General features: G+C 66.8%; 49 protein-coding genes and 1 pseudogene (1 of these 50 running past the window's edge). 30 read left to right on the plus strand and 20 right to left on the minus strand.

All coding sequences use genetic code 11. From position 1 onward, the window contains the following. The 4 genes and pseudogenes from A5782_RS12025 to A5782_RS12040 all read right to left on the minus strand — a co-directional run. A pseudogene (locus A5782_RS12025) lies at positions 1-436 on the minus strand (hypothetical protein); the annotation flags it as partial. A 1-nt stretch (position 437) separates the two neighbouring features. Beyond that, entirely contained in the window at positions 438-1910 is a 1473-nt protein-coding gene (locus A5782_RS12030) for a condensation domain-containing protein (protein ID WP_067099759.1), read from the minus strand. Between the two features lie 465 nt (positions 1911-2375). Then, positions 2376-2924, minus strand: a complete 549-nt coding sequence (locus A5782_RS12035) for a hypothetical protein (protein WP_067099761.1) — start codon at positions 2922-2924, stop codon at positions 2376-2378. Between the two features lie 30 nt (positions 2925-2954). Next, positions 2955-3536: a VOC family protein gene (locus tag A5782_RS12040; RefSeq protein ID WP_067099763.1), complete on the minus strand. Its 582-nt coding sequence runs from the start codon at positions 3534-3536 to the stop codon at positions 2955-2957. A 95-nt stretch (positions 3537-3631) separates the two neighbouring features. On the opposite strand from A5782_RS12040, the gene A5782_RS12045 reads away from it, so the two are divergent. From A5782_RS12045 to A5782_RS12060, 4 genes are all read left to right on the plus strand, one after another. Continuing rightward, positions 3632-4285 carry a TetR/AcrR family transcriptional regulator gene (locus A5782_RS12045; protein WP_067099765.1) on the plus strand — a complete coding sequence of 218 codons (654 nt, stop codon included), beginning with the start codon at positions 3632-3634 and terminating at the stop codon, positions 4283-4285. Then, the gene (locus A5782_RS12050) at positions 4282-5412 is read left to right on the plus strand and encodes an alpha/beta hydrolase (protein WP_067099767.1); all 1131 of its coding nucleotides are present in this window, start codon (positions 4282-4284) and stop codon (positions 5410-5412) included. The genes A5782_RS12045 and A5782_RS12050 overlap by 4 nt, the downstream gene beginning before the upstream one ends. Before the next feature lie 130 nt (positions 5413-5542). After that, the gene (locus A5782_RS12055; RefSeq protein WP_067099769.1) at positions 5543-7744 is read left to right on the plus strand and encodes an acyl-CoA dehydrogenase; all 2202 of its coding nucleotides are present in this window, start codon (positions 5543-5545) and stop codon (positions 7742-7744) included. Positions 7745-8743: 999 nt separating this feature from the next. After that, on the plus strand, positions 8744-9109 hold the full coding sequence (locus A5782_RS12060) for an ATPase (protein WP_067099955.1): 366 nt from the start codon (positions 8744-8746) through the stop codon (positions 9107-9109). A gap of 26 nt (positions 9110-9135) precedes the next feature. Here A5782_RS12060 and fadD2 read toward each other — a convergent pair whose 3' ends face one another. After that, positions 9136-10815, minus strand: a complete 1680-nt coding sequence (gene fadD2 / locus A5782_RS12065) for a long-chain-fatty-acid--CoA ligase FadD2 (RefSeq protein WP_067099957.1) — start codon at positions 10813-10815, stop codon at positions 9136-9138. 57 nt (positions 10816-10872) lie between these two features. Between fadD2 and A5782_RS12070 the strand changes: the two genes are divergently transcribed. Continuing rightward, positions 10873-12126, plus strand: a complete 1254-nt coding sequence (locus A5782_RS12070; protein ID WP_067099771.1) for a DNA polymerase domain-containing protein — start codon at positions 10873-10875, stop codon at positions 12124-12126. A 71-nt stretch (positions 12127-12197) separates the two neighbouring features. Here A5782_RS12070 and A5782_RS12075 read toward each other — a convergent pair whose 3' ends face one another. Continuing rightward, the gene (locus A5782_RS12075; RefSeq protein ID WP_067099773.1) at positions 12198-13589 is read right to left on the minus strand and encodes a NarK family nitrate/nitrite MFS transporter; all 1392 of its coding nucleotides are present in this window, start codon (positions 13587-13589) and stop codon (positions 12198-12200) included. A 195-nt stretch (positions 13590-13784) separates the two neighbouring features. Between A5782_RS12075 and A5782_RS12080 the strand changes: the two genes are divergently transcribed. The 8 genes from A5782_RS12080 (at position 13785) to A5782_RS12115 (ending at position 21641) form a co-directional block, all read left to right on the plus strand. Next, on the plus strand, positions 13785-14369 hold the full coding sequence (locus tag A5782_RS12080) for a TetR family transcriptional regulator (protein ID WP_067099775.1): 585 nt from the start codon (positions 13785-13787) through the stop codon (positions 14367-14369). 57 nt (positions 14370-14426) lie between these two features. After that, positions 14427-15440 carry an ABC transporter substrate-binding protein gene (locus A5782_RS12085; protein ID WP_067099777.1) on the plus strand — a complete coding sequence of 338 codons (1014 nt, stop codon included), beginning with the start codon at positions 14427-14429 and terminating at the stop codon, positions 15438-15440. Between the two features lie 112 nt (positions 15441-15552). Next, entirely contained in the window at positions 15553-16227 is a 675-nt protein-coding gene (locus A5782_RS12090) for an allophanate hydrolase subunit 1 (protein ID WP_067099779.1), read from the plus strand. Positions 16228-16294: 67 nt separating this feature from the next. Then, positions 16295-17206: a 5-oxoprolinase/urea amidolyase family protein gene (locus A5782_RS12095; RefSeq protein ID WP_067099781.1), complete on the plus strand. Its 912-nt coding sequence runs from the start codon at positions 16295-16297 to the stop codon at positions 17204-17206. A gap of 501 nt (positions 17207-17707) precedes the next feature. Beyond that, the gene (locus tag A5782_RS12100; RefSeq protein WP_067099959.1) at positions 17708-19105 is read left to right on the plus strand and encodes an MFS transporter; all 1398 of its coding nucleotides are present in this window, start codon (positions 17708-17710) and stop codon (positions 19103-19105) included. Between the two features lie 89 nt (positions 19106-19194). Beyond that, on the plus strand, positions 19195-20346 hold the full coding sequence (locus tag A5782_RS12105; protein ID WP_156623902.1) for a uroporphyrinogen-III synthase: 1152 nt from the start codon (positions 19195-19197) through the stop codon (positions 20344-20346). Next, complete coding sequence (locus A5782_RS12110; RefSeq protein WP_067099785.1) at positions 20337-21110, plus strand: sirohydrochlorin chelatase; 774 nt, start codon at positions 20337-20339, stop codon at positions 21108-21110. Before A5782_RS12105 ends, A5782_RS12110 begins: the two co-directional genes overlap by 10 nt. 78 nt (positions 21111-21188) lie before the next feature. After that, positions 21189-21641 carry a hypothetical protein gene (locus A5782_RS12115; RefSeq protein WP_067099787.1) on the plus strand — a complete coding sequence of 151 codons (453 nt, stop codon included), beginning with the start codon at positions 21189-21191 and terminating at the stop codon, positions 21639-21641. Positions 21642-21656: 15 nt separating this feature from the next. Here A5782_RS12115 and nirD read toward each other — a convergent pair whose 3' ends face one another. Beyond that, complete coding sequence (gene nirD / locus A5782_RS12120) at positions 21657-22025, minus strand: nitrite reductase small subunit NirD (protein ID WP_067099789.1); 369 nt, start codon at positions 22023-22025, stop codon at positions 21657-21659. A gap of 10 nt (positions 22026-22035) precedes the next feature. Beyond that, the gene (gene nirB, locus A5782_RS12125; RefSeq protein WP_082942899.1) at positions 22036-24618 is read right to left on the minus strand and encodes a nitrite reductase large subunit NirB; all 2583 of its coding nucleotides are present in this window, start codon (positions 24616-24618) and stop codon (positions 22036-22038) included. A gap of 227 nt (positions 24619-24845) precedes the next feature. Between nirB and A5782_RS12130 the strand changes: the two genes are divergently transcribed. Further along, the gene (locus tag A5782_RS12130) at positions 24846-25286 is read left to right on the plus strand and encodes an Hsp20/alpha crystallin family protein (RefSeq protein ID WP_067099793.1); all 441 of its coding nucleotides are present in this window, start codon (positions 24846-24848) and stop codon (positions 25284-25286) included. Positions 25287-25357: 71 nt separating this feature from the next. Here A5782_RS12130 and A5782_RS12135 read toward each other — a convergent pair whose 3' ends face one another. Further along, positions 25358-26119 carry an isocitrate lyase/phosphoenolpyruvate mutase family protein gene (locus A5782_RS12135; RefSeq protein ID WP_067099795.1) on the minus strand — a complete coding sequence of 254 codons (762 nt, stop codon included), beginning with the start codon at positions 26117-26119 and terminating at the stop codon, positions 25358-25360. A gap of 106 nt (positions 26120-26225) precedes the next feature. Here A5782_RS12135 and A5782_RS12140 point away from each other — a divergent pair, with 106 nt between their 5' ends. From A5782_RS12140 to A5782_RS26485, 5 genes are all read left to right on the plus strand, one after another. Further along, positions 26226-26540 (plus strand): hypothetical protein, encoded by a 315-nt coding sequence (locus tag A5782_RS12140; RefSeq protein WP_066866199.1) that lies wholly within the window; start codon positions 26226-26228, stop codon positions 26538-26540. An 80-nt stretch (positions 26541-26620) separates the two neighbouring features. Next, positions 26621-27448, plus strand: a complete 828-nt coding sequence (locus A5782_RS12145) for a hypothetical protein (RefSeq protein WP_067099797.1) — start codon at positions 26621-26623, stop codon at positions 27446-27448. A gap of 44 nt (positions 27449-27492) precedes the next feature. Beyond that, positions 27493-29412: a fumarate reductase/succinate dehydrogenase flavoprotein subunit gene (locus A5782_RS12150; RefSeq protein ID WP_067099800.1), complete on the plus strand. Its 1920-nt coding sequence runs from the start codon at positions 27493-27495 to the stop codon at positions 29410-29412. Continuing rightward, positions 29409-30155, plus strand: a complete 747-nt coding sequence (locus tag A5782_RS12155) for a succinate dehydrogenase/fumarate reductase iron-sulfur subunit (RefSeq protein WP_067099802.1) — start codon at positions 29409-29411, stop codon at positions 30153-30155. The genes A5782_RS12150 and A5782_RS12155 overlap by 4 nt, the downstream gene beginning before the upstream one ends. A 128-nt stretch (positions 30156-30283) precedes the next feature. Next, complete coding sequence (locus A5782_RS26485) at positions 30284-30448, plus strand: hypothetical protein (protein WP_197694202.1); 165 nt, start codon at positions 30284-30286, stop codon at positions 30446-30448. A gap of 22 nt (positions 30449-30470) precedes the next feature. On the opposite strand, the gene A5782_RS12160 is transcribed toward A5782_RS26485, so the two are convergent. Together A5782_RS12160 and A5782_RS12165 are read right to left on the minus strand one after the other, a co-directional pair. Then, positions 30471-30959 (minus strand): flavin reductase family protein, encoded by a 489-nt coding sequence (locus tag A5782_RS12160; protein WP_067099804.1) that lies wholly within the window; start codon positions 30957-30959, stop codon positions 30471-30473. An 82-nt stretch (positions 30960-31041) separates the two neighbouring features. After that, the gene (locus A5782_RS12165; protein WP_067099806.1) at positions 31042-32076 is read right to left on the minus strand and encodes an isopenicillin N synthase family oxygenase; all 1035 of its coding nucleotides are present in this window, start codon (positions 32074-32076) and stop codon (positions 31042-31044) included. Between the two features lie 200 nt (positions 32077-32276). Here A5782_RS12165 and A5782_RS12170 point away from each other — a divergent pair, with 200 nt between their 5' ends. Then, positions 32277-34112, plus strand: a complete 1836-nt coding sequence (locus A5782_RS12170; RefSeq protein WP_067099808.1) for an acyl-CoA dehydrogenase — start codon at positions 32277-32279, stop codon at positions 34110-34112. Positions 34113-34434: 322 nt separating this feature from the next. Here the strand turns inward: A5782_RS12170 and A5782_RS12175 are convergent, their stop codons facing one another. Continuing rightward, the gene (locus tag A5782_RS12175; protein WP_067099810.1) at positions 34435-35778 is read right to left on the minus strand and encodes an acetyl-CoA C-acetyltransferase; all 1344 of its coding nucleotides are present in this window, start codon (positions 35776-35778) and stop codon (positions 34435-34437) included. Between the two features lie 152 nt (positions 35779-35930). On the opposite strand from A5782_RS12175, the gene A5782_RS12180 reads away from it, so the two are divergent. Further along, positions 35931-37295 carry a 3-oxoacyl-ACP reductase gene (locus A5782_RS12180; protein ID WP_067099813.1) on the plus strand — a complete coding sequence of 455 codons (1365 nt, stop codon included), beginning with the start codon at positions 35931-35933 and terminating at the stop codon, positions 37293-37295. Between the two features lie 24 nt (positions 37296-37319). Next, positions 37320-38162 (plus strand): MaoC/PaaZ C-terminal domain-containing protein, encoded by an 843-nt coding sequence (locus A5782_RS12185; protein WP_067099816.1) that lies wholly within the window; start codon positions 37320-37322, stop codon positions 38160-38162. 107 nt (positions 38163-38269) lie between these two features. On the opposite strand, the gene A5782_RS12190 is transcribed toward A5782_RS12185, so the two are convergent. From A5782_RS12190 to A5782_RS12200, 3 genes are all read right to left on the minus strand, one after another. Then, positions 38270-39523 carry a chloride channel protein gene (locus A5782_RS12190; protein WP_067099818.1) on the minus strand — a complete coding sequence of 418 codons (1254 nt, stop codon included), beginning with the start codon at positions 39521-39523 and terminating at the stop codon, positions 38270-38272. A gap of 25 nt (positions 39524-39548) precedes the next feature. Continuing rightward, entirely contained in the window at positions 39549-40208 is a 660-nt protein-coding gene (locus A5782_RS12195; protein WP_067099820.1) for a TetR/AcrR family transcriptional regulator, read from the minus strand. A 65-nt stretch (positions 40209-40273) separates the two neighbouring features. Beyond that, positions 40274-41425 carry a glycoside hydrolase family 3 N-terminal domain-containing protein gene (locus tag A5782_RS12200; RefSeq protein ID WP_067099823.1) on the minus strand — a complete coding sequence of 384 codons (1152 nt, stop codon included), beginning with the start codon at positions 41423-41425 and terminating at the stop codon, positions 40274-40276. A gap of 110 nt (positions 41426-41535) precedes the next feature. On the opposite strand from A5782_RS12200, the gene A5782_RS12205 reads away from it, so the two are divergent. From A5782_RS12205 to A5782_RS12220, 4 genes are all read left to right on the plus strand, one after another. Then, complete coding sequence (locus A5782_RS12205; RefSeq protein ID WP_067099825.1) at positions 41536-41739, plus strand: DUF2613 domain-containing protein; 204 nt, start codon at positions 41536-41538, stop codon at positions 41737-41739. A 90-nt stretch (positions 41740-41829) separates the two neighbouring features. After that, positions 41830-42003 (plus strand): DUF2613 domain-containing protein, encoded by a 174-nt coding sequence (locus A5782_RS12210; protein ID WP_007769006.1) that lies wholly within the window; start codon positions 41830-41832, stop codon positions 42001-42003. Between the two features lie 172 nt (positions 42004-42175). Next, complete coding sequence (locus tag A5782_RS12215) at positions 42176-46408, plus strand: alpha-(1->3)-arabinofuranosyltransferase (RefSeq protein WP_067099827.1); 4233 nt, start codon at positions 42176-42178, stop codon at positions 46406-46408. 87 nt (positions 46409-46495) lie between these two features. Beyond that, positions 46496-47968, plus strand: coding sequence for a lipase maturation factor family protein (locus A5782_RS12220; RefSeq protein ID WP_067099829.1), 1473 nt, complete (start codon positions 46496-46498; stop codon positions 47966-47968). Here the strand turns inward: A5782_RS12220 and A5782_RS12225 are convergent. Both A5782_RS12225 and A5782_RS12230 read right to left on the minus strand, forming a co-directional pair. Then, positions 47959-49113: an NAD-dependent formate dehydrogenase gene (locus A5782_RS12225; RefSeq protein WP_067099831.1), complete on the minus strand. Its 1155-nt coding sequence runs from the start codon at positions 49111-49113 to the stop codon at positions 47959-47961. The two genes, A5782_RS12220 and A5782_RS12225, sit on opposite strands and share 10 nt — an antisense overlap. Positions 49114-49212: 99 nt before the next feature. Further along, positions 49213-50136 carry a LysR family transcriptional regulator gene (locus A5782_RS12230; RefSeq protein WP_067099833.1) on the minus strand — a complete coding sequence of 308 codons (924 nt, stop codon included), beginning with the start codon at positions 50134-50136 and terminating at the stop codon, positions 49213-49215. Between the two features lie 271 nt (positions 50137-50407). Here A5782_RS12230 and A5782_RS12235 point away from each other — a divergent pair, with 271 nt between their 5' ends. Further along, positions 50408-50833: a hypothetical protein gene (locus A5782_RS12235; protein ID WP_156623896.1), complete on the plus strand. Its 426-nt coding sequence runs from the start codon at positions 50408-50410 to the stop codon at positions 50831-50833. A gap of 30 nt (positions 50834-50863) precedes the next feature. On the opposite strand, the gene A5782_RS12240 is transcribed toward A5782_RS12235, so the two are convergent. Next, positions 50864-52510 (minus strand): acetolactate synthase large subunit, encoded by a 1647-nt coding sequence (locus A5782_RS12240; RefSeq protein WP_067099838.1) that lies wholly within the window; start codon positions 52508-52510, stop codon positions 50864-50866. Between the two features lie 91 nt (positions 52511-52601). Here A5782_RS12240 and A5782_RS12245 point away from each other — a divergent pair, with 91 nt between their 5' ends. After that, positions 52602-54020: an NADP-dependent succinic semialdehyde dehydrogenase gene (locus A5782_RS12245; RefSeq protein ID WP_067099840.1), complete on the plus strand. Its 1419-nt coding sequence runs from the start codon at positions 52602-52604 to the stop codon at positions 54018-54020. A gap of 21 nt (positions 54021-54041) precedes the next feature. Here A5782_RS12245 and A5782_RS12250 read toward each other — a convergent pair whose 3' ends face one another. Both A5782_RS12250 and A5782_RS12255 read right to left on the minus strand, forming a co-directional pair. Beyond that, the gene (locus A5782_RS12250; protein ID WP_067099843.1) at positions 54042-54983 is read right to left on the minus strand and encodes a R2-like ligand-binding oxidase; all 942 of its coding nucleotides are present in this window, start codon (positions 54981-54983) and stop codon (positions 54042-54044) included. Then, entirely contained in the window at positions 54980-55675 is a 696-nt protein-coding gene (locus A5782_RS12255) for a TetR/AcrR family transcriptional regulator (RefSeq protein ID WP_067099961.1), read from the minus strand. Before A5782_RS12255 ends, A5782_RS12250 begins: the two co-directional genes overlap by 4 nt. Positions 55676-55891: 216 nt before the next feature. Here A5782_RS12255 and A5782_RS12260 point away from each other — a divergent pair, with 216 nt between their 5' ends. Beyond that, the gene (locus A5782_RS12260; protein ID WP_197694205.1) at positions 55892-56803 is read left to right on the plus strand and encodes a DUF5996 family protein; all 912 of its coding nucleotides are present in this window, start codon (positions 55892-55894) and stop codon (positions 56801-56803) included. Between the two features lie 61 nt (positions 56804-56864). Next, positions 56865-57671, plus strand: the 5' end (the start) of a protein-coding gene (locus A5782_RS12265) for a helix-turn-helix transcriptional regulator (RefSeq protein ID WP_067099845.1). 1794 nt of this gene lie beyond the right edge of the window; only the first 807 of its 2601 coding nucleotides appear in the window; it begins with the start codon at positions 56865-56867; the stop codon falls past the right edge of the window.

Here is a 57671-nt window from a genome sequence, read left to right on the forward strand (position 1 = left end):
AAGCCGCGTCCGCCAATGCCTCGCAGAGTCCGACGCCGTCGGTGAGGCAATGCGTGGCGATCAGGCTCACCACCGCGCCCCCGTCGGTGAACGGGAGCACCGCGAGGTGCCAGCCGGGTCCGTGCTCGGCATCCGGGCGTTTGGTGGATTGTTCATCCAGCCAGGCGTCGATCTCGTCGCGCGGCCGCGGTGTGGCGACGATCTCAAGGGTGCACCGGTCGTTCGGCGATACCCAGCGATGGCGGCCGAACGGCAAGGGAGAGCGTTCGATCCGGCGCGACAACCGTCCCTTCCCCAGCCGGTGATGGAACTTGCGCAGCCCGCCGATGTCGATGGCGTGGTCGTACACCCAAACACATTGCAGCAGGCTGGTGGCTCCGGTCGCCCGCTCACCGAGAAAGAGGGTCTGGTCGGCCAGGTCCAGCACGTTGCTCATCTTATGCCGCTTCGTTGTCGTCAGCGTGCGGCGCGAGAGGGTGTGGATCGGTCGAGTTCGCCTGGGGTGCAGCCACAACCGGCTCATCGGCGGTGGGCTTGGCGACGCGCACAAAGGCCTGGGTCAGTGTCGCGATGTAGCGGAGCACCGACTCGCGCGCGATTGCGTTGTCCGGGAAGGACATCGTCACGGTGGTGTTCTCGGCCTGGCGGTTGATCCACAGGTTGATCCCGCCATGGGACAGGCTGTCGCCGTAGGTGCCGAACTTCGTCTCCGCCCACAACCCGTTCAGGGGGATCTTGCGGAAGTCCAGGAAGGACAGCATCATCGGCAGCTGCGTGGGCAGCTTGATCCCCAGTTCATCAGGTGTCGCCAACTCCAAGACCCGCTCCACCGGCACGTCGGCAAGGCGCTGGGCGTCGTCAAACGACTTCTGCGCCGCCCTGGCCGCCTGGGCGAACGTCTCGCCGGCGGTCGGCACGGTAATGGGAATCAAGCTGGCGAACCAGCCCACGGTCATCGTGTCGATACCCGCGGCCCGGGTGTCCTTGGCGGTGAAGCCGTGATAGGTGTCCTTGCCGGTCAATTCGTGCTCGGCGAAGCCGGCGCACGCCAGAACTCCCCCGATGAACCGGGCGCCGGCCGCGACGCAGGCGGCGTCGAATGCCTCGGTCTCGGCGGCATCCATCAATTCGACGGTCAGCAGATCGCCCTTGGTGCTGGCCCAAATGTTACCGAGCGGCAGGGGAAAGCTCGGCCAGTCACCATCGGTGTCACGCGCGAACGCGATCCAGTCTTTGATCTCAGGCGACGACAGGTCCAGCGTCGCGGCCCTCTCGCGCTGCCGCGCAACGTAGTCGCGATAGCTGCGTACCTCGGGCAGTGCGGCGCGGTGCCCGCGCTGCGCGGATTCCTGATACATCAGGTGGATGTCGAGGAAGATGAGGGCGGCGGACAGGCCGTCGATGTGCAGGTGGTCGACGCTGGCGTAGAACGTGAAATAGTCGGCATGCTGGACGATTCCGTAAGTGAAGCAGCCCCATTCCAGGGTCTGCGGAGTCGTCGTCAAGACGTGGGTGCGCACCTGATCCGGGGTCATCTCCCCGAGCGGCACCGGGACGAAATCGATGGCTGCGGGATCTTCGATTTCGCGGCGCACGAAGATTCCGTTGTCGAATTCGAACCAAGAGTGGTACGTGTCCTGGCCGCGCACATGCGCGTTGATCGTCGCGGTCATTGCCTCAATGTCGCAGGCACCGGGAATGTTCCACGCCACGATCATCAGGCGGGGCAGCTGCCGGTTCAGGTTCTTGCCGTAGTACGAGCCCCAGAGGTGTTGGTTCTGTTGATAACTCGGAGCCAGATCGCTTCGTCGCGCAGCGCGTGCCGCTTCGCGCGCGGTGGGCGTGGCCATCCACAAGGTAACCGGGCCCTGTAGCGGTTGCCATTCGTTGATGTTTCCGAGTGCGACCATTTCGTCGAGTCCTTGTGCTGTGAGATGCCGACATCTGTTGTGCGGTCTGGGGGGTGGTGAAAGTGCAATCGGCGCTCGGCTTTTAGTGCATCATCAGTTGGTTTCGCGCTTGACAATTCGCGACGTATGCTTCGCCCATGTTGGGCTGAACTACCGCGTCGCTTGCACCCCCTATGTCGCTGCTGGGGACGCTAGCTGACCGGGGGCGACGATTGCGTGGTTTTGCGAAGACTCGCATTTTCCCGCGAGCTCGCCCGGGGTGCGGTAACCTTTCTGCGCCAACCGGTCACGGGGCCGACGGATGCCTATCGCCGCATACCGATGCGTACCATAAAGTATCGAGCCACCACGAATTCGTCGCCGATTCGCCTGTCCGGTCCCGTAACTCGGGATAGCATTGTTCGGCTCGCCTGCGGTGCCGGTGAGACATCGAACCGGATCGACTCAAGCCAATCCTTCAGCGGCTCATGGGAACAGCGGCAGCTGCCAGAGCCGCATCCCGGGATGCAGCAGCCATAATCGCGTCATGGTGAGCCGCAGGATGCGCACCGCGCTGGTGATCATGAAGATCGCCAGCGGCACCTCGATCAACAGCGCCGTGATCATCGACAGCCAGATGTCCTTGGGCCCGGCGGTCATCAGGTCGAACCACGCGTCGCAGATGAGCAAGACCCCGGTGGTGAAGGCGGCGAGCACCAGGAGCTGACGACGCAGGTAGCCGAGCAGCGCCGTCGTGAGCATGAAGCCGACCAGCAGCACGTCGAAACCGACCCAGGTGATCGGCCAGTTGTGCACGACGTAGTTCTCCGGCAGCGTCACGGACAGATACCCCAGCCACGGAACCATCGCCATGGAACCACCGATCATCAGACTCAACCGGATGCGTCGCACCCGGGCCAGGAACTCCGGGTCGATCACGTCACCTAGCGGCTGCTCCAACCGGGTGATCAGTTCCCGCCGTTGCTCAGGCGTCAGCGCCGCGATCTGCGCGTCGGTCAGAATGCCGTCGGTCATGACACCATCCTCCGGCTCGGCCCGCTTGGATCAAGGGGCGGCACCAACCGGGGGACGGCGGTCCGCCGCGGTCCTGGGCACGGCCTTCGCATCGCCGCTTTCGAATTCCTTAACCCAGCAGGCAAATTCGAGCGTAATGCCGTCGGGGTCCTGAAAATAGAACGAGCGCACATAGACGCCGGGATGCACGGTCGCGGTAACCTGCTTGGGGCTTTCGTCGTGGTTGAGCACCGGTCCGACCCGCACCCCTTTGGCCTTGAGGAGCTGACGGTAGGCGTCGAACTTCTCGGGCGGCACGTGGAAGGCCAGATGGTTCATGGTGCTGACTGCGCTGGTGATGTCGCCGATGCCCGGGATGGCGCCCGGCGACGAGATTCCCGGCACCCGGTCGGGGGCGTCGGCGAACCAAAAGAAGGCGACACAGTCGCCATTGCCGGCATCGAAGAAGAAGTGCTGGCCGGCGCCATCGGGGAGATCGAGCGATTTGATCAGCGGCATGCCGAGGATATTGCTGTAGAAGTCGACGGTTTTTGCCATGTCCGAACACACCAGGGCGACATGGTTGATCCCACCGAGTTCGAATTCCGTGTTGGCGTTATGCGGCTTGATCATCGGTGGCTCCCCTCGGTCCCCGGCTTGACGATCCTGGCCAAGATCCAAATCTGAATCTAACATCAGTTTCAGTTTTGGCCCAGGGAGGTGCGTAGGTGTCGACCGCGGCGTCCCCTGCTGACCGGGACGGCCAGCCCGCCGAGCTGCCCACCTTGCGCGGCAGGCGGACGCAGGCCGCCATCGAGACGGCCGCCCGCAACGTCATCGCACGTAAAGGCGTCCTTGCCACGACCATCGCCGACATTGCCGCAGAAGCGGGTCGTTCGGCGGCATCCTTTTACAACTACTACGAGTCCAAAGAGGCGATGGTGCGTCAGTGGGCGCTGCGTTTCCGCGACGAGGCCAACGAGCGCGCGCTGTCGGTGACCGAACACGGTTTGTCCGATCGGCAGCGCGCCTACGCCGCCGCCGCAGCGCACTGGCACACCTACCGCAATCGGCTCGCCGAAGTGATCAGCGTGTCGCAGCTGGCGATGATCAACGACGACTTCGCCCAGTATTGGGCCGAGATTTGCGAGATACCAATCTCTTTCATCGCCGAATCGGTCCGGCGCGCCCAGGCCGACGGCTATTGCCGGGGCGACGATCCGCGGCTGATCGCCGAGGCCATCGTGGCGATGTTCAATCAGTTCTGCTACATGCGGCTCGCCGGAGCACGGTCGCCCGAACCTGACGATCAGGCCTGCATCCAAACCCTGGCCAACATCTATCACCGAGCCATCTATGCGTCGGGGGGACCGCTGAATTGACTCGTCGTACCAGTGCCGGAGTCATCCGCGAATTCGTCGGGCTGCCGTCGCCCACCGCGGGGCGCGCGGGCGCCGGTGGCCACCCGTGCCAGGGGCTGTATCACCGCGGCATGGGACGCAAACCCAAGGTGGCGATGATCGCCACGCACTACCAGATCGACTTCTCCGAGCACTATCTCGCCGACTACATGGCCACTCGCGGCGTCGGATTCCTCGGCTGGAACACCAGGTTTCGCGGCTTCGAAAGTAGCTTTCTCCTCGATCACGCGCTGGTCGACATCGGCGTCGGGGTGCGCTGGCTACGCGAGGTCCAGGGCGTGGATACCGTTGTGCTGTTGGGTAATTCGGGTGGCGGCTCATTGATGGCCGCCTACCAGTCACAGGCCGTGGAACCGAACGTCACTGCACTGGACGGGATGCGGCCGGCGGCCGGGCTGACCGAATTGCCGCCCGCCGACGGCTATGTGGCCACCGCCGCGCATCCCGGACGCCCGGAGGTGCTCACCGCCTGGATGGATGCCGCCGTCGTCGACGAGAACGACCCCGTCGCCACCGACGCCGATCTCGACCTGTTCAACGAGCGCAACGGGCCGCCCTATTCGCCGGAGTTCCTCGCCCGGTACCGCAGCGCGCAGACCGCGCGCAACCACGCCATCACCGACTGGGCCGAAACGGAGCTCAAACGCGTTCGCGCGGCGGGGTTTTCCGATCGCCCGTTCGCCGTGATGCGGACGTGGGCCGATCCCCGCATGGTCGACGCCAGCATCGAGCCCACCAAGCGAGCGCCCAACATGTGCTACGCGGGCGTCCCGGCGAAGGCGAACCGCTCGGCGCACGGCATCGCGGCGGCCTGCACGCTGCGCAACTGGCTGAGCATGTGGAGCCTGCGGGTGGCGCAAACGCGCGCCGAACCGCACCTGGCCCGGATCACCTGTCCCGCACTGGTGATCAACGCCGAGGCCGACACCGGGGTGTTTCCCTCCGACGCCCAACGAATTTTCCGCGCACTGGCCAGTACCGACAAGACGCAGGCCTCGATCGACACCGACCATTACTTCACCACCCCGGGGGCACGCAGCGAGCAGGCCGACGCCATCACCACATGGATCAGCAAGCGGTGGCGCTAAGAGTGCTCACTGTCCCTCGTCCCCCCGGCGCGAGGGACAGCCACCATCCCATGTCGTCAACCAACCGACTGGTTGTTAGCTTGGAAGGTACTTGGCCGAAACGGCGTCCTGCAGCAACGGAAGGCGACCAATGCCGATCGCGATAAATCCCGAGCATCAAGAGCTGGCCGATTCCGTACGATCGCTGGTGGCGCGCATTGCGCCGTCCGAGACGCTGCACGCGGCCATGGAGACTCCTCTCGAAAACCCTCCGCCGTACTGGCAGGTCGCGGCCGAGCAAGGACTGCAGGGCGTTCATCTGCCAGAATCCGTGGGCGGGCAGGGCTTCGGCATCCTCGAGTTGGCCATCGTGCTGGCCGAATTCGGTTACGGGGCGGTGCCGGGCCCGTTCGTGCCGTCGGCGATCGCCAGCGCCCTGATCTGTGCCCACGACCCGGACGCGAAGGTGCTCGCCGAGCTGGCGTCCGGCGCCGAAATCGCCTCCTACGGCCTGAATTGCTGTGCGCTGACCGCTACCCGGCAGGGCAGTTCGCTGGTGATCCGCGGCGAGGTCCGCGCGGTCCCCGCCGCGGCGCAGGCCACGCTGCTGGTGCTGCCCGTCGCGATCGACGGCGGCGAGGCCTGGGTGGTGCTGCGCGCCGACCAGCTCGAGATCGAGCCGGTGAAAAGCCTGGACCCGCTGCGCCCCATCGCCGACGTGCGGGCCAACGCCGTGGAGGTGGGCGAGGATGTCGTGCTGACGAACCTGAGCATGGCGACGGCGCACGCGCTGATGACCACGCTGCTGTCCGCCGAAGCCATCGGTGTGGCGCGCTGGGCGACCGACACCGCCTCGCATTACGCCAAGATCCGTGAGCAGTTCGGTCGGCCGATCGGCCAGTTCCAGGCCATCAAACACAAGTGCGCCGAGATGATGGCCGACACCGAGCGGGCCACCGCGGCTGTGTGGGATGCCGCCCGCGCTATCGACGAGGCTCGCGAAAACGATTGGGACACAGCGGGTTCACATGTCGAATTCGCCGCCGCCGTAGCGGCGACGCTGGCGCCGGCGGCGGCCCAGCGCTGCGCGCAGGACTGCATTCAGGTGCACGGCGGGATCGGCTTCACCTGGGAGCACGACGCGGGCGTCTACTACCGCCGGGCGCTGATGCTGGCGGCCTCCTTCGGTCGCAGTTCGGAGTACCCGCAGAAAGTCGTCGACACCGCAACCACCACCGGCATGCGCGCGGTGGATATCGACCTCGACCCCGACACCGAGAAGTTGCGGGCAGAGATTCGGGCCGAAGTCGCCGCGCTCAAGGAGATCGAGCGTGAGCAGCGCAAGGTCGCCATCGCCGAAGGCGGTTGGGTACTGCCCTACCTCCCGAAGCCGTGGGGCCGCGCCGCCAGCCCGGTGGAGCAGATCATCATCGCCCAGGAGTTCGCCTCCGGGCGGGTCAAGCGTCCCCAGACGGGGATCGCGACCTGGATCGTCCCGTCGATCGTGGCGTTCGGAACCGAAGAACAAAAGCAGCGGTTCCTGCCGCCGACCTTCCGCGGCGAGATGATCTGGTGCCAGCTGTTTTCCGAACCGGGCGCCGGATCGGATCTGGCCGGCCTCACCACCAAGGCCACCCGGACCGACGGCGGCTGGCGCATCACCGGCCAGAAGATCTGGACCACCGCCGCGCAGTTCTCGCAGTGGGGTGCGCTGTTGGCCAGGACGGACCCCAGCGCCCCGAAACACGGCGGCATCACCTACTTCCTGTTGGACATGACCAGTGAAGGCGTCGACGTCAAGCCGCTGCGCGAGCTCACGGGCAACGCCATGTTCAATACCGTCTACATCGATGACGTGTTCGTGCCCGACGAGTGCGTGCTCGGTGAGGTCAACCGTGGCTGGGAGGTCAGCCGCAACACCCTGACCGCGGAGCGGGTGTCGATCGGCAGCAGCGAGGCGAACTTCCTGGCCACGCTGGCGCAGTTTGTCGAGTTCGTGCGCGATGGCCAGTTCGACCAGATCGCCCAGCATCGAGCGGGCCAATTGATCGCCGAGGGCCACGCGGCCAAGGTGCTTAACCTGCGCTCGACGCTGCTGACGCTGGCCGGCGGGGACGCCATGCCGTCGGCGGCGATCTCCAAGCTGCTGTCCATGCGCACCGGCCAGGGTTACGCCGAATTCGCGGTCTCATCGTTCGGTACCGACGCCGCGATCGGCGACACCGACCAATTACCCGGCAAATGGGGCGAATACCTGTTGGCCAGCCGCGCCACCACCATTTACGGCGGTACCTCCGAGGTGCAGCTGAACATCATCGCCGAACGCCTGCTGGGCCTACCCCGCGACCCATAAAGCGTCGCAAAAAGCCCCCAAAATAGGGCCATGCCGACCTGACTGAGTCAGGCCGGCATGGATCCCCCCATGCGCGGTGGGCCATCCCGAGGGTTGGCGTGTCGGCGATGACCGGTTACCGCGCGGAGATGGTGGTCACCACCACCAGTTCCACCAGTGCTGGGGGCTCCAATAGCCACCGCCACGGCCCCAGTTGCCGTGCCCCCAATTGCCATTTCCCCGACCATCATGGCCACCCCATCCGCGACCGCCGGGGCGATCGGGAATGAGGCCCGGTCCGCTGTGCGGCCCAGCACTGGCGAAGCTCGTGGTGGCTGCGGACGCAGGAGCGGCCTGAGCCATGGGGGCGCTGCCGATGAGCAGCGCGCCGACCACACCTCCGGCACCTATGACACCTGCGGCCACGCCGCGTAATGATCGCGAGAAGATCATCGAAGTCATTCCTTCCAACCACTTGCTATCGCTACCAAGAACATTAGTTGGACATTTCTGAGCAAACAAGAGTAATTGCGCGTTTTTCTTTTGTGAATTGGATAACAGCCGGCACGTATGGGACAGGCTCAGCGCCATTCTTGAATACGCATTCTCGCAATTCATTTATTCACAAATACTGACATCGTCCGCTCGCTGCGCCTGTTTGAGCAGCTCACTAGGCATCTACTGATGTACTGGTTTGCTGAGGGCGTATCTACTGACGTCATGCTTTGAGCATTACCGCATACCCTGATTTACGTCCCTTTCCGGACAAATCAACCTCCGCCATTACCGGGCCCATTACACCGGCGTCCGAGCAAACAGCTACTTTGGACGATTTGCTGCACGCTGTGCGGGGCGAAGCGTCGCTGCGCCGGGCAACTGCGTTCCGGTCCGTGCGCGGCCGACAGGGCGGCAGGCGGCCGGGCGACGCGACTTAAGCTGGCGTCGGTGACAGAATCAGTATTGACACACCGGCACCGAGCGCTGATTTACTGATTGGCACTCACGGAGGAAGACACCGAAGTGAACTTCAACAGCAGCCACAGCGGACCCAGCGCCGGAACCTTTCGCGCCCCCAGCTCGGCCGCCGGGCCCTCCGGAGACGCCGCACCCACCGAACGTCTCACCAGTCTCGGGCAGCAGGGCGGGCAGCGAATCGCCGCCCAGCCCGCGGCGGGCCAGCCGGGGCGCACCCAGCGGACACGGCGAACCGTCGACCTGCCGGCGGCCACTCACCGGGCCCTGGACATCTGGCAGCGTGAAGCGGCCGACCGGCTGGGAGTCGCCCGTGTGACCGGCCAAGAGGTCCTCACCGCGCTCATCGACCAGCTCCTGGTCGACCCCAAACTCACAGCGCAGATCACCCGCGCCATCAAAGACCGCCGCTGACCCGCTGACCCGCGAGCCCAACCGGGCTAGTCGACGTCCATTTCGCGCAGTTCGCGCTTGAGGACCTTGCCCGTCGGGTTGCGCGGCAGCTCATCGAGGAAGACGACCTCACGCGGCACCTTGTAGCGGGCCAGGTGGTCGCGCACGTAGTGCTTGACGGTGTCCTCGTCGAGGTCGGCGCCGTCCTTCTTCACCACGAAGGCGCGCAGCCGGTGGCCCCATTCCTTGTCCTCGACGCCGATGGCGGTCGCCTCCACGACGTCCGGATGCCCGGTGATGAGGTCCTCGACTTCGGCCGGGAAGACGTTTTCTCCGCCGGAGACGATCATCTCGTCGTCACGCCCGCTGATGTAGAGGAGGCCGTTCTCGTCGAAATAGCCGACGTCCCCCGAGGACAACAGGCCGTCGATGACCTGCTTCTTGCCGCCCCCGGTGTAGCCCTCGAACGGGAAGGCGTTGCCGACGAAGATCCGGCCCACCTCGCCCTGCGGCAGCTCTTTGCCGTTGTCGTCGAAGATCTTGACCTTCACGCCCTTGACGACCGGCCCGACGGTCGACGAGTTGAATTCCAGATGCTTGGGCTCGGCGATGGTGGCGAAGGCGATCTCCGTCGAGCCGTACATGTTGTAGATGACCGGGCCCAGGTCCTTCAACGACCGTTCCGCCAGGTCAGCTCCCAATGCCGATCCGGATACGAACACGATCTTCAGGCTGGACAGATCCGGCTTCTTGTCCATCTTCTCGAGCGCGTCGAGGATGCGCGACAGCATCACCGGAACCACGACCATCGCGGTCACCTTGTGCTTCTCGATGTCTTCCAGCACCAGCGGCGGCTTGAACTTGCGGCGCAGCACCAGCGTCGAGCCGAGGAACATCGCGATTGTGCCGTGCAGAAAACCCAGCGCATGGAACATCGGGGCGGGCAGCGAGGTCAGCTCGCCGGCCTTGAACGGCACGTGCGACAGGATGCCACCGATTGGCGCCAGCGTCGGCGGGGTGCTGCGGTTCGCGCCCTTCGGGGTGCCGGTGGTGCCGCTGGTCAGGATGATGATCGACGAATGCTTGGACGCCTTGGGGGCGGGGTCGGAGCTGCTGTGCTCGATCAGGTCGGCGAGGGTGTCGTCCTTGCTGCCCGACGGCTCGTCCGCATCGGGATTGGCACCCAGCGCCCGCAGCTTGCCCAGCTCCGGCTCGGCTTTGCTGACGGCCTTGGTGTATTCGTCGTCGTAGATGATGAGCTTCGCGCCCTCGCGCTCCGACACCTCCTTGATCTGCGGGCCGGAGAACTCGCTGTTCAGCAGGATGATGCGGGCGCCCACCCGGGCGGCGCCGAAGTAGGCGATCAGGAACCAGCGAGTGTTGCGGGCCAGGATGGCCACGCCGTCACCGCCTTTGACGCCCTTCTCAAGCAGCCCGTTGGCCACCGCGTGAGCGGCCTCGTCGAGCTCCTTGAAGCTGAACTCGCCGTCTTCATCGATGCAGGCCGCTTTGTCAGGATGGCGTCTGGCGTTGAGCGAGGGCAGCATGCCGAACTCGCCCCACTTGTAGATGTCCGCGGCCATCGCGGCGTAGTTCTGCGGCGGCTCGATACGGAACGCACCCGATTCGAAGATCTTGCGCACGTAGTGCAGTTCGGCCGAGCCGCGTTCGACGTATTGCTGAACTTTTGCGGCGGCCTGACCGGGCAGGCCGAGGAGGTTAGGCATGAAATCCACCTTATGTGACGTCCGTCTCAGTACGGCCAGAAATTCAGGCGAATTAGCATGAACCGCATGACCCGTCCGGTTTCGCTGGAGGTGGCCGGGCACCTGGTCACCATCACCCATCCGGACAAAGTGGTGTTCCCCCCTGCGAACGACCGCGAAACCTCGGCCGGCCCGTACACCAAACTCGACCTGGTCCGCTACTACCTGTCCGTGGCCGACGGCGCGCTGCGCGGTGTGGCCGGCCGGCCGATGATCCTGAAGCGCTTCGTCAAGGGCATCACCGAAGAAGCGGTGTTCCAGAAACGCGCCCCGGCCAAACGGCCGGATTGGATCGACGTTGCCGAACTGCGTTATGCCCGAGGCACTTCCGCCGCTGAGGCGGTGATCCACGATGCCGCGGGACTGGCCTGGGCGATCAACCTGGGATGTGTGGATCTCAACCCGCATCCGGTGCTCGCCGACGACCTCGACCACCCCGACGAACTGCGGGTCGACTTGGATCCGATGCCCGGGGTCTCCTGGGGGCGCATCGTGGACGTCGCGCTGGTCGCCCGCGAGGTGCTCGAGGACTACGGCCTGACCGCATGGCCGAAGACGTCGGGATCGCGTGGCTTTCACATCTATGCCCGCATCGCCCCGCGCTGGGAGTTTCGCCAGGTGCGGCTGGCCGCGCAGACCGTTGCCCGCGAGGTCGAGCGGCGGGTGCCCGAGGCGGCGACCAGCCGCTGGTGGAAGGAAGAACGAGAAGGGGTGTTCGTCGACTTCAACCAGAACGCGAAGGACCGCACCGTCGCATCGGCGTACTCGGTGCGGGCGACTCCGGATGCCCGGGTCTCGACGCCGCTGCAATGGGACGAGGTCGCCGGCTGCCGGCCCGAGGCGTTCACCATCGACACGGTGCCCGCCCGGTTCGCCGAGATGGGTGACCCCTGGGCGGAAATGGACGACGCCGTCGGCGAGCTCGACCGGCTACTGGTGCTGGCCGAGGAGATGGGACCGCCCGAACGCGCGCCGAAAGGGTCGGGCAAGCGCGGCAGCGGAGCGGCAGGCCGGAGGCGATCCAAGATGCCGCTGATCGAGATTGCCCGCACCAAGACCAAGGACGAGGCGATGGCGGCCCTGGACGTCTGGCGCGACCGCTATCCCGCGGTGGCCGGCCGACTGCAGCCGGTCGACGTCCTGGTCGACGGGATGCGTGGGCCCAGTTCCATCTGGTATCGGATCCGGATCAACCTGCAGCACGTTCCCGAAGACCAGCGGCCGCCACAGGAAGAGCTGATCGCCGACTACAGCCCTTGGAAAAGGGGATGAAAAGGGGACGAAAAAGGACGAGCAGGGATACGGCGCAAAGCAGCAGCCGTCGTCCTGACGTTCGCTCTCGGTTAGATTCCCACCCGCGTTATCGCATTGTGCTTGCGCAGGTAGCAGTACCAGGTGACGCCGAGCAGGCCGAGGAAGAACACGATGTAGAACCGCAGCGCCGGTTCGATGCTGCCGAACTCCGATTTCGACCACGCGTACGCCAGCGGAACCACGAACCCGCCGAAGGCACCCACCGCCGAGATGACGCCCAGGGCACCGGCGGCCTGGCGGCGCATGCCCACCATGGTCTCGGGATCACCGCCGGCGAGCTCGCCCTTGATCTTGAAGATCCGCGAAATCATCCGGTACGTCGAGCCGTTGCCGATGCCGGTGGCGACGAACAGGAACATGAAGCTGGCGAAGAAGGCCGGCAGGTTGACCGCCTGGACCGACCACAGCGCCGCTGCCGCCCCGATCGCCAGCATCACGAAGCTGGTGGCCGTGATGCGGGCACCGCCGATCCGGTCGGCCAGCTTGCCGCCGAGGGGCCGGATGACCGATCCGATGCCGGCGCCCAGGAAGGCCCAGGCCAATGCGATGTCGCCGCGCCCGAAAACCGTCTTGAGCAGCGTCGGGAAGGCGGCCGAGTAGCCGATGAACGACCCGAAGGTGCCGATGTACAGCAGCGACATGATCCAGGTGTCGGGGTGGCGCAGCGAGTCCAGAACCGGCTTCACGTCGGCTTTGGCTTCGGTGAGGTTGTTCATGAACAGGAACGCGCAGACCGCGGCCACCACCGCCAGCGGCACGTAGAACAGTCCGGCCCGCGACAGTGCCATCCCGCCACCGACGATGACGATGGGCGGAATGATCTTCTGCACCACCGCCACGCCGATGTTGCCGCCGGCCGCATTCAGGCCCAGCGCCCAGCCCTTGTCTTTCTCCGGGTAGAAGAACGAGATGTTGGCCATCGACGAGGCGAAGTTGCCGCCGCCGAAGCCGGCGGTGGCGGCGATCGCCACCAGGGCGCCGAACGGGATGCCGGGATGGCTCACCGCCCACGCCAGTAGCAGGCACGGGATGAGCAGCAGTGCCGCCGAGATGGTCGTCCAGTTGCGGCCGCCGAAGAGTGGGACCGCGAACGTGTAGGGCAATCTCAGGAACGCCCCGACACCGCTGGGGACGGCGACCAGGCACAGGGCCTGGCTGGCGGTCAGGGCCCACCCGGACGCGGCGGGGTGCCCGTGCGCCCCCGCCGTCATGTGCACCACGACGATGCTCCACAACATCCACACGCTGAACCCGACATGCTCGGCGAAAATCGAGAAGATCAGGTTGCGGCGAGCGATCGGCTTGCCGGTCGTCTCCCAGAATTCGGGGTCTTCGGGCCGCCAGTCATCGATCCAGTGCCGCCCCCTACGAGGCCCGCGCGCTGGCGCGGGCTGCGATACCGGAGTGGTGGTCGTGGTCATCTGGTGGGACTCCTGAGTTGAATGAGGCGCGGGCAGTGACCACTGACCCTAAAGACGCACTGTTACCGGTCTGGGCGTGCACAGTTACGTGGGCGATACGCAGAAATCGCAACGGCCTGTCCCCGTTTGTCAGAACTCTGCAACGCAAGGACGTCGCGACCCCACGGCGAGGGCTCGATGCGCGACAATCGGCGCATGCAGGTGACTGAGGCTCCCCTGGGCCTACGGGAGCGAAAAAAGATCAAGACCCGCCGCGCCATCAGGCGCGAGGCGTTTCGCCTCATCGAGGAGAACGGCTTCGCCGCGACCACCGTCGAACAGATCGCCGAGGCGGCCGACGTGTCGCCGAGCACCTTCTTCCGCTACTTCCCGTCCAAGGAATCGCTGCTGCTCGCCGACGACCTGGACCCGCTGATCCTGGAGGCGTTGAAGGCTCAGCCGCGCAACCTGTCTCCGGCGCAGGCTTTCCGCCGGGCCTATCAGGCCGTCATCGCCGAGCTGCCCGACGACCAGCTGGAGTTCGAGAGCACCCGGCAGCGCCTGATGTTCTCGATACCCGAGCTCAAGGCGGCGATGTACGACGAGTACTACCGCACCGTGACGGTTGCGGCCGAGGCGATCGCGCACCGGATCGGCCGCGCCGCAGACGATTTCGAAGTGCGAGTCTTCGCGGGCGCGTTGACGGGTGCCATGATGGCCGCCTTCGACAACGCACCGAAGACCGCCGACACGATCTATCGGGCATTGGATTTCATGGACGCCGGCATGCCGCTGGGCTGAAAGGTCTCAACAGCGCGGCGATGCATTTGTGCCCGCGGAACGCGATACTCTCACGCGATGCGACAGGGATGGAATCGACGGGGATTCTTGCAGCTCGCAGGGGCTGCGGGGGTTGCCGCGATCGGCGGTGCAACCGCGTTCTCGGAGCTTTTGGCGGGGTGCTCGTCAAGCAAACCGGCGCCCGGAGCCACCCCGGGATCGGTCACGGTCACCCACCTGTTCGGTCAGACCGTCATCAAAGAACCACCCAAGCGCGTCGTCAGCGCCGGCTACACCGAACAGGACGACCTGCTCGCGGTCGGCGTGGTGCCGATCGCGGTGACCAACTGGTTCGGTGATCAGCCCTTCGCGGTCTGGCCGTGGGCCGCGCCCAAGCTCGGCGGCGCGCGCCCGACGGTGTTGAACCTGGACAACGGGATCCCCGTCGACCAGATCGCCGGTCTGAAACCGGACCTGATCGTGGCCGTCAACGCCGGCCTGGACGCCGACACGTATCAGAAACTGTCCGCGATCGCGCCGACCGTCGCGCAGTCGGACGGCGACGCCTTCTTCGAGCCGTGGAAGGAGCAGGCCACCACCGTCGGGCAGGCGGTCTTCCAGGCCGGCCAGATGAAATCGCTGATCGACGGCGTCGACCAGAAGTTCACCGACATCGGCAAGAAGAATCAGCAATGGACCGGCAAGAAGGCACTGCTGATGCACGGCGCGCTGTGGCAAGGCACCGTCGTCGCCACCATGGCCGGCTGGCGGACGGACTTCCTGAACCAGCTGGGGCTGGTCATCTCTGACAGCATCAAGCCCTTCGGCACCGATCAGCGCGCCGTAATTCCGCGCGATCACATCAAAGCGGTCCTCGATTCCGCCGACGTGGTGATCTGGACGACCCAGAGCCCGGACGACCAGAAGGCGATACTGGCCGACCCCGAGGTGGCGGGGTCACTCACCACCGCGCAGAACCGCCACATCTTCACCACCAACGACCAGGCCGGCGCGATCGCGTTCGCGTCACCGCTGAGCTATCCAGTCGTCGCCGACCAACTGCCCCCGCTGATCACCAAAATCCTGGGCTAGCCCCGCAGGCATGTCGCGGCTGTTTGAGCGTTTGCTAAGGCAGCTCTGGCAGTGCTCGAAAATCCGCCTGCGCCCCTCGCACAGGCCCCGATCCCGGGGTTACCGTCGAGTAATGAGCGTGACGGACCTTAGCGGCGACCTGACCCGCAACCTGCCGACGGAGCTGGCCGGCAACACCGTGGTGGACTACGGTGACCGAGCCCTGATGGTGCAATGCGGCAGTACCGCTGAGCTATTGGCGTGGGCGGATGCGCTGCGCGCCGCGGCGATACCGGGTGTTGTCGACGTCGTCCCGGCGGCCCGCACCGTGCTGGTGAAGCTGGACGGTCCCCGCTATCAAGGCGTCATCCGCCAGCGGCTGCGCAAGATGCGCGTGGACGCCGCCCCGGACACCGCCGTCCAGCGCCGCCCCGATGTGGTCATCGATGTCGTCTATGACGGTCCGGACCTGGCCGAGGTCGCCCGCCACACCGGGCTGAGCGTCGCGGCGGTGATCGACGCCCACACCGCCACGCTGTGGCGGGTCGGATTCAGCGGATTCGCACCCGGTTTCGCGTACCTGGTTGACGGCGATCCCCGGCTGCGGGTGCCCCGCCGCCCCGAGCCGAGGACCTCGGTGCCGGCCGGCTCCGTCGGCCTCGCCGGTGAGTTCAGCGCGGTCTATCCGCGTCAGTCCCCCGGTGGCTGGCAACTCATCGGCCGCACCGACGCGGTGCTGTGGGATCTGCAGCGGCCGAACCCTGCGTTGTTGGCGCAGGGCATGTGGGTTCAGTTCCGGGCCGTCTAGCCAGTGGCGATCGCGAGCGCGGCGTAGCCGGGCGAAGCGGGTCGCTACCTTAGCCAAGGAGATAACCGTGCCGATCCTGGAGATCCTGCGCACCGGACCGTTCGCCGTCGTCCAAGATCTCGGCCGTCCGGGCCTGGCCCACTTGGGGGTGAGCCGGTCCGGAGCCGCCGACCGGCGCGCGCACAAGCTGGCCAACCGGCTGGTGGCCAATCCCGACGACCGCGCCACGGTGGAAGTGACGTTCGGTGGTTTCGCGGCCAGGGTCTCCGGCGGCGATGCCGACATCGCGGTGACGGGGGCCGACACCGACCCCACCGTCAACGGGATCAAGTTCGGCACCAACAGCATTCAGCACGTGCGTGATGGCGACGTGATCTCGCTGGGCGCCCCCCGCGCCGGGCTGCGCAGCTATCTGGCGATCCGCGGCGGCATCTGTGTGGAGCCGGTGCTGGGCTCGCGAAGCTATGACGTGATGTCTACCATCGGCCCGTCGCCGCTGCGCGCCGGCGACCGGCTACCGATCGGTGAGCACACCGACGCCTATCCCGAACTGGACCAGGCGCCGGTCGCGGCCATCACCGCCGGCGTCGTCGAGCTGTTGGTGGTGCCCGGGCCGCGCGACGATTGGTTCGTCGATCCCGACGCCCTGGTGCACGCCGACTGGGTGGCCTCGGATCGCAGCGACCGCGTGGGGATGCGGCTGACCGGCAGGCCACTGCAGCACTGCTACCCGGACCGGCAGCTGCCCAGCGAGGGCACCACCCGCGGCGCAATCCAGGTGCCGCCCAACGGTTTACCGGTGATCCTGGGGCCCGACCATCCCGTCACCGGCGGCTATCCGGTGATCGGTGTGGTGATCGACGAGGACGTCGACAAGATCGCCCAAGTGCGGCCCGGGCAGACGGTGCGCCTGCACTGGGTGCGGCCCAGGTCTTTGGTGGCTGCCCAGTCCGGTGCCGCGAGTTGGCCGCTTTCCTAACGCAATTCGTCTGCAGAGTCCTGACACCTAAACCAGATGTATTGCAGCTCACACCAGCCTGGGCACATGCCTGAAATCACTTGATGGGGACGCCCATTCACACCTGATGAACCGCACATTCGCCGACTGATTGCCCCTCAGGGATTTACCAGATAACTGGTAAACAACTTACAGGCGATATCGGCCGGTTCCGGTTGACCCGCTCGCGTCATAAATGTGAGCATCGGACCATACGGCGGGGCATGCCCCTTCTTTCGGCGCGCCCAAGCGCCGAAAGCCAGCCTCCGAACAGCTTTCCCGATACCGGGTGAGCGCGGTAACCGCTGGCGGCGGCCGGATGCGGCTGTTTGTGGAGCCTGACGAGAGGGATCTGTATGCACGCCAACCGGCGCGATGCCGTGGGGACACCATCGCACCCAGGATCCATACCCCTACGCGTGCAGGTAATTTCGCGCCGGTCCCACGAATGTGAGCGCCATGCTGAAGAAAGGTGACGGTCGGATGGATCGCAACCACCGCATCGCGGACTGGAATCCGGAAGACACCGCGGCCTGGGAGGCCGGCAACAACAGGATCGCCCGGCGCAACCTGCTCTGCACCATCGCCGGCGACCACGTGGCCTTCTCGATCTGGACGCTGTGGCCCGTCATGGCGCTGTTCATGCCGGGGTCCGTCTACGGCTTCTCCGCCAGCGACAAGCTGCTGCTGGGCGCGGTTGCCACCCTCGTCGGTGGTTGCGCCCGGATCCCCTACACCCTGGGCATCGCCGCCTTCGGTGGCCGCAACTGGACGACGTTCTCGGCCTTCGTGCTGCTGATCCCGACGGTCGGCACGATCGTGCTGCTGGCCAATCCCGGTCTTCCGCTGTGGCCGTTCGTGCTGTGCGCGGCGCTGACCGGACTGGGCGGCGGCAATTACGCGGCGTCGCTGGCCAACGTCAATGCCTTCTACCCGCAGCGGCTCAAGGGCGCCGCGCTGGCCGTCAACGCCGGCGTCGCCAATCTGGGGGTCGCGGTGATCCAACTGGTCGGCCTGCTGGTGCTGGCCACGGCGGGACACGAGGCGCCGTACTGGGTCTGCGCGGTGTACCTGGTGTTGTTGGTCGTCGTGGGCATCGCGGCCGCGTTGTTCATGGACAACGTCCACCACGGCACCCAGCTGAGCACCATGCGCTCGATCCTGTTCGAACGCGACACCCATGTGATCTCGCTGCTCTACATCGCCACCTTCGGCTCCTGGATCGGCTTCTCCTTCGCCTTCGGACAGGTGATGCAGGTCAACTTCGCAGAAAGCGGGGAAAGCGCCAAGCACGCGGCGCTGCATGCCGCGCAGGTGGCCTTCCTCGGGCCCCTGCTGGGCTCGCTGGCGCGCATCTACGGCGGTCGGCTGGCCGATCGCATCGGCGGCAGCCGCGTCACCCTGGGCGTCCTCGCCGGGATGACCCTGGGCGCCGGACTGCTGGTCACCATCAGCACCCTTGACGATCACCACGCCGCATCCCACTCGACCAGCATGATCGGCTACGTCACCGGCTTCATGGTGCTGTTCGTCCTGTCCGGCATGGGCAACGGTTCGGTGTTCAAGCTGATCCCGTCGGTCTATGAGGCGCGCAGTCGCTCGCTGAACATGAGCGAGGAAGAACGCCGTCATTGGGCACGCGCGAAGTCGGGAGCGCTGATCGGCATCTGCTCGGCCGTCGGTGCGCTCGGTGGCGTGGGAATCAATCTGGCCCTGCGTCAGTCCTACCTGAATACCGGCACGGAAACGTCGGCGTACTGGGTGTTTCTGGCTTCTTACATCGTGGCGGCGATCATGACCTGGATGGTCTATGTGCGCAGGCCCGTGCCGGCCCCGGCCCTACCGGATTCGGCGGCCGAAGCCGAGACCGCCCGTGTGTGAGCGGACTCGCAACACGGGCAATGCCACAGCAATTGACCGGTAACGCAACCGAAACGTCGCAGGCATACACAATTCATATGGCCCCACCACTGGCCCCACCAGACTCCGCGCCGCTCACCGGCTACCGGATCGCCGTCACCTCGGCGAACCGCGCCGAGGAGCTGTGCGCGTTGCTGCGCCGTAACGGCGCGGAGGTCTCCAGCGCCGCGGCCATCAACATCATCGCACTGCCCGAAGACGCCGAACTGCAGAACCACACCGAAGCGGTGATCGCCCAGCCCCCCGATATCTTGGTGGCGCACACCGGCATCGGATTTCGTGGCTGGGTCGCCGCGGCCGATGGCTGGGGACTGGCCACCCAATTGCTGGCGTCGCTTGCCAAGTCGCGGATCGTGGCCCGCGGACCGAAGGCGACCGGGGCGTTACGCGCTGCCGGGCTGCACGAGGAATGGTCCCCTAAATCAGAATCGTCCCGCGAAGTCCTGCGCTACCTTCTCGAATCGGATGTCGCCGGTAAGCGGATCGCCGTCCAGCTGCACGGTGCCGCCGACGGGTGGGACCCGTTCCCGGAATTCATCAACGGGTTGCGATCGGCGGGCGCGCAGGTGGTCCCCATCCACGTATACCGCTGGAAGCCAACTCCGGCCGGCGGCGACTTCGACCAACTCGTCGCCTCGGTCGCGCGCCGGCAGTTCGACGCGGTGACCTTCACCTCGGCACCCGCCGGTGCGGCGATGCTGGAGCGCAGCCGCGAATTGGGCATCGAAGATCAACTGCTGCAAGCGCTTCGCAGTGACGTGCACGCCATGTGCGTCGGCCCGGTCACCGCGCAACCGCTGATCCGTGCGGGGATCCCGACGTCGTCACCCGAGCGAATGAGGTTGGGGGCGTTGGCACGTCATATCGCTCAGGAGCTCCCTCCCCGGCGGTCGTGCACCATCCGCGCGGCCGGTCACGACCTCGAGATCCGCGGAACCTGCGTGCTGGTCGACGGTTCGGTGAAGTCGCTGTCGGGATCGGGCATGGCAACGCTGCGCGCGCTGGCACAACGCCCCGGCGATGTCGTGGCGCGCAACGACTTGTTACGGGTATTGCCCGGCCACAGCAATGACCCGCACGCCGTCGATACCGCAGTGCTGCGGCTGCGAACGGCGCTGGGCGACAAGAACATCATCGCGACGGTGGTCAAGCGCGGCTACCGGCTTGCGATCGACCATCCGGAAGACTCGCCATGGCACTGATCCTGGTAGCGCACGGCACCCGCAGGCCGGGTGGCGTGACGATGATTGAAGGGCTTGCGGCACAGGTGAGTACGCTCGTCCGCCGCACGGTAGACGTTGCCTTTGTCGACGTGGTGGGCCCCACCCCCAGTGAGGTCCTGGTGCGCGCGAAGACCGCCGACCGGCCCGCCATCGTGGTGCCCGCGTTCCTGTCGCGCGGATACCACGTCCGGGCCGATCTGCCCGGCCACGTCGCGATCAGCGGACACCCGAACGTAATCGTCACCCCGGCGTTGGGCCCGAGTGGTCAGATTGCCCGGATCGTCGGCGATCAGCTGCTGAAATGCGGTTGGCGACCGAATGATTCGGTGATTCTGGCGGCCGCGGGAACCTCGGACGACAAAGCACGAGCGGACCTGCATACCACCGCGACATTATTGTCGGCGCTGACCGGATCGCGGGTGAGCCTGGCTTTCGCGGCCACCGGTGATCCGCAGCTGCCCGAGGCCGTGGACCGGGCACGGGCTCGGGCGCACCGCGCCGGTGGACGCGTCGTGGTCGCCTCATATCTATTGGCCGACGGCCTGTTCCAACAACGGCTGCACGGTTGCGGCGCCGACCTGGTCAGTGAACCGCTGGGCACCCATCCGGGGCTGGCGCGTCTGGTCGCGAACCGATTTCGGCGGGCCCTACCGCAGGTGCTGGCCCCCACCGCCCGGCACGCGTCGCGCCGATCGAGCCCACACCAGTTGGCACACGGTCGCACCGCGCGTTCGATCCCGTAGCGCACGACGCCTGCCGACCAGCCACGCCGGGACCGGGCATTCCTTGATCTTTGGTCTCAGACGGGCGATCCTGACACCATGCCCCGTCGCGAAGAGCCATCGCATGGGATCCTCGACCCGGTCGCCAAGATGTTGCGGTTGCCCTTCGGCACACCGGAATTCATCGACCGGATCGTCACCGGCGGGGTCAACCAGGTGGGCCGCCGGACGTTGCGCACGCTGATCACGACCTGGGACGCCGCCGGCGGCGGTCCGTTTGCCGCCAGTGCCATCGCCTCCACGGGGATGGCGAAGACCGCCGAGATGGTGCAAAACATGTTCGTCGGCCCGGTCTTTGGCCCACTGCTGAAAATCCTGGGTGCCGACAAAGCCGCCGTTCGCGCCTCGCTGTGCGCCTCACAACTGGTGGGTCTGGGCATCATGCGCTACGGCATCCGCTCCGAGCCGCTGCACTCCATGTCGGTGGACGCACTCGTCGACGCGATCGGGCCGACGATGCAGCGCTATTTGGTCGGCGACATCACCCGGTGAACCCGCCCGTCGGGCTCAGGCAGCCTGGTGCTGGTAGTCCCGCGCGATCTGTACGTAGCCGTCGGCCGTGATGCGCACCGGGTATACCGGCACCGAAACCGACGGATCGTCCAGGCAGGAACCGTCTTCGAGGGAGAAAGCCTGCTTCAAGATGGGCGACTGAACCGTGACGCGGCCGTCGCGGTCGCCCACGATCCCGCGGGAAAGAACCGCGGCTCCGGAGAACGGGTCGACGTTGCCGACCGCGTGCACCGAGCCGTCGTCGAGCCGGAACAGCGCCGCCTGTGAACCGTCGTCGAGCAGCACGCCCACGCCGCGACCCGGAATGAGGTGGTCGTAAGCGCAAGCGCGGGTCCACACCGCAATGTCGTTGAGAAGTGTCATGATCCCTTCCTCATTCCTCCGAAGTTGTCGCTTCACGGACCCGCGGCATGCCAATGGACACAGGGATTTTGCGTCCGGCATGCTCGGTGAATGCCACCGTTGAGTCGACGGCATCTGGGGCGTTGACGAACGACACGAACCGCGACAGCTTGTCCGGGTCGTCCAGCACGCCCTTCCATTCGCACTTGTAGTTCTGGACATGCCGCTCCATTGCGGCTTCGAATTCCTCAGCCAGGCCCAGCGAGTCGTCACACACGACCTCGCGCACATGGTCGAGCCCGCCGTCGAGCGAATCGACCCACGGCGCCGTGCGTTGCAGCCGGTCGGCCGTCCTGATGTAGTACATGACGAACCGGTCGACATAGCGGACCAGCGTTTCGGTGTCCAGATCGCTGGCCAGCAGCTGTGCGTGTTTGGGCGTCATACCGCCGTTGCCGCCGACGTAGAGGTTCCAGCCCTTTTCGGTGGCGATGACGCCCACGTCCTTGGAACGCGCCTCGGCGCACTCCCGCGCGCAGCCCGAGACGCCCATCTTGATTTTGTGCGGTGCCCGCAGGCCGCGGTAGCGCAGTTCTAGATCGATGGCCAGTTGCACCGAATCCTGCTGCCCGTAACGGCACCAGTCGGTGCCCACGCAGCTCTTCACCGTGCGCAACGCCTTGCCGTAAGCGTGCCCGGATTCCATGCCGCCGTCGACCAAGCGCTTCCAGATCTCCGGCAGTTGGTCCACGCGGGCGCCGAACATGTCGATCCGCTGCCCACCGGTGATCTTGGTGTAGAGCCCGAAGTCCTGGGCGATCTGGCCGATCAGGATCAGATGCTCGGGCTTGATGTCACCACCGGGGACCCGCGGCACCACCGAGTAGCTGCCGTTCTTCTGGATGTTGGCCAGGAAGTGATCGTTGGAATCCTGCAGCGAGGCCTGCTCGCCTTCGAGGATGTGCTCCGACCCGGTGGACGCCAGAATGGAGGCGACCACGGGTTTGCAGATATCGCAACCCTTTCCGCGACCGAAGCGCTCCAGCAGACCCGAGAAGGTCCGGATCTCGGTGGCCGAGATGATCTCGAAAAGCTCCGCCCGCGACTGGCTGAAGTGCTCGCACAGGGCCTTGGACTGTTCCACGCCCTCGGCTTCCAGCAGCTGCTTGAGCAACGGGACGCACGACCCGCATGAGGTCCCGGCCGAGGTGCACGCCTTGAGCGCGGGGACATCCGCGCAACCATCGGCGATTGCACACTTCAGATCGCCCTTGGTGACGTTGTTGCACGAGCAGATCTGCGCCGAATCCGGCAGCGCGCCAACACCTAACGTCGCGCCCCCACCGGAGGAGGCCGGCGCGATGAGCGCTAGCGGATCCCCGGGCAGCTCGCTGCCGACCATGGGCCGCAGCACCCCGTAGGACGAGGCGTCGCCAACCAGCACACCGCCGAGCAGCGTCTTGGCGTCGTCGGAGAGCACGAGCTTGGCGTAGGTCCGATTGACCGCATCGTTGACGGCGACCTCGAGGCAGTTGTCGGTCGTCCCCATCGCGTCGCCGAAGCTGGCCACGTCGACGCCCAGCAGTTTGAGCTTCGTGGACAGGTCGGCTTCGCCGAATTCGGCCACGCCGTCCAGCAGCCGGTCGGCCACCACCTCCGCCGACGTGTAACCCGGGCCCACCAGGCCGTAACACCGGCCGCCGATCGCGGCGACCTCTCCGATCGCGTAGATGTCGGGATCGCTTGTCTGGCAAGCCACGTCGGTCAGCACCCCACCACGCTCGGCGCGCTCGAGCCCGGCGGCGGTCGCCAGCTCGTCGCGCGGCCGGATGCCGGCCGCGAAGATCACCAGACCGGCGTCGATGACCTGGCCGTCGGTCAGGCTCACCCGCACCGAGGTGGAGCCGTCCGAATGGTCGACCGACTCGATCGATTCGGTGCCCGTCCCGACATGCACCGAGATGCCGAGCTCGCCGATCATCCTGGCCAGCAACGCACCGCCGGCCTCGTCGATCTGCTGGGCCATCAGCCGGGGCATCATCTCGACCACGTGGGTCTGCAACCCGAACTGGCGCAGCGCATTAGCGGCTTCCAGCCCGAGCAGCCCGCCGCCGATGACGACGGCCGCCGTGACGTGTGAAGTTTCCACCGTGCGCTGGGCGTCGGCGCGGATGGCGTCGAGATCGTCGAGCGTGCGGTAGACGTGACACGCGGGCAGCTCGTGACCCGGCACCGGCGGCACGAAGGCATACGACCCGGTCGCCAGGACCAAGCTGTCGTAGCCGTGCCGTTGACCATCGGCGGTGACCACCGTCTTTGTCGCACGGTCTATTTCGGTAACGCGCTGGTTGAGCACCAGCCGGACCTGCTCGTCACCCTCATATTCGTTGCCGGGCAATGCCAGTAGCTTGCGATCCCAGCTTTCGGTGTAGGAGGTCAAACCCACGCGGTCGTAGGCCGCGTCGGTCTCCTCGGCGAAAACCGTGATGCGCCACAGTCCCTCGGTGTCACGGGCGCGGAGCGCCTCGACGAATCGGTGCCCCACCATGCCATGTCCGACTACGATGATGTGACGAGGCGCACAACTGGCGCGCGAAATCCCGTCTGCAGACATGGCTTTGAGAGTAACGGCCGGAAATTACGTTCTTTTCGCGCAATGTGACGGTCCTATGACGAGGATCTCACAACTCACAGGAACAACTGTGATTGATCGTTCACCGACGGCGAACGACGAGGTGGAACTTTAGCGCGGTCGACTCATGTTTGTACTAGTAGCCGGTCGCCGAGGCGCCGGCCACAGCAATCTCACAACGAAGCTCAAGGAATTAGGAGGGAAGCGTCATGAGCAACCTCGCATTGTGGTCGCGACCGGCCTGGGACACCGACCGGTGGTTACGCGACTTTTTCGGGCCAGCCGCCGCGGCGGACTGGAACACCCCGGCGACCAGCGGTTTCAGGCCCGCCGCCGAGATCGTCAAGGACGGCGACGACGCGATCGTACGCGTGGAGCTCCCGGGCGTTGACGTCGACAAGGACGTCAAGGTGGAGGTCGAGCGCGGCCACTTGGTCATCCACGGCGAGCACCGTGACGAGCACGCGGAGGAGAAGGACGGCCGCATGCTGCGCGAGATCCGGTACGGATCGTTCCGCCGGTCGTTCCAGCTGCCCGCCCACATCACCGGTGACGCCATCACGGCGAGTTACGACGCGGGCGTGCTGACGGTACGGGTCAGCGGTGCCTACTCCGGGAATCAGGCGCAGCGCATCGAGATCACCAAATAGTCTCCGGGCGGTCCGGAGAAGGTAGGTAATCAATCCGGCGGAGTCTCAACGGCTCCGCCGGATTCACCGTGTCAGCCCCAGCGGGCCAGGAGCTCCTTGGCCCGGCTCGCCAGCGCGGCCTGCAGGAACGGCCCGAAACTGATGCGCGCCACGCCCAGCGGGCCGAAGGACGCCGGGTCGTCCTGGTCGGGCAGGGCGATCGCGTTGACCGGCAGCTCCAACTCGGCGGTCAGGCGCCGCAACGTGTCGGGGTCGTGGCGGCCCACCGGATACAGCACATCGGCGCCGGCGGCGGCGGCCTTGTTCAGTCGCGCCACCACCCGCTCGATGCGATCGGACGCCTCGCCGTCCTGGCGCAGGAACAGATCGGTTCGGGCATTGATGACGACGTGCGTCCCGGCCGCGTCGGCGGCCGACCGAAGCGCACCCACCAATTCGGCGTGTTCGTCCGCGGACCGCAGGCGCTTCCCCTCCGAGTGCACGGTGTCCTCTATGTTCAGCCCGACGGCCCCGACGCTCAACAGGCCCTCGATCAGGCGGTCCGCCGACTGCCCGTAACCGGATTCGATGTCCACCGACACTGGGACGTCGACCGCGGCGGTGATCTGTGCGACCCGGGTGAGGACGTCGTCGAACGACATGCCCTCGTTGTCGGGTTTGCCGATCGAGTCCGCCATCGGGTGGCTTCCCACGGTGAGCGCGACGAATCCGGCACCGGTGGCCAGCCGGGCCGACCACGCATCCCACACGGTCGGCAGGACGACCGGATTGCCCGGCCGGTGCAGTTCCAGCAGCGTGGCGGCCCGCTCGGCCGGTGTGGTGCGTCCCGTCATACGTGTTTGCTCCCTCGGCATCCGGGCTCAACGGACTGACGTCCGGCCTGTGCCGTGGATAGTATCGAGGGCGTACTGTGATCCGAAACACTGCCGAGGAGATCCTTTGACTCGCACGCCGAGCACGACTGGCACGACCGAATTCGCCGAACTGCACGACCTCATCGGCGGCCTGCGGCGGTGCGTGAGCTCCCTGCGGGCCCGATACGGTGACAGCCCGGCCATGCGACGCATCGTTATCGACGCCGACCGCATCCTGTCCGACGTCGACCTGCTCGACACCGACGTGTCCGAATTGGACCTGGCGGGTGCCACCGTGCAGCAGTCCGGCGAGAAGATCGTCATTCCCGACACCCAGTACGACAGCGAATTCTGGCGCGACGTCGACGACGAGGGTGTCGGCGGTCACAATAGGTCCTGACCAACCCAAGCCCCCCAGAAGAGGGGGGCTTCTCTCTGTGTACCCTTCGACAGACAGCCCGTTCGAAGAGGAACAACTAGATGAGCGCACCTACGGCGAACCGTCCTGCGTCCGGTGTCTTTTCACCCACGCGCGCCCGTATCCAGCAACGGACCCTACGCACCGATCGGTGGTGGATGTCGCCGCTGCGGATCGATCTCGGCTTCGCGGCATTCATTATCTATGCGACGGCGCGGGCGTTCCAGCAGAAGGACTTCTTCGTCGAGAAGTACCACTACCTGACGCCGTTCTACTCGCCGTGTGTCAGCAAGGGTTGCGGGGCCGCCGGCGACATCTGGCCGCAGTTCCTGCCCGACGTGTGGTGGCTACCGTATGCGGCGCTGACGCTGCCGTTCCTGCTGCTGTTCCGGCTGACCTGCTACTACTACCGCGGCGCCTACTACCGCACGGTATGGCAGTCGCCCAGCGCCTGCGCGGTGGCCGAGCCCCGCGTTCACTACACCGGCGAGACCAAGTTCCCGCTGATCATCCAGAACACCCACCGGTACTTCTTCTACATTGCCGGCATCATCTCGGTGATCAACACCTACGACGCCATCGTCGCGTTCCACTCCGACAGCGGACCCGGCGGATTCGGCTTCGGTCTGGGCAATCTGATCCTGCTCGGCAACGTCATCATGCTGTGGATCTACACGCTGTCCTGCCATTCCTGCCGGCACGTGACGGGCGGGCGGCTCAAGCACTTCTCCAAGCACCCTGTGCGGTACTGGATCTGGACGCAGGTCAGCGTCATCAATACCCGACACAAGCTGTATGCGTGGATCACGCTGGGCACCTTGATGCTCACCGATTTCTACGTCGCCTTGGTAGCCAGCGGCACCATTGGTGACCTCAGATTTGTTGGCTGACAAGCCTTTTCACATAAATCAAGAATTTAGCTAGCGAGGGTTTCATGGTCGAAATCGAGCGGCACACCTACGACGTGGTCGTGATCGGTGCCGGCGGCGCCGGACTGCGTGCGGTTATCGAAGCGCGCGAACGGGGTTTGCGGGTCGCGGTGGTGTGCAAGTCCCTGTTCGGCAAGGCCCACACGGTGATGGCCGAGGGTGGATGTGCTGCGTCCATGGGCAACACCAACCCGAAGGACAACTGGAAGACCCACTTCGGCGACACGATGCGCGGCGGGAAATTCCTCAACAACTGGCGCATGGCCGAACTGCACGCCAAGGAAGCCCCGGACCGCGTCTGGGAGCTGGAAACCTATGGCGCGCTGTTCGATCGCCTCAAGGACGGCAAGATCAGCCAGCGCAACTTCGGTGGGCACACCTATCCGCGGCTGGCCCACGTCGGTGACCGCACCGGCCTGGAACTGATCCGCACCATGCAGCAGAAGATCGTCTCGCTGCAGCAAGAGGATTACGCCGAACTCGGTGACTACGAGGCGCGCATCAAGGTGTATGCCGAGTGCACCATCACCGAATTGATCAAGGACGGCGACGCGATCGCCGGGGCGTTCGGTTACTGGCGCGAGAGCGGCCAGTTCATCCTGTTCGAGGCACCCGCGGTGGTGCTGGCCACCGGCGGGATCGGCAAGTCGTTCAAGGTCACCTCGAACTCGTGGGAGTACACCGGCGACGGCCACGCCCTGGCGCTGCGGGCGGGCGCGTCGCTGATCAACATGGAGTTCGTCCAGTTCCACCCGACGGGCATGGTGTGGCCGCCGAGTGTGAAGGGGATCCTGGTTACCGAGGGTGTCCGCGGTGACGGCGGCGTGCTGAAGAACTCGCAAGACAAGCGGTTCATGTTCGACTACATCCCCCCGGTGTTCAAGGGGCAGTACGCCGAGACCGAACAAGAAGCCGACCAGTGGCTCAAGGACAATGACTCGGCCCGCCGGACCCCGGACCTGCTGCCGCGCGACGAGGTCGCGCGCGCGATCAACTCCGAGGTCAAGGCCGGGCGCGGCAGCCCACACGGCGGTGTCTTCCTGGACATCGCGTCGCGGCTGACGCCCGCGGAGATCAACCGCCGCCTGCCGTCGATGTACCACCAGTTCAAAGAGCTGGCCGGCGTCGACATCACCAAGGAGCCGATGGAAGTCGGGCCGACCTGCCACTACGTGATGGGCGGCGTCGAGGTGGACGCCGACACCGGTGCCGCCACGGTCCCCGGGCTCTTCGCCGCCGGCGAATGCTCCGGCGGCATGCACGGCTCGAACCGGCTGGGCGGCAACTCGCTGTCGGACCTGCTGGTGTTCGGCCGGCGCGCCGGCCTCGGCGCCGCCGACTACGTGCGGGCCCTGAGCAGCCGCCCGACCATCGCCGAGGGCGCCGTCGACGCGGCGGCGAAGCGGGCGCTGTCCCCCTTCGAGGCACCGGCCAACGGCGCCCCCGGGGAAAACCCGTACACCCTGCAGCTGGAATTGCAGCAGTCGATGAACGACCTCGTCGGCATCATCCGCAAGGAGGACGAAGTCTCGGAGGCCCTGGCGCGGCTCGACAAGCTGCGCGAGCGGTTCAAGAACCTCCACGTCGAGGGCCAGCGCCGGTACAACCCGGGCTGGAATCTGGCCATCGATCTGCGCAACATGCTGCTGGTCAGCGAATGCGTCGCCGAGGCCGCGCTGCAGCGCACCGAAAGCCGCGGCGGGCACACCCGCGACGACCACCCGGCGATGGACTCGTCGTGGCGCAAGGTGCTGCTGGTCTGCGAGGCGGCCAGTGGCGACGAGGTGATTCCCGACATCACCATCACGAAGAAAGATCAGACGCCGATGCGGGCCGATCTGCTGGAGCTGTTCGACATCGCCGAGCTGGAGAAGTACTACACCGACGAAGAACTCGCCGGGCACCCGGGACGGAGTGGCAAATGACCTACAACGCGACGATGCGGGTGTGGCGCGGCGACGGCGCCGACGGTGGTCTGCAGGACTTCACGGTTGAGGTCAACGAGGGCGAGGTCGTCCTCGACATCATCCATCGCCTGCAACAGACCCAGACGCCCGACCTGGCTGTCCGGTGGAACTGCAAGGCGGGCAAGTGTGGCTCCTGCTCGGCGGAGATCAACGGCAAGCCGCGGCTGCTTTGCATGACCCGGATGTCCACCTTCGCCGAGGACGAGGTCGTCACTGTCACGCCGCTGCGGACGTTCCCGGTGATCCGTGACCTGGTCACCGATGTATCGTTCAACTACGAAAAGGCCCGCGAGATACCGTCTTTCGCGCCGCCCAAGGACCTGCAGCCCGGGGAATACCGGATGGCGCAGGAGGACGTCCAGCGTTCCCAAGAGTTCCGCAAGTGCATCGAGTGCTTCCTGTGCCAGAACGTGTGCCACGTGGTGCGCGACCACGAGGAGAACAAGAAGGCGTTCGCCGGTCCCCGCTTCCTGATGCGGATCGCCGAGCTGGAAATGCACCCGCTGGACAGCCGCGACCGGCGCAACGACGCTCAGGACGAACACGGCCTGGGCTACTGCAATATCACCAAGTGCTGCACCGAGGTCTGCCCGGAAAACATCAAGATCACCGACAACGCGCTGATCCCGATGAAAGAGCGGGTCGCCGACCGCAAGTACGACCCGGTGGTGTGGCTCGGCAACAAGCTGTTCCGTCGCTGAGCTCACGGCGCTGCCACCCGGCGCGTCGCGTCGTGGCACGTTAGGCCATCGCGAGAGCCGGGTAACCACACTGCATCCTGTCGGGCCGCCCCGCGCGGCCGTAGCACCACGACCGGAAAGGGCAGTTCATGGAACAGATACGAGAAACCGCCAGCATCAACAACATTCGCACCGCGATTCGGCAGTTGTCGGTGCGTGCCCAGCTCGCGAACAAAGAGGGCCGGTACACCGACGCCGCCGAGCTCGAGAGCCGCATCCAGGGCTTTCGGGAAGAACTGAGCCACCGGCCCTAGCCGGTACGGCTCAGCAACACGATTACGCGCCGAGTCGGCGAAACACGCTCCGATGGAACACGATGGGCGCCACGTCGGCGTCCACCGTCACCTCGCTGACCCGCAACACCACGATGGTGTGATCGCCGGCCGGAATGAGTTGCTCGATCGCGCTTTCCAGCCAGAGGCCGGTGCCCTTGATGAACACCGCACCGGTGGGCCGGGAGACCGTCTCCAAACCCGCGAACCTGTCGCCGGTCTTGGCGGCCAGCGTGCGCGCGGCCGCGTCGTGCTCCTCGCCCAGCACGCTGATGCCCAGCATCGGCAGATCCTTGAGCTTGGGCCAGGTCGTCGAGGTGTTTTGCACGCAGAACGACACCAACGGCGGCTCCAGCGACACGGGGACAAAGGTGCTGGCGGCCAGGCCTTCCCGGGTTCCGTTCACCTCGGCGGCGATCGCCACCACACCGGACGGGAAGTGACCGAAGGCCTCACGAAGTGACGACGCTGTCAGCTTGTTGTTCGAGTTCACCGGACTTATTCGCCCCTAGAGCCGGAGACGGGATTTGTCGGATTGACCCTACCCGGCCTCACCCACCCCGGCGCGGCCACCCTTAGCTCTTTTCTAAGCGTTCTGCCGAATATCCATGCGCCGCGGCCACATCCGGATGGGCCCGCAGTCTGCTCTTCCAGGCGTTGCGGCCGTAGACGTCGAAGATCGGATCCGCTGGATCATCCACTCGTCGCGCGCGTGCCGCGAGTTCAGCGGGCAGCGACAGCACCGGTATCTGCGCGTCCAGCCGGGGGTTGAAGAAGTAGGGCACCGAGATGCGGTCGCCCGTCGGCGCCTGCAGGTTGACCCGGTGCTCGGTGGCCCGCAGATACCCGCGCGTCGCCACCTCCAGCAGTTCACCGATGTTGACGATGAACGCACCCTCACGCGGCGGCACGTCGATCCAGCCGTCATCGCAGTGGCCGTCTTTCCAGCCGGTGCCGCCTCCCCGCCGCACCTGCAGACCCGTACTGCCCGGCTCGGCCAGCAACAGGGTCAGCACCCCGGAGTCGCGGTGCGCGCCCACGCCCTGGGCGCCGGCGGCGCGTCCCGGGTAGCGGATGATCTTGATCAGGGTGGCCGGCGCGTCGGCGAAGGCCGAGTCGAACACGCCGGACGGACTGCCCAGCGAGGCCGCCCAATGCCGTAACAGGCTGCGGGCCACGGCGGACAGTGCCGCGTCCCACTCCTCGACGATCCCGGGCAGCTCTGGAAGAGCGCCCGGCCATTGATTGGGGCCCTGCAGCCACCGGTAGTCGGACCTGTCCAGCCCACCGATCGGCGGGCGCTCCGGGCCGACGTCGATCTGCTCACGCCAATCCACCTCGCCGCGGGTCAACTCGCCGCCGAGCCGGGTGTAGCCGCGGAAGTGGGGGCTGCGCACCATCGCGACGGCCTCCTTGTCCGGTTGCGGCAGCTCGAAGAGCCGGCGCCCCGCGTCCAGTACCCGCGCCACCAACTCCCCCGGGACGCCGTGACCGGTCAGATAGAAGAAGCCGACGTCGTGCGCGGCCTCGCGCAGCCCCTCCCGCAGGCGGGTCGGGTCGGCCCGCAGGTCGACCTCGGGCAGGGCAGTGACGCCGCGCACATCGGTCATGTGCACATTATCGCCGCTGGTAGATCGGATTTCGACGGCATGACCAGCAGCTTTCCAACCGGTTGGTTAATTAGGTAATGAAATCTAGCTCACATTGACTTGCATACCACTGACGCGAGCGATATTTTAGTGTTGTTACTGGTGGGTAACTTAGACCTAGTACCCAACCACAAGTGGCATTCTCAACGAGGAGGACCGTAGTGAGCCACTACAAGAGCAACGTCCGCGACCAGGTATTCAACCTGTTCGAAGTTCTGGGCGTTGACAAGGCGCTGGGCCAGGGCGAATACGCCGACCTGGACGCCGACACAGTCCAAGAAATGCTGAGCGAGATGAGCCGACTGGCCGAGGGGCCGGTCGCGGCCTCCTTCGTCGAAGGTGACCGCAATCCGCCGGTGTTCGACCCGAAGACACACTCGGTGACGCTGCCGGAATCCTTCAAGAAGTCGGTTCAGGCCGTCACCGAGGGCGGCTGGGACAAGGTCGGCATCGACGAGGTGCTCGGCGGCATGCCGATGCCGCGGGCATTGGTGTGGGCGCTGCACGAGCACCTGTTGGGTGCCAACCCGGCCGTGTGGATGTACGCAGGCGGCGCGGGATTCGCCAACATCCTGTACCACCTCGGCACCGAGGAGCAGAAGAAGTGGGCCGTCATCTGCGCTGAGCGCGGCTGGGGTTCGACCATGGTGCTCACCGAGCCGGACGCCGGTTCCGACGTGGGCGCCGGGCGGACCAAGGCCGTCCAGCAGGAGGACGGCTCCTGGCACATCGACGGTGTGAAGCGGTTCATCACCTCCGCCGACTCCGGCGACCTGTTCGAGAACATCTTCCACCTGGTGCTGGCCCGCCCCGAGGGCGCCGGACCGGGCACCAAGGGTCTGTCGCTGTTCTTCGTGCCCAAGTTCCTGTTCGACTTCGAAACCGGTGAGCTGGGCGAGCGCAACGGCGTCTTCGTCACCAACGTCGAGCACAAGATGGGCCTGAAGGTGTCGGCGACGTGTGAGCTGAGCTTCGGCCAGCACGACGTCCCCGCCAAGGGCTGGCTGGTCGGCGAGGTGCACAACGGCATCGCGCAGATGTTCGAGGTCATCGAGCAGGCCCGCATGATGGTCGGCACCAAGGCCATCGCGACCCTGTCGACGGGCTACCTGAACGCGCTGGAGTACGCGAAGTCTCGCGTCCAGGGCGCCGACATGACCCAGATGACCGACAAGACCGCACCGCGGGTGACCATCACGCATCACCCGGACGTACGCCGGTCGCTGATGACCCAGAAGGCCTACGCCGAGGGTCTGCGAGCGCTGTACCTGTTCACGTCCACCTATCAGGACTCGGCCGTCGCCGAGGCACTGCACGGTGTGGACGCCGAGCTGGCGGTCAAGGTCAACGACCTGATGCTGCCGGTCGTGAAGGGCGTGGGCTCGGAGCAGGCATACGCCAAGCTCACCGAGAGCCTGCAGACCTTCGGCGGGTCCGGCTTCCTGCAGGACTACCCGATCGAGCAGTACATCCGGGACGCCAAGATCGACTCCCTCTACGAGGGCACCACCGCCATCCAGGCGCAGGACTTCTTCTTCCGCAAGATCGTCCGCGACAAGGGTGTGGCGCTGGCTCACGTGTCCGAGCAGATCCAGAAGTTCGTCGACAGCGAGTCCGGCAACGGCCGTCTGAAGACCGAACGGGAACTGCTGGCCAAGGCCCTGGCCGACGTCCAGGGCATGGCGGCCACGCTGACCGGCTACCTGATGGCGGCGCAGGAGGACGTGACCAGCCTGTACAAGGTGGGCCTGGGTTCGGTGCGCTTCCTGATGAGCGTCGGTGACCTGGTCATCGGCTGGTTGTTGCAGCGTCAGGCGGCGGTTGCCGTGGCGGCGCTGGACGCCGGCGCCAGCGGCGAGGAGCGGTCCTTCTACGAGGGCAAGATCGCGGTGGCGTCGTTCTTCGCGAAGAACTTCCTGCCGTTGCTGACCAGCACCCGCGAGGTCATCGACACGCTGGACAACGACATCATGGAGCTCGACGAAGCCGCCTTCTAGGCCACTTCGGACGGCACGCACAACAGCCCACGCTTCGCCGCGAAGCGGGGGCTGTTGTGTTCAGCGTGACGATGAGAAAGGCCCGGTAAACGCAAAAGGCCGCCACTGGATCCCCTCACTCCAGCGGCGGCCCTTTTCGTACGCCAATCCGTGGTGATGGACCGGCGATCGCATTCAGAGGATGCCCCGTATTGCCGTCGGGGTCGGGGGGTCAGACCACAACACGGGGCTATCCGGTGGGTCGGATACCCGCGCCCCCTCCCGACTAACCCGATGTGACTCAACTCATGACGTGCATCGGGCCGGCCGGGCGACGCAAGCGTCAGGCCTCCAGGATCGCGGCCACGCCCTGGCCGCCGGCCGCGCAGATCGAGACCAGCGCGCGCACGGTGCCGCCGCCCTTCTGCTCGGCCTTGCGCTGGGCGAGCTGCTTGGCGGCCTGGGCCAGGATCCGCCCGCCGGTGGCCGCGAACGGGTGCCCGGCGGCCAGTGAGGACCCGTTGACGTTGAGCTTGGACCGGTCGATCGAGCCCAGCGCGGCGTCCAGACCCAGCCGCTCCTTGCAGTACTCCTCGGATTCCCACGCCTGAAGATGACACAGCACCACCGACGCGAACGCCTCGTGGATCTCGTAGAAGTCGAAGTCCTGCAGGGTCAGGCCGTTGCGGGCAAGCAGCCGCGGCACCGCGTAGGTCGGGGCCATCAGCAGCCCGTCGCGTCCGTTCACGTAGTCGACCGCCGCTGTCTCCGAATCCACCAGGTAGGCCAGCGGGGTCAACGAATGGGCTGCTGCCCACTCGTCGCTGGCCAGCAGCGCCACCGACGCGCCGTCGGTCAGCGGAGTCGAGTTGCCGGCCGTCATCGTCGCATCGCCGGCCTTCACGCCGAACACCGGACGCAGCTTGGCCAGCTTCTCCGCCGACGAGTCCGCGCGCAGGTTGTCGTCGCGGTACAGCCCCAGGAACGGTGTGACCAGGTCGTCGAAGAAGCCGCGGTCGTAAGCGGCGGCCATGTTGCGGTGGCTGGCGGCGGCCAGCTCGTCCTGGGCGACGCGGGCGATGCCCATCTTCTTGGCGGTGAGCGCCTGGTGCTCGCCCATCGACAGCCCGGTGCGCGGTTCGCTGTTGACCGGGATCTCGACGCCCAGGGTCGCGGGCAGCGTGCCCACCAGTTTCAACCGTTGCACGTTGGACTTGGCCCTGCGCAACTTGAGCAGGGTGCGGCGCAGGTTGTCGCCCAGACCGATGGGCGCGTCGGAGGTGGTGTCCACGCCGCCGGCGGCGGCGACGTCGTAGCGTCCGGCGGCGATGCCCTCGGCGGCGGCGACGGCCGCCTGCAGCCCGGTCCCGCAGGCCTGCTGCAGGTCGAACGCGGGCGTGTGGGACGACAGCTGAGAACCCAGCACGCACTCCCGGGTCAGGTTGAAGTCCCGGCTGTGCTTGAGCACGGCGCCGCCGACCACCACGCCCAGCCGTTCACCGGCCAGTCCGAAGCGATCGACGAGCCCACCCAGGGCGGCGGTGAACATGTCCTGGTTGGACGCCTCCGCGTACGCGCCGTCGGATCGGGCGAACGGGATGCGGTTGCCACCCAGGACGGCCACCCGCCGCCGCTCAGAACTGCGCTGAGCAGACTTTTTACTTGCCTCAGAACTTGCAGCGGCCACTATTCTTCTCCGTGTTTGCGCGGTCTATTGGTTTGGGATTCGCTCGTCTGGGGCCATACTACCGACTGTTCTTACTCTGCAGTAAGTTCGTCCCCGATACGGTTGTGCGGTAGGCATACCCCGATTTCGCAAGAACATGGAAGGTAGCTCCGGTGGCTCCCAAGACTTCGTCCGATCTGTTCTCCCAGATCGTCAATTCCGGTCCTGGATCGTTTCTCGCCAAGCAACTCGGCGTTCCGCAACCCGAGACGTTGCGCCGTTACCGGGCCGGTGAACCGCCACTGGCCGGGGCCCTGCTGATCGGCGGGGAGGGCAGGGTCGTCGAGCCGCTGCGCGCGGCGCTGGACGCCGATTACGACCTGGTGGGCAACAACCTCGGCGGCCGGTGGGCCGACAAGTTCGGTGGCCTGGTGTTCGACGCCACCGGCATCACCACGCCGGAGGGGCTCAGGGGGTTGTACGAGTTCTTCACTCCGCTGCTGCGCAATCTGGGTCATTCGGCGCGCGTGGCGGTGGTCGGCACCACGCCGGACGCCGCCGCCAGCCCGCACGAGCGGATCGCGCAGCGCGCGCTGGAGGGCTTCACCCGGTCGCTCGGTAAGGAGTTGCGCAACGGCAGCACGGTCGCGCTGGTGTATCTGTCGCCGGACGCCAAACCCGCTGCGACGGGCCTGGAATCGACGATGCGCTTCATCCTGTCGGCCAAGTCCGCCTACGTCGATGGCCAGGTCTTCTACGTCGGGGAGGCGGACTCCACGCCGCCGGCCGACTGGGAGCGCCCCCTGGACGGCAAGGTCGCCATCGTGACCGGCGCGGCCCGGGGAATCGGTGCCACGATCGCCGAGGTGTTCGCCCGCGACGGCGCACGCGTGGTCGCGATCGACGTGGAATCGGCCGCCGAGGCGCTGGCCGAGACGGCCAGCCGGGTCGGGGGCACCGCGTTGTGGCTCGACGTCACCGCCTCCGACGCCGTCGACAAGATCACCGAGCACCTGCGCGAGCACCACGGCGGACGCGCCGACGTCCTGGTCAACAACGCCGGCATCACCCGCGACAAGCTGTTGGCCAACATGGACGACGCTCGCTGGGACGCCGTCTTGGCCGTCAATCTACTTGCCCCGCTGCGCCTTACCGAAGGACTGGTCGCCAACGGCACCCTCGGCGAGGGCGGCAGGGTGATCGGCCTGTCGTCGATGGCCGGTATCGCCGGCAACCGCGGCCAGACCAACTACGCGACGACCAAGGCGGGGATGATCGGCCTTACCCAGTCGCTGGCCCCGGAGCTCTATGGCAAGGGGATCACGATCAACGCCGTCGCACCGGGATTCATCGAAACCCAGATGACGGCCGCCATTCCGCTGGCCACCCGCGAGGTCGGGCGCCGGATGAACTCGCTGTTGCAGGGCGGACAGCCGGTGGACGTCGCGGAAACCATCGCCTACTTCGCCAGCCCGGCGTCAAATGCGGTGACGGGTAACGTCATTCGCGTTTGCGGCCAGGCCATGCTGGGCGCATAGCGAAACAGGCTCGAGGAGAACGCCATGAACCAGCCAAGCGGCCTGAAGAACATGCTGCGCGCGGCCGCCGGGGCCCTGCCGTTGTTGCCCCGGGGAAGCGAGGTGCCCAGCCGCACCGTGACCATCGAGGAACTGCCCATCGACCGCGCGCACGTGGCCGAATATGCGGGGGTCACCGGTCTGCATTACGGCAATCACGTGCCGCTGACGTATCCGTTCGCGCTGACCTTTCCGGCGCTGATGTCGCTGGTGACCGGGTTCGACTTCCCTTTCGCCGCAATGGGATCGGTACACACCGAAAACCACATCACGCAGTACCGCCCGATTGCGGTCACCGACACCGTCGGCGTGCGCGTGCATGCCGAGAACCTGCGCGAGCATCGCAAGGGCCTGCTGGTTGATTTGGTGACGGACGTCAGCGTCGGCAACGACACCGCCTGGCATCAGGTCACTACCTTCCTGCATCAGCAACGGACCAGCCTGTCCGATGAACCCAAGCCGCCCCCGCAGAAGCAGCCCAAGCTGGCGCCGCCGTCCACCGTGCTGCGCATCAGCCCCGGGCTGATCCGGCGCTACGCCGACGTCGGGGGCGATCACAACCCGATACACACCAACTCGGTCGCGGCCAAGCTGTTCGGATTCCCCACCGTGATCGCGCACGGAATGTTCAGCGCCGCCGCAGTATTGGCCAATATCGAGTCACACATTCCAGATGCGGTTCGGTATTCGGTGCGGTTCGGCAAGCCGATGGTGCTACCCGCAACCGCGGGGCTCTACATCGACGAGCACGACGGCGGCTGGGATATTTCGCTGCGCAACATCGCCAAGGGGTATCCGCACCTGACCGGCACGGTTCGAGCACTTTAGCGCTGCCGGTGGCGACCCGCTTCCCCCGGCTCCGCCGCGCTCGCGATCGCCACTAGCCCACCGGTGGCGACCCGCTTCCCCCGGCTCCGCCGCGCTCGCGATCGCCACTAGCCCGCCTGCGTCGTACTGCGGCCTTGGGCAAGCACTTTGAGCGCGTGGGCGCTGGTGGCGGTCAGCAGGAAAAGCAGAAACAGCCACAGCGGTGGCCGGGCGAGTTCCCAGACGAAGATCGCCGCCCAGATCGGTGAGCCCTGGGTCACCGCGAGGACGCCGGCGGCGCCGGCCAGCGACACCGCCGGCACGTGCAGGTGCGTTCCCGTCGCCCAGTTGATCATCAAGACCAGGGCCGTCCCGGCGGCGGCACCGGTGGCCAGCGAGGGCGTCAGCAATCCGCCGGCGCCCCCGGCGCGCAGAAACAGCGCCGTCAGTAGGGGTTTCAGCGCCAGAATCGCCAGCGCCGACAGCAACGTCATGCCGCTGGCCAAGCTCACCGTCAGAATGCTGCGGCCGTTGCCCGGCAACTCCGGCCACCAGTGCGAACACATGCCCATCACCAGGCCCGCGCCGGCGAGCGCGGGAATCAGCAGCGGAGTCCGCAGCTGGCGGGCCGGCCGTGCCACGGCCATCAATCGGTTGAAGGCCAGGCCCACCACGAGAGTCACCGGCGCCAGCAACAATCCGTGCGCGGTCAGCAGATACGTCGACTCCCCGATCGGCCACTGCAGGTTGGGTTGATCGCGGGTGATGGCCGAGCCGACGGCGACCGCCAAACCGGAGGAGAGAAACGCCGCGCCCACCGCCCGGGGCTGCCAGGTGCTGAGCAGGATCCGGATCGAGAACAGTGCACCGGCCAACGGAACCGCATACACCGCACCCAGCCCGGCCCCCGCCGCGCACGCCAGCAGGATCTCGCGGTCGCGCGGTGAGAGCCGCCTGAGCCATCCGGTTCCCAAATCGCCGAGCGCGGCAGCGAATTGGCGTGGAGCGCCTTCTCGCCCGAGCGATGCCCCCGATCCGACGAGCAGCACTTGCAGCATGGCATCGATGCTCCAGGAAAGCCGCGGGACGGGTGAGCGGCCGGCGATGGTCTGCGCCAGCGGGGGCACCTCGGCCCGGCGCCGCAGCAGCCACCACCCCAGGCCCGCCAGGGCAGCGCCGATCATCGGGCCCAACACGCGGCGGATCGGGCTGCTGGCGGCCACTCCGGCCAGCAGCGGGCCGAAACTGTAGTGGTAGGTGGCGTGCTGGACGACGCGCAGCACGAATGTCGTCGCCAATCCGGCAACTCCGGCGAGCAACCCGACGATGATTACCGCGCAGAAGAAGTCGAGATTGCCGCGGTCCGAGCTGGGGGCGCTCATCCGGGCCACCTGAACGAATGTAGATCTAGTCGCCCTGGGCGCGCGAGCCGTCCGAGCCGCCCGCCTCGGGGTGGGCCCCGGCCGCTTCCCGTTCCGCCGGTGAGCCCTTGAGGCCGTACCAGAACAGGTCGATCATCAGCTGGGCCGCCTCGTCGACGTCGACGTCGCCGGTGGACAGCCGATTGGCGACTGCCTCGCCCGCGCCCACCAGGGCCACGGCCATCATTTCGTGCTCACGCTCGGAGCGCTGGCTGCGGCTACCCGCCCGCATCAGCCCGGCTACGAGTTCGATGATCTGCTCGCGTCCCTCGCGGACCATGTGGGCGAACGCCTGCGAGCTGGTGGCCTGGGTGTACATCACGATCCAGGACGCCCGGTTGGCGTCGATGTAGCGCATGAACGACACGATGGTGTTGCGCAGCATGTCGTTGGGGCTCTGCTCGAAATCGACGTCGGCGCGCACCACGTCGATGAACCGGCCCATCTCCCGGTTCAGGCAGGCGCCGAACAGATCTTCCTTGGAGCCGTAGTACAGGTACAGCATCGGCTTGGAGATCTGTGCCTCGGCGGCGATCGCGTCCATCGACGTCTCGTGATAGCCGTTGACGGAGAACATCTGCACGGCGGCGTCGAGCATCTGCTGCTCGCGAACGGCGCGCGGTAACCGCTTGGTACCACCCGCCATCGCTTACCTCTCTGGCCCGTTTATCTGACTCAAGGGTAAGCAATGCGGCGTGGGCGTCATACCCGCTAGTGGCCGCAGCTGGGGCTGCGGCCCTTCATGGCCGCCACCCGCACCAGCGACTCGTCGACCCGCTGGGCCGGCAGTTCGCCGGACGCCACCGCCTTTTGCAACCGGTCCAGGACCGCCGGCACCTCGTCGGTGGTGACCCAGAGGGCGACGTCGACGCCGGCCAGCAGGCTGCGCAGCACCGCCTCCGATACCCCGTACCGATCGGAGATGGCGGCCATGCTGGACAGGTCGTCGCTGAACACCGGGCCGGTGAACGGCGGGCCCTTGTAGCCAATCCCGTTGCGCAGCAGCTGCACCGCGTCGGGGCTCAGGCTGGCCGGGACGTCGCCGGTGAGGCCGGGCACTTGCAAGTGGCCCACCATCACCCCGACCGGCGGCACCGCCACCAGGGACCGATAGGGCACCAGGTCGCTGTTCTGCAGGTCGTCCAGCGGCGGCGTGACCACACCCCCGGTGTGCGAGTCACCCGAGCCGTGCCCATGGCCCGGGAAGTGTTTGAGCACCGGCAGCAGCCCGGCCTCCCGCAGCCCCTGCGCGTAGGCCCCGGCGTAGTCGGTGACCGTGGCCGGGTCCGCGCTGAACGAACGGTTGCCGATCACGGCGTCGTCGGGCTCGTCGCTGACGTCGACGACGGGTGCGAAGTCGACGGTGATGCCCAGGTCGTGCATCTTCCTGCCGCGGTCGGCCGCCAGGTCGTGCACCTGCTGCACCGTTTGCGTCTGCGCCAGTTGGCGCGGCGACGGTGACGTCCCGATCAGCGACTTCAGCCGCGAGACCCGGCCGCCCTCCTCATCGAGGCTGACGGCCAGCGGCAGCGGCCCCGCCTTGGCCGTGATGTCGGCCAACGGTCCCTTGAAGATCGACAGGTCCGTCCAGCTACCGATGAAAATGCCGCCGACGTGGTAGGCGTTGACGACGTTGCGGGCGTCGTCGGCGTTCTTCACGCCCACCATCAGCAGTTGGGCAAGTTTGTCGCGGATGCCCAAAGTGGCCGGAACCGCCGACGGGTCGGCGCACACGGGTGGTGCCGGAGCGGCCACCGGCTTGCTCGACGTCGACGGGTGGGGCGGGGGCGCGGCGTGGTGGCCGCAACCGGCCACCAGCAGCGACGCGGCTGCGAGCACGGCGAAGGTGCGCGAAAATGCCATCGGGCCATGCTTTCACGGCGGGCGTTTCGTGCCCGGCTCCAGGGGGCATCAACGGTACGTTGCTGATCAGGGGGCCGCGTGCCCGTTTGACTGGCAGGGAGGAGCCAGCCATGACCGGTTTCACGTTGGCCGCGGCGGTCAGCATCGTTGTGGGCTTGTCCGTCGGGGTGGCGACCACCGTCGGGATCACGCTTGCCGTGGCCGACCACAGCCTGGTGCCGGTGCCGAGCCTGCAGCGCCCTGCGCTTCCGTCCGGCTCCTATCAGGTGGAATACGGCGACCGCTGTTTCCACGGCCACTGTCTGCACTGGTGACCAGTGCTCCGTTGGCCGGGCGCCCTTCTGCTAGGTTGGCGCTAGGTTGAAGATCACGACCGCCACCCCCGCAAAAACTCAGGAGCCTCGATGAACCGGATCGTTGCGCCGGCCGCAGCGAGCGTTGTGGTCGGCCTGTTGCTCGGCGCGGCCGCGATCTTCGGGATCACGTTGATGGTCCAGCAAGACACGAAGCCGCCACTCCCCGGGGGCGATCCGCAGTCGTCAGTGCTCAACCGGGTCGAGTACGGCAACCGTAGCTAGCGGCGATCGCAAGCGCGGCGAAGCCGGGCGCAGCGGGTCGCCGCCATCGGACTGCGGCGATCGCAAGCGCGGCGAAGCCGGGCGCAGCGGGTCGCCGCCGTCGGATTCAGCGCCGCGGACGGGGACCGGGTCGGTCTCATGCTCGGCGGCTGGGCCGGTCTCGCGCCGGTGGTTGTGGTTGGTCGGTGCGATCGCGCTGGCCCTGACGTTCGCCCAATCGCCCGGGCAGATCTCCCCCGACACCAAGCTCGACCTGACCGCGAACCCGCTGCGTTTTCTGGCCCGTGCAACCAATCTGTGGAACAGCGAGCTGCCGTTCGGGCAGGCGCAGAACCAGGCCTACGGGTATCTGTTTCCGCACGGCACCTTCTTTCTGATCGGCCACGCGCTGGGAGTGCCCGGCTGGATCACCCAGCGGCTGTGGTGGGCGCTGCTGCTCACCGTCGGCTTCTGGGGACTGTTGCGGGTCGCCGAGGCGCTGCGGATCGGCAGCCCTGCGTCACGGGTGATCGCCGCTGCAGCGTTCGCGCTGTCGCCGCGGGTGCTGACCACGCTCGGATCGATCTCGTCGGAAACCCTGCCAATGATGTTGGCGCCGTGGGTGTTGCTGCCCACGATCCTTGCCCTGCGGGGCTCCGCAGGATCAACTTCAGCCCGGTCGGTGCGCGCGCTGGCCGGGCAGGCGGGCCTGGCCGTCGCGCTGATGGGCGCGGTCAACGCCATCGCGACCCTGGCCGCCTGCCTGCCCGCGGTGATCTGGTGGGCGTGCCACCGGCCGAACCGGTTGTGGTGGCGGTATACCGGCTGGTGGTTGGTGGCACTGGTGCTGGCCACGCTGTGGTGGGTGGTGGCGCTGGTGATGCTGCGCGCCATCAGCCCTCCGTTCCTGGACTTCATCGAGTCGTCCGGCGTGACGACGCAATGGTCGTCACTGGTCGAGATGTTGCGCGGTACCGACAGCTGGACCCCGTACGTCGCGCCGACGGCCACCGCGGGTGCTCCGCTGGTGACCGGGTCGGCGGCCGTCCTGGGCACCTGTCTGGTCGCGGCGGCAGGACTAGCGGGGCTGGCCCGCCCGGCCATGCCGGCGCGTGGGCGGCTGGTGACGATGCTGTTGGTCGGGGTGGTGTTGATGGCCGCCGGATACAGCGGGGGGCTGGGCTCGCCGGTGGCGCACGCGGTGCAGGCCTTCCTGGACGCCGGCGGCGCCCCGTTGCGCAACGTGCACAAGCTGGGGTCGGTGATCAGGATCCCGGTGGTGCTCGGCCTCGCGCAGTTGCTGGCCCGGATACCGCTGCCGGGCAGCGCGCCGATGTCGGTGTGGCTGCGCGCTTTTGCGCACCCGGAGCGTGACAAACGGGTTGCGACCGCCATCGTGGTCGTGACGGCGCTGATGGTCAGCACGTCGCTGGCGTGGACCGGCCGGCTGGCGCCGCCGGGGACGTTCACCGCGATCCCGCGGTACTGGCACGAGGCCGCCGACTGGCTCACCGAACACAACACCGGGACGCCGGCACCCGGGCGGGTGCTCGTCGTGCCCGGCGCGCCATTCGCCACTCAGGTGTGGGGCACCAGCCACGACGAGCCGCTGCAGGTGGTGGGCGCCAGCCCGTGGGGGGTGCGTGACTCCATTCCGCTGACCCCGCCGCAGACCATCCGGGCGCTCGATTCGGTGCAGCGCTTGTTCGCCGCCGGCCGCCCCTCGGCCGGTTTGGCCGATACCCTTGCCCGGCAAGGCATTTCTTATGTGGCGTTACGCAACGACCTGGACCCCGACGCGTCGCGCTCGGCGCGCCCGATCCTGGTGCACCGCGCCATCGACGGGTCACCCGGACTACGCAAGGTCGCCCAGTTCGGCGCGCCGGTGGGGCCGGGCACGCTGGCGGGTTTCGTCGCGGACAGCGGGCTGCGGCCCCGATATCCGGCGGTCGAGATTTATCGGGTCGGTGGCGGCAGCGGTCCCAGCGATCCCGGCGATCCCGGCGCACCGTATTTCGTCGACACCGACCGGATGGCCCGGGTCGACGGCGGACCGGAGGCGCTGCTGCGTCTCGACGAGCGGCGGCGGCTGCTGGGCCAGCCGCCGCTGGGCCCGGCGCTGCTGACCGCCGACGCGCGGAGCGCGGGCCTGCCGATGAATGCCGGGGTGACCATCACCGACACCCCGGTGGCCCGCGAGACGGATTACGGCCGGGTGGACCAACATTCGTCGGCGGTCCGGGCCCCCGGCGACGCGCGGCACACCTACAACCGGGTGCCCGACTACCCCGTCCCCGGGACCGATCCGGTGGCCGGTGCCTGGACCGGCGGCCGGATCACGGTGTCGAGTTCGTCGTCGGATTCCACCGCGATGCCCGACGTCGCACCGGCGACTTCGCCGCCCGCCGCGATCGACGGGGATTCGGCGACCGCCTGGGTGTCCAACTCGCTGCAGGCCGCCGTCGGTCAATGGATGCAGATCGATTTCGACCATCCGGTGACCAATGCGGCGATCACGTTGACGCCCAGCGCCACCGCCGTCGGCGCGCAGGTGCGCCGCATCCTGATCGAAACCGCCACCGGCAGCACCACTTTGCGCTTCGACGAGCCGGGCAAGCCCCTTGCCGCCGCACTGCCCTACGGCGAGACCCCATGGGTGCGGATCACCGCCGCGGGTACCGACGACGGCTCGGCCGGGGTGCAGTTCGGCATCACCGACCTGTCGGTCACCCAGTACGACGCGTCGGGATTCGCCCACCAGGTCGATCTGCGGCACACCGTGCGGGTGCCGGGGCCGCCGCCGGGCGCGCCGATCACGGGGTGGGACCTGGGATCGGAACTGCTGGGCAGACCGGGCTGCGCGCAGGCGCCCGACGGTGTGCGGTGCGCGCCGTCGATGGCCCTGGCGCCGGAGGAGCCGGTCAATCTCAGCCGGACGCTGACCGTGCCGGCGCCGATGTCGGTGACGCCGACGGTGTGGGTGCGACCGCGGCAGGGCCCCAAACTGGCCGAGCTGATCACCGAGCCGAATACCACCGTCGCTCACGGTGATTCGGACACGGTGGATGTGCTCGGCTCGGCTTATGCGGCCACCGACGGCGACCCTGGCACCGCGTGGACGGCACCGCAGCGGGTGGTGCAGCACAAGACTCCGCCGACCCTGACGCTCAGGCTGCCACGACCCACCGAGGTCAGCGGCGTGCGGCTGGCGCTCGCCCGGTCGGCGTTGCCCGTGCACCCGACGATGGTGGCCGTGAACCTGGGCGATGGGCCGCAAGTCGCGCCGTTGCCGCCCGACGGGGCGGGCCGGCCGCAGACGGTGCCGCTCAAACCCCGGCTGACCGACACCGTGACCATCAGTCTGCTGAATTGGGAAGACGTCATCGACCGCAACGCTTTGGGTTTCGACCAGCTGAAACCGCCCGGGCTGGCCGAGGTCGCGGCACTGGGCGCCGACGGCAACCCGATCGCGCCCGCCGACGCCGGGCGCAACCGCGCCCGGGAGGTCACCGTCGGCTGCGAGAACGGACCCGTCATCGCGGTCGCGGGCCGCTTCGTGCACACCGCGATCCACACCACGGTGGGGACCATCCTGGATGACGCGCCCGTCGCCGCGGTACCGTGCGACCGCGAGCCGATCGCGCTGCCCGCGGGCCAACAGGAGCTGTTGATCAGCCCGGGCGCTCAATTCGTCGTGGACGGGGCCGAGTTGACCGCACCGGCGGCCGCCGAAGTCGCACGGCCCGTGCGTGTTTCGTCTTGGCGGGCGTGGGGCCCGGATCGTCGCGAAGTGCGGGCCCCCGCCTCGGCCACCTCCCGGGTGCTGGTCATCCCGGAAAGCATCAACCCGGGCTGGGTGGCGCGCACCAGCACCGGGGCCCGCTTGACGCCGATCGCCGTCAACGGGTGGCAGCAGGGCTGGTTGGTGCCCGCGGGCGATCCCGGCACCATCACGTTGGCGTTCGCCTCCAACTCGCTCTACCGGGCGGGGCTGGCGGTGGGGCTGGCCTTGCTGCCGCTGCTGGTGCTGCTCGCGCTCTGGCGTACCCGAAGAAAAGACGCCGACGACGCAGCCGCACCGGCACGACCATGGCGGCCCGGGGCATGGTCGGCCGTCGCGGCGCTGGCCGCCGCGACGGTGATCGCCGGTGTGGGTGGTGCGGTGGTGATGGGGGCGGCGCTGGGCCTGCGGTACGCGCTGCGTCAGCGGCGCTGGGAACGCCTCAGCGTGGTATGCGGCGCCGGCGGGCTGATTCTGGCCGGGGCGGCGCTCTCACGGCAACCCTGGCGGTCGGCCGACGGCTACGCCGGCCATTCCGCGAGTGTCCAGCTGCTGGCGCTGATTTCGCTTGCGGTGCTTGCCGCTTCGGTCGTGACGGTGCCAAATCGGGAGGTCGATCGGCCCGGCGGGCCGCGCGACGAATAGTCGGGCGGGCTATTGGCTACCCGGTTAGCGGCTGATTGACTGGATATGCGGGTTGGCGTAACCGTCACCCACCGAGGAGTTAGCGCCATGAACTGGTTTTCCGCACCCGAGTATTGGGTGGGCAGACTGGTGCTCGAGCGCGGCGCCGCGGCGATCTACCTGCTCGGGTTCGTCGCGGCCGCGGTCCAGTTCCGCGCGCTGATCGGCGAGCGCGGCATCCTGCCCATTCCGCAGTTCCTGGCGCGGCAATCCTTTTGGCGCACGCCGAGCCTGTTTCACCTGCGGTATTCCGATCGGCTGTTTTCGGCCGTCTCCTGGTTCGGCGCGGCACTGTCGGCGGCGATCGTCGCCGGGGCCGCCGACGCGGTTCCGCTGTGGGCCGCGATGTCGATGTGGCTGGCGCTGTGGCTGTGTTACCTGTCGATCGTCAACGTCGGGCAGGCCTGGTACTCGTTCGGCTGGGAGTCGCTGCTGCTCGAGACCGGCTTCCTGATGATCTTCCTGGGCAACCAGGACGTGGCACCGCCGGTGCTGACGTTGTGGATGATTCGACTGCTGCTGTTCCGCGTCGAGTTCGGCGCGGGACTGATCAAGCTGCGCGGCGACCCGTGCTGGCGCGATCTGACGTGTTTGTACTACCACCACGAGACGCAACCCATGCCGGGGCCGTTGAGCTGGTTCTTCCATCATCTGCCCAAACCGCTGCATCGGATTGAGGTGGCGGGCAACCATTTTGCGCAACTGATCATGCCGTTTGGATTGTTTGCGCCGCAGCCGGTGGCCAGCGTGGCCGCCGCAATCATCGTCATCACCCAGTTGTGGCTGGTCGCCTCCGGTAATTTCGCCTGGCTCAACTGGGTGACCATCCTGCTGGCGTTCAGCGCCATCGACGACGCGTCGGCGGCGCTGCTGCTACCCGGGGGGCTTGTTCCGGCACACCCGGGTCTGTTGCCGACGCCACCGTGGTTCGTCGGCCTGGTGTCCGCCGTCACCGCCGCGGTGCTGTTCATGAGCTACTGGCCGATCGCGAACATGTTGTCCTCGCGACAGCGAATGAACATGTCGTTCAACTCATTTCACCTGGTGAACACCTACGGGGCCTTCGGCAGCATCGGACGGATCCGCCGGGAGGTAGTCATCGAGGGCACCGACGATGCGGTCATCACGCCCCAAACCGTCTGGAAGGAATACGAATTCAAGGGCAAGCCGGGTTCGCTGCGCCGGCTACCCAGACAGTGGGCCCCCTATCATCTGCGCCTGGACTGGCTGATGTGGTTCGCCGCGATCTCACCGGGATACGCGCGGCCGTGGCTGAGACCGTTCTTGCAGCGGTTGCTGGAAAACGATCGGCCGACCCTGCATTTGTTGCGGCACAACCCCTTTCCGGATTCGCCGCCCCGGTTCGTGCGTGCGCGGCTCTATCAGTACCGTTTCACCACGCCTGCCGAGCTGCGTCGCGACCGCGCATGGTGGCACCGCTCCCTGATCGGCGGCTACGTGCCGCCCATGACACTGTCGACGACTTCCAACGCCAATGAAGGGTTTCCGGGCTACTTCTGATAGGACAACGCTCCGGTGCCCGCGAGCTTGCCGCCTTCGACGATCAGGTACTCCGGGCGGATGGGCGTGCCTGCGAACCAGCTTTCCAGAATTTCGCGGGTGCCGGCCGCGTAGCGCGCCTGGGCGGACAATGTGGTGCCCGAAACATGCGGTGTCATGGCGTTATTCGGCATCGTCCGCCACGGGTGATCGGGCGGCGGCGGCTGCGGATACCATACGTCTCCGGCGTAGCCCGCCAGCTGACCGGACGTGAGGGCCCCCGCGATCGCCTCCGGGACGGTCTCCTCGGCGCGGGCGGTGTTGACGATGTAGGAGCCCGGACGCATCGTCGAGATCAGCTTCTCGTTGAACATTCTGCGGGTGTCGTCGTACAGCGGCGAGTGGATGGACACCACGTCGACGACCTGCACCAGTGACTCGACCGTGGGGTGGAACGTCACGTTGAGTTGTTTCTCCGCTTCCGGAGCCAGCCGACGGGTGTCGGTGTAGTGCAGGTTGACGTCGAACGGAGCTAGCCGGCGCAACACCGCACGCCCGATGCGGCCCGCGGCGATCACCCCGACGTCCATCCCCTCCAGGTCATAGGCGCGTTCGGCGCAATCGGCGATGTTCCAGCCGCCCTCGGCCGCCCACCGATGCGACGGCACGAAATTGCGCACCAGCGCCAAGATCTGCATCACCGTGTGCTCGGCGACGCTGATGCTGTTGCTGTACGTCACCTCGGCCACGGTGATCCCGCGCTCTTTGGCCGCGGTCAGATCCACGTGGTCCGAACCGATGCCGGCGGTCAGCGCCAGTTTGAGTCTGGGCGCCTTGGCGATGCGTTCCTTGGTCAGGTAGGCCGGCCAAAACGGTTGCGAGATAACGATCTCCGCGTCGGCCAGCCCACGCTCGAATTCCGAATCGGGGCCGTCCTTGTCCGACGTCACCACCAATTCGTGCCCGGCGTCGTCGAAAAACTTGCGCAGCCCCAGTGCACCCGACACACAGCCGAGCAGCTCACCGGGGGTGAAGTCGATCTTCGACGGGGTCGGCACGGTGCTGCCGTCAGGGTATCCCTGGATCGTCGGAACACTGCCGCGCGCGTAGCGCGGCGGGTAACCGTCGACGGGGTCGGGGTAGAGCACCATCACACACTTGGCCATCGCATTCTCCTTCAACCGGCGATCAAGCCCAGTCTCATCGGGCGATCACCCGGTTGTCCAAGACGCGATTCCGACCGGCTGATAGGCGGCGCCGATCAATCACTCGGACGGCCAGGACACCTCGCTGAGCGTCGCACCGATGCGGGCCTCACGCGCGGTCCGCCGCAACGCGCGCGTCAGCAAGGAGCCCGGCTCGGCCCGGTTGGTGACCAGTGCTATCAACGCGGTGACCGAGGGGCGCCGCAATCCCAGCACGTTGACCCCGGCCGGCACGCCCAGGGTGTGGATCCACGGTTGCGGCACGATGCTGGCCCACCGGCCGGTGCGAACGTGGGCGAACAGCGCGGCCACGGAGTCGGTTTCCAGCTGCGGGGTCACCTGCAGACCGTGGGTGGCCAGTGCGTCGTCGATGACCCGGCGCCCCCGCATGCCCTGCGTCAGCAGACACAGCGGCAGTTGCACGGCATCCGACCACGCCATGGTTTTCGCTTCCCCGCCAAGCAGTTCGGCGGCGACGATGAGGACCGGCTGCTCGTGGTACAGCGGGGTGACCAGCAGGTCGGCCGTGTCCTGTTGGTCCGGGTAGAGAACGCCCGCGTCCAATTCGAACTTGCGCACCCTTTCCACGATTCCGGCCGAGCGCAGGTTGGCCTCCAGCTGGACCCGCACCAACGGATGTGCCGCGCAAAACGGATCCGTAAGCAGCGCAACGGTAGTCGACGCGGCCGGCACCACCCCGAGCCGAAGCTCGCCGGTCAACCCGGCCCGCAACGCGGTGACTTCCTGCTTGAGGGCGTCGCGGTCGGCCAGAATGCGCCGCGCCCACGGCACCAGCCGCTCACCTTCGGGGGTGAGACCTTCGAACTTCTGTCCGCGGCGCACCAGCGGGACGTTGAGTTCGGATTCGAGCTTGCGGATGGCTTCCGACAGCGCGGGCTGGGACACGTAACAGACGCCGGCCGCGCGCGCGAAGTGGCGCTCTTGAGCGAGCGCGACGAAATACTCCAGCTGACGGAACAGCACGTGCCCATTCGACCACGGGCCCGACGAGACACCCGATCGCAGGTGTCCCTCAACGGCCGGTCCGGAGTGCCCGCCGGCCTAGTCGATAGCCAATTGTCGTAACAGTGAAGGGTTTTCACCGCGGGGGCACATCCGCGGCGCCCATCCTGGGGATCCCGGGCCATGCTGGCGGGCGCCGGAAAAGTTTGCCGAATCGCGACGGACCCCGACCTGTGATACACCATCATGAACGCTCCACGCATGGGTGAGCTCGACGGAAGGAAACATGGACATGGGTTTCGCACGGGGATTTGCGGCAACCGCTATGTTCGCCGGCTTGGCCGTCTGTACCGCCGGCACGGCATGGGCCGACACACCGACCATGAACGGCAACTACACGGAGACCGCGACAACACCAGCCGGGGCAACCTTTAACAGCTCGTGGGCGGTCAATTCCTGCGGTGACGGATGCATCTTCATCAAAGCCGGGCTGGGCGGCAGTCAAGCGCGGTTGGTCGACGGTCAATGGGTCCTGGACACGATGAACAACATCGCGTGCGCCGACGGTAGTTCCGTTCAGTATGCCGCCAGCTCCCACATGACGTGGGATCCCAATACGCTTGCGGGTACGGCCCAGCACACCTATATGATCCCGGCCTGCGGTCACCCGGCGGGTTACTCCTACACCGACCAGATACAGATCAAGCAGTCGTCCTGACCCGGAACACCGGTCGCCGCGAAACGCGTTCTACAGCGTTTCGTCCAGCTCGCCGAGGCGGTCGGTTAACCGCAGATTCTCGGAGTAGTCGACCGGGCAACTGATCAGCGAGACACCGTCGTCGTCGAGCGCGGCCCGCAGCGTCGGAAGCAGTTCGTCGGCATTGCTGATCCGATATCCCTTGGCGCCGAAGCTTTCTGCGTAGGTCACCACGTCGGGGTTGTTGAACTTCACGTAGTAGTGCGCTCCGAGTTCGAGGTCCATCTTCCATTCGATGAGGCCGTAACCGCCGTCCTCCCAAATCAGCACCACCAGTGGGATCCGCTCGCGTACGGCGGTCTCGATTTCTTGCGAGTTCATCAGGAACGCGCCGTCGCCGACAACGGCCAGCACCTTGGCCTCCGGCTGCGCCAGCTTGACCCCCAGCGCGCCTGGCAGGGCGAAACCCATAGTGGACAAGCCATTTGAAATCAGGCAGGTGTTCCGCTCGAAGGTCGGGTAGAGCCGGGCCATCCACATCTTGGTGGCGCCGGTGTCGACCAGGACGATGTCGCTGCGGCCCAGCGCCGCGCGGGTGTCGGCGACCACTCGGGCGGGTGCCAGCGGATAGCGCGAATCCTGTTGGCCCCGTGCGAATTCGTCGGCCAGCAGACCCGAACCGGGCACATCGGCGGCGTGATTGAAGGTGTGACCGGACAGCGCGTCGGTGAGGGCGTTCAGCGAATCGCTGATGTCGCCGATGATCCCCACGTCGACCGAGTAGTGCGCATCGACCTCGGCCGGGAACCGGTGAATGTGGATGATCTTCTTGTCAGCCTGCGGGTTGATCCGGACCGGATCGAATTCCTGCAGTTCGTAGCCGACGGCGATGACGGCATCGGCGTTGTCGAACCCGAAGTTGACGTAGTCGTGCCGCATGAAGCCCAGCGTCCCGATGCTGTTGGGGTGATCGTCGGGCATGACGCCCTTACCGTGGAACGTGTTGGCCACCTGGATGCCGAATTCCTCGGAGAAACGCACCAGGGCTTTGGTGGCGTCGGCGCGTGCGGCGCCGTGCCCGGCCAGCACCACCGGGCGCTTGGCGTTGCGCAGGACATCGACGGCGCGTGCCACCTGGCGGGGTGCCGGGGCGTCGGCGCGGACGACATTGCGGGGCAACGGTCCCAGGTCGTAGTCGGTGTCGTCGGCGTCTATATGCTCCGGCACCGCAAGGTAGACCGCGGCCGGGCGTTCGGCTTCCGAGACTTTGAACGCCTTGCGGACCATCTCGGGGATGGCGCGCGCGGTCGGGATGCCGGCCGACCACCGAGTGATGGGGGCGAACATCGACACCAGGTCGACGTATTGGTGCGACTCTTTGAACTCCCGGTCGTGACCCACCTGTGCGGAGATGGCGACCAGTGGGGTGCTGTTGGTGGTGGCGTCGGCCACACCGAGCTGCATGTTGATCGCCCCGGGCCCCAATGTGGCTGACACCACCGCCGCCCGCCCGGTGACCCTGCCGTACATCTCGGCCATGAACGAGGCGGCCTGCTCGTGCCGGGTGAGCACATAGCGGATGGTCGAGGACGCCAGCGCCTGCACTAACCGGATGTTCTCCTCGCCGGGCACCCCGAACACGACGGAGACACCCTCGTTTTCCAGGCACTTGACGATCAGCTCAGCGGCTTTACTCATCCGACACCTCCCTTAGGGGAACGATAGTGGCAGGCTAGGTGTTGGACTTTTCAGCCGCCAAGCAACACGAACCCGATGAAGGAGGGCCGACGTGCCCATCGCCACCATTAACCCGGCTACCGGCGAGACGGTGAAGACCTTCACCCCGGCCACCGATCAAGAGGTCGATGCCGCGATTGCCCGTGCCTACGAACGCTTCCTCGACTACCGCCACAACACCACGTTTGCCCAGCGCGCCCAATGGGCAAACGCCACCGCCGACCTGCTGGAGGCCGAAGCCGACGAGGTCGCCGCCATGATGACGCTGGAGATGGGCAAGACCCTGAAGTCGGCCAAGGCGGAAGCCATCAAGTGTGCCAAGGGTTTTCGCTATTACGCCGAGAACGCCGAGCAGTTGCTGGCCGACGAGCCGGCCGACGCCCAGGCGGTCGGCGCGAAGAAGGCCTACACCCGCTATCAGCCGCTCGGGGTGGTGCTGGCCGTGATGCCCTGGAACTTCCCGCTGTGGCAGGCCGTCCGGTTCGCCGCGCCGGCGCTGATGGCCGGCAACGTCGGGATCCTCAAGCACGCGTCGAACGTTCCCCAGAGCGCGCTGTATCTCGCCGACGTCATCGCCCGCGGCGGCTTCCCCGAGGGGTGTTTCCAAACCCTGCTCGTCTCTTCCAGCGCGGTCGAGCGCATCCTGCGCGACCCCCGGGTCGCGGCGGCCACCCTGACCGGCAGCGAGCCGGCCGGGCAATCGGTGGCGGCCATCGCCGGTGACGAGATCAAGCCCACCGTGCTGGAACTCGGCGGGAGCGACCCGTTCATCGTGATGCCGTCGGCGAACCTGGACGAGGCCGCCAAGACCGCGGTCACCGCCAGAACGCAGAACAACGGCCAGTCCTGCATCGCCGCCAAGCGGTTCATCGTGCACACCGACATCTACGACGCGTTCGTCGACAAGTTCACCGAGCGGATGGAGGCGCTGACCGTCGGTGACCCGACCGACCCCGACACCGACGTGGGTCCGCTGGCCACCGAGTCGGGCCGTGACGAGATCGCCAAGCAGGTCGACGACGCCGCCGCGGCGGGCGCCACGATCCGCCTCGGCGGCAAGCCCATCGACCGGCCGGGGTGGTATTACCCGCCGACGGTGGTCACCGACATCACCAAGGACATGGCCCTGTACACCGAGGAGGTGTTCGGCCCGGTCGCGTCGATGTACCGGGCGGCGGACATCGACGAGGCCATCGAGATCGCCAACGCCACCACGTTCGGCTTGGGGTCCAACGCCTGGACCAACGACGAGGCCGAGCAGCAGCGCTTCATCGACGACATCGAGGCCGGCCAGGTTTTCATCAACGGGATGACGGTGTCCTATCCCGAGTTGGGGTTCGGCGGCGTCAAGCGGTCGGGCTACGGTCGCGAACTCGCGGGCCTGGGCATCCGCGCGTTCGTCAACGCCAAGACCGTCTGGGTCGGGGAAGCCGAGGGCGGCTCGTCGGGCGGCGACAAAAAGGTCGAGTGACCGCGTCAGCCGGGCCGCCGACTACGCGGACGCGCCAGCCAGCACCTTCTCGTCCTCCTCGGCGAAGGTGTCCTCGAGCTGCACCGGCGAGTAGTCGAGGTCGATCTCGTTGAGCGGCCGCCCGCGCGCGCTGGAGATGGTGCCGAAGCGTCGCATCCCCTTGTCGGAGGCGTACTGCATGAACTCGTCCACCGACAGGCCGAAGGGCATCGGGTCGTAGAGGGCGAAGCCCTCTTCGATCAGGCGCAGCCCGAGCGGCATCAGCTCGTTCATCCGCGTTTCGAAGACGCCCCAGTTGGCGTCGTCGGCGGCCACGTGGCGCCGGCAGGTAAAGGTGCCCCACGCCATGTGGCGTCGCTCGTCATCGCCGATGCGACGCACCAGTTCCTGCATGCCGGGCAGGATGCCGCGTTCCACGCAGATCTTGTGCCAGCCGAAGTAACCGGTCAGCGCCAGCATGCCTTCGACCATGTGGTTGTAGGTGACCGACGCCCGCACCTGGGCGGCCGGCGACGGATCAACCGTCAGCGCGTGCAGGCAGTCCGGAAGCTCTTCGTAGAAGATCGTGCGGTAGGCCGGGACGTCGTCGAGATAATAGTGCAGGTCCTCGGTGATTCCGACGGCGTCGAGCCACATGCGAAACACCTGGACGTGCCTGGCTTCCTCGAAGGCGAACTGGGTCAGATACATCTCGTCGCCGAGCCGGCCTTCGGCCCGCATCGCTGCCATGAACGGCTGGATGTCCTGGGTCACCGATTCCTCGCCGGCGATGAACTCGGCGCACAACCGGGTCGCGTAGCTGCGTTCGTCGCCGGTGAGGCGTTCCCAGTCCTCCCGGTCGCGGGAGAAGTCGATGTCGGCCGGATTCCAGAATTTCGCGTTGCCCCCCGCAAACAGCTTGAGCGGCAAGCTGTCCCAGTTGAGACCGCCCTGGGCCATCGAGGCGATTCGGGTTCGATTCATGTGACCTCCTCAGATCGTTTGGGGGCTGAGCTGACTGGCGGGGTTTTCGGCGCAGCCGCGAACGCGGCGGCCAGCACCGCGACGAGCCTGCGCACGGCCAGCGCCGGCTGCTCCGGTGTGGGCTCATCGAGCCCGAGAATCGGGTCCAGGCCGCGCATGTAGGGCGCCAGTGCCAGGTGCGGAAAGATCAACAGCAGCAACGACAACAGCGCGTCGGTGTCGGAATCCGCGCGCAGGTCGCCGCGGATGTGCGCGTCGCGGAGAAGCGGGCGCATCACTTCCAGGTAATGCCGGTGAATGACGTTCTGCACGCTGACGCGGGCTTCGGTGTCGACCTCCAGGGTTGCTGCGGCGTGCAGCGCGCGTTCATGCGGATGGTCGGCGAAGTAGGCCACCCACGCGTCGAGCCAGTCGGTGAGAAAGTCGAAGAAGGGCCGGCTCGGGTCGAGTTCGCGGATGCGGTCCTCCATGTAGGCACGCACCCGCTGGCTGCCGATGTCGGCGATGAACGCATACAGGTCACGCTTGTCGGCGAAGTACTGGAACAGGCTGCCCTTGGCGACCCCGGCGCGGCGTGCGATGACGTTCAGGCTGCCCCGGGAGAACCCGTGGGCCCCGAATTCCGACTCCGCGGCTTCGATGATCGCGGCGCGTCGAGCGGGGTCGACGCGTGCCCAGGTGACCGTCGGCAATGCCGCCTCCTCAGGTTGAATGACCACTGGTCATTCTACTGTGAGGCAGCTCACAGTCAAGGGGGTCGGCAGGCCGCCTGCTCGCCGAGTCAGCGCAGCGAGAAATTGGGCAAGCGAGCACTATCGGTGATAGCGACCCGGTGCAAACCGGACGCCGACTAGAGCCGAGGAGTGATCGTGACGACGCACCACGACGACAGCATTGCGTGGCCCCGCCTGCGGGTAGACGACTGGGCTCCAACGAGGCAGACACTGCACATGTGGGCTCAGATTGTCGGCAAGGTCCGACTGGCCCATTCGCCCATGGTCAACCACTGGTGGCAGGTCACCTCGTATGTGACCCCGCGCGGTTTGACGACGTCGGCGATCCCGTACGGGACAGCGGTCTTCGATATGGAGTTCGATTTCATCGACCACGTGCTGATGATCCGCAGCAGCACCGGCGCGACCCGCAGTGTGCGCCTGGAACCGAAATCGGTGGCCGAGTTCTACTCGCAGACGATGCGGGCGCTCGACGAGCTGGGTTTCTCCACGCGCATCCAAGCGCACCCCAACGAGGTAGATCCGGCCCTGCCGTTCGCCGAGGATGTCGAACATGCGTCATACGACCCTGATGCGGCAAACCTGTTCTGGCGCCAGCTGCTTGCGGCGAACCGCGTGCTCGGCCAGTTTCGGTCCCGGTTCATGGGTAAGGTGAGTCCCGTCCATTTCTTCTGGGGTGCAATGGATCTCGCGTGCACCAGATTTTCCGGGCGCGGTGCGCCCCGCCACCCGGGCGGCGCACCCAATTGCGGAGACTGGGTGATGATCGAGGGCTACTCGCGAGAACTGAGCAGCTGCGGATTCTTTCCCGGCGGGGGCGACGAGGGCGCTTTCTACGCCTACGCCTATCCCGAACCCGACGGTTTCGCCGACCACCCGGTCAGCCCCGAGCAGGCGGGCTACGACAAGGATCTCGGTGAATACCTGTTGCCATACGAGGCGGTGCGGCAGGCATCCGACCCCGACCAGACGCTCCTCGGGTTCTTGCAAGACACCTACGAAGCGGCCGCGGTGCATGCCGGCTGGGACCGCGCCGCGCTCGAAGACGACCCCGATCGCTGGAAGGCCCATCAAACTCGCGCATGAGCGCGGGCGCATCCACGCCGAATCCCAGGCGAAGATCGCAGTTGCTGGCTAATATCTGCTGGTGCTCGAGCACTGGCCCATCGTCGGCAGAACCAGAGAGATCGACGAGGTCAGCCGCCTGTTCACCACCGATGGCCCGCGAGGTGTCGCGCTGGCCGGCAAGGCCGGGGTGGGCAAGTCGCGGCTGGCCCGCGAAGCCGTGCAGGCGGCCGCCGATGCCGGGTGGACCGTCCGCAGCACCGCCGCGACCGTGACCAGCCGCCCGATTCCGCTGGGCGCTTTCGCAACATGGACCGACGACATGGAGAGCGCGCCCTACGCATTGGCGCGCCGGGTCGTCGACGCAATGACCGCGGGTACGCAACCGGACCGTCTCGTGGTCTTCGTCGACGACGCCCACCTGCTCGATGAACTGTCGGCCCTGGTCCTGCATCAACTCGTACAGTCGCAGGCCGCGACGGTGATCGTCACGATCCGGACGGGCGAGCCGGCGCCGGCCGCGGTGACCGCGCTATGGAAAGACGGGCTGGTGTCCCGGCGCGAGGTCGAGCCGTTGACCCGCGACCAGACCGACGACCTGTTGTGGGCGGTGACGGGGTGCGCGCCGGATCAGCGGTGCGGGGACGAAGTGTGGCGTCTGACGCGCGGAAATGTGCTGTTCCTGCGGCAGTTGGTCGAACAGGAGTTCCACGCGGGACGGATGGTGACCGACGGTGGCGTACTGCGCTGGGAGGGCAACCTCGGCCTGTCGGGCTCCCTGGCCGAGCTGGTAGATGGGCATATCGGCGCCATTGCCGACGACGTGCGCGACGTCGTCGATCTCGTGGCCGTCTCCGAACCCGTCGACTGGAAGTGTTTGACACTGATC

The organism is Mycobacterium sp. 852002-40037_SCH5390672 (genome assembly GCF_001665875.1).
In the GTDB taxonomy this organism is placed as follows: domain Bacteria; phylum Actinomycetota; class Actinomycetes; order Mycobacteriales; family Mycobacteriaceae; genus Mycobacterium.

Bases quoted from the DNA above. Each gene is read 5' to 3' on its own strand.
- A5782_RS12220 (WP_067099829.1), top strand. From the start codon at position 46,496: ATGAACTGGTTTTCCGCACCCGAGTATTGGGTGGGCAGACTGGTGCTC.
- A5782_RS12200 (WP_067099823.1), bottom strand. From the start codon at position 41,425: ATGGCATTTTCGCGCACCTTCGCCGTGCTCGCAGCCGCGTCGCTGCTG.
- A5782_RS12235 (WP_156623896.1), top strand. From the start codon at position 50,408: ATGGGTTTCGCACGGGGATTTGCGGCAACCGCTATGTTCGCCGGCTTG.
- A5782_RS12210 (WP_007769006.1), top strand. From the start codon at position 41,830: ATGAACCGGATCGTTGCGCCGGCCGCAGCGAGCGTTGTGGTCGGCCTG.
- nirD (WP_067099789.1), bottom strand. From the start codon at position 22,025: ATGACACTTCTCAACGACATTGCGGTGTGGACCCGCGCTTGCGCTTAC.
- A5782_RS12250 (WP_067099843.1), bottom strand. From the start codon at position 54,983: ATGAATCGAACCCGAATCGCCTCGATGGCCCAGGGCGGTCTCAACTGG.
- A5782_RS26485 (WP_197694202.1), top strand. From the start codon at position 30,284: ATGGAACAGATACGAGAAACCGCCAGCATCAACAACATTCGCACCGCG.
- A5782_RS12150 (WP_067099800.1), top strand. From the start codon at position 27,493: ATGGTCGAAATCGAGCGGCACACCTACGACGTGGTCGTGATCGGTGCC.
- A5782_RS12085 (WP_067099777.1), top strand. From the start codon at position 14,427: ATGCGACAGGGATGGAATCGACGGGGATTCTTGCAGCTCGCAGGGGCT.
- A5782_RS12155 (WP_067099802.1), top strand. From the start codon at position 29,409: ATGACCTACAACGCGACGATGCGGGTGTGGCGCGGCGACGGCGCCGAC.
- A5782_RS12035 (WP_067099761.1), bottom strand. From the start codon at position 2,924: ATGACCGACGGCATTCTGACCGACGCGCAGATCGCGGCGCTGACGCCT.
- A5782_RS12240 (WP_067099838.1), bottom strand. From the start codon at position 52,510: ATGAGTAAAGCCGCTGAGCTGATCGTCAAGTGCCTGGAAAACGAGGGT.
- A5782_RS12055 (WP_067099769.1), top strand. From the start codon at position 5,543: ATGCCGATCGCGATAAATCCCGAGCATCAAGAGCTGGCCGATTCCGTA.
- A5782_RS12130 (WP_067099793.1), top strand. From the start codon at position 24,846: ATGAGCAACCTCGCATTGTGGTCGCGACCGGCCTGGGACACCGACCGG.
- A5782_RS12185 (WP_067099816.1), top strand. From the start codon at position 37,320: ATGAACCAGCCAAGCGGCCTGAAGAACATGCTGCGCGCGGCCGCCGGG.
- A5782_RS12040 (WP_067099763.1), bottom strand. From the start codon at position 3,536: ATGATCAAGCCGCATAACGCCAACACGGAATTCGAACTCGGTGGGATC.
- fadD2 (WP_067099957.1), bottom strand. From the start codon at position 10,815: ATGCCTAACCTCCTCGGCCTGCCCGGTCAGGCCGCCGCAAAAGTTCAG.
- A5782_RS12195 (WP_067099820.1), bottom strand. From the start codon at position 40,208: ATGGCGGGTGGTACCAAGCGGTTACCGCGCGCCGTTCGCGAGCAGCAG.
- A5782_RS12115 (WP_067099787.1), top strand. From the start codon at position 21,189: ATGCCCCGTCGCGAAGAGCCATCGCATGGGATCCTCGACCCGGTCGCC.
- A5782_RS12030 (WP_067099759.1), bottom strand. From the start codon at position 1,910: ATGGTCGCACTCGGAAACATCAACGAATGGCAACCGCTACAGGGCCCG.
- A5782_RS12225 (WP_067099831.1), bottom strand. From the start codon at position 49,113: ATGGCCAAGTGTGTGATGGTGCTCTACCCCGACCCCGTCGACGGTTAC.
- A5782_RS12075 (WP_067099773.1), bottom strand. From the start codon at position 13,589: ATGACCACGACCACCACTCCGGTATCGCAGCCCGCGCCAGCGCGCGGG.
- A5782_RS12070 (WP_067099771.1), top strand. From the start codon at position 10,873: ATGAACCGCATGACCCGTCCGGTTTCGCTGGAGGTGGCCGGGCACCTG.
- A5782_RS12190 (WP_067099818.1), bottom strand. From the start codon at position 39,523: ATGAGCGCCCCCAGCTCGGACCGCGGCAATCTCGACTTCTTCTGCGCG.
- nirB (WP_082942899.1), bottom strand. From the start codon at position 24,618: ATGTCTGCAGACGGGATTTCGCGCGCCAGTTGTGCGCCTCGTCACATC.
- A5782_RS12145 (WP_067099797.1), top strand. From the start codon at position 26,621: ATGAGCGCACCTACGGCGAACCGTCCTGCGTCCGGTGTCTTTTCACCC.
- A5782_RS12110 (WP_067099785.1), top strand. From the start codon at position 20,337: ATGGCACTGATCCTGGTAGCGCACGGCACCCGCAGGCCGGGTGGCGTG.
- A5782_RS12100 (WP_067099959.1), top strand. From the start codon at position 17,708: ATGGATCGCAACCACCGCATCGCGGACTGGAATCCGGAAGACACCGCG.
- A5782_RS12080 (WP_067099775.1), top strand. From the start codon at position 13,785: ATGCAGGTGACTGAGGCTCCCCTGGGCCTACGGGAGCGAAAAAAGATC.
- A5782_RS12135 (WP_067099795.1), bottom strand. From the start codon at position 26,119: ATGACGGGACGCACCACACCGGCCGAGCGGGCCGCCACGCTGCTGGAA.
- A5782_RS12205 (WP_067099825.1), top strand. From the start codon at position 41,536: ATGACCGGTTTCACGTTGGCCGCGGCGGTCAGCATCGTTGTGGGCTTG.
- A5782_RS12165 (WP_067099806.1), bottom strand. From the start codon at position 32,076: ATGACCGATGTGCGCGGCGTCACTGCCCTGCCCGAGGTCGACCTGCGG.
- A5782_RS12090 (WP_067099779.1), top strand. From the start codon at position 15,553: ATGAGCGTGACGGACCTTAGCGGCGACCTGACCCGCAACCTGCCGACG.